Here is a 57,289-nt window from a genome sequence, read left to right as displayed (position 1 = left end):
CGCCATCGCGCGCCGGTACACGTCGACGTCGAAGTCGTCGCCCAGTGAGCAGCCGGTGCCGATGCCGGCGTTCAGGAACGCGATGTCGAGCCCGCCGAACTCGTTCACGGCGAGGGCGACGGCCTCGGCGGAGTCCGAAGGAACCGTCACATCGCAGCGCACGAACACGCCGCCGATCTCATCGGCGACGGCTTTGCCCTGGTCGGCGTCCACATCAGCCACGACGACGCGGACGCCGTGCGATGCCAGCCGCCGGGCGGACGCGGCGCCGATGCCGTTGGATCCGCCGGTGATGAGCGCGACCTTGCCGGTGAAGTCCACGGGCATCTGCCTCCTCGAATTGCCACATTCCGACCAGTCGGTATGGTCGTCCGCACAGGCCTGGACGTCAAGCGGACTGATAGGTACGTTACTAAGCGCTTGCTTAGCTCACCATCCCCTCACCGAAGGAGGACCCGTGGCCGACAGGGTTGCGATCGTCACCGGCGCGGCTCGTGGCATCGGTGCCGCGGTCGCGCAGCGCCTCGCCGCGGACGGCCTGGCCGTCGCGTTGCTCGACCTCGACGAGCAGGGCGTGCTCGACGGCGCCGACAAGATCATCGCGAGTGGTGGGCGCGCCATCGGCCTCAAGGTCGACGTGGCGGACGAGGAGCAGGTCAACGCCGCGGTAGCGAAGGTCGCCGAGGCCCTCGGCGCCCCGACCGTGCTGATCAACAACGCTGGCGTGCTGCGCGACAACCTGCTGTTCAAGATGACCTCCGCGGACTGGGACACGGTCATGAACGTGCACCTGCGCGGTGCGTTCCTGATGAGCAAGGCCGTGCAGGCGTTCCAGACCAAGGTCGGCTTCGGCCGCGTCGTCAACCTCAGCTCCACCTCCGCCCTCGGCAACCGGGGCCAGGCCAACTACTCCGCCGCCAAGGCCGGTCTGCAGGGTTTCACCAAGACCCTCGCGATCGAGCTCGGCAAGTTCGGCGTCACGGTCAACGCGATCGCGCCCGGTTTCATCGCCACCGAGATGACCAGGGCGACGGCCGAGCGCATGAAGATCCCGTTCGAGGACTTCCTCACCGGTGCCGCGCAGGCGATCCCGGTCGCGCGCGTCGGCCAGCCGGAGGACATCGCGCACACCGCGTCGTTCCTCGTCAGCGAGGGTGCCGGCTTCGTGTCCGGCCAGGTCATCTACGTCGCCGGCGGACCGAAGGACTGAGGACTCCCACCATGCGCGCTTTCGAGAGCATCGACGAGCTGGTCGCCGCCAAGGGCGAGCACCTCGGGTTCGGCGAGTGGCACGAGGTCACGCAGGAGCAGGTCAACCTGTTCGCCGACGCGACGCTGGACCACCAGTGGATCCACATCGACGTCGAGAAGGCGAAGAAGGGCCCGTTCGGCGGACCGGTCGCGCACGGCTACCTGACGCTGTCGCTGGTGCCGTACCTGGTCCGGGACGTCTACACCGTCAAGAACATCAAGATGGGCGTGAACTACGGCAGCAACAAGGTCCGCTTCCCGCAGCCGGTGCTGGTCGGCGCCAGGGTGCGCGGCGGGGTCGAGCTGCTGGACGTCACGGACATCGCGCTGGGCAAGCAGCTCGTGACCAAGGTCGTCATCGAGATCGAGGGCAGCGACAAGCCCGCGTGCGTCGCCGAGATCGTCAGCGTGATCGTGCCGTGAGGCTGTGGATCAGCAGGTCCGCGTAGTGCTCCGCCAGCCGCCCGGCCGGGATGTCCCCGTCCGGGCGGTACCACGTGCCGAGCTGGTGCAACGACCCGAAGAAGTAGTACGTGGCGACGTCGGCGGGCACGTCGTCGCGGAACGTCCCGTTCCGCTGCCCCTCCTCGACCAGGCCGCGGAACTTCTCGTGGTAGCGCCGCCGCTCCGCCCGGACCTCCCTCTGCTTCTCCTCCGAGAGGTGGTTCATCGAGCGGAAGAACACCTTCGCGGCGTCGAAGTCGTCGACGCTCGTGACGATCACGTCGACAGCGGCGTCGCGCAGCCGTTCCTCGACCGGCCCGGTGCTCGACGCGATCTTCTCCAGGTGTTCGGTCTGCAAGCGCAGCAACCGCCCGTAGATCTCGTGCAGCAGGTCGTCCTTCGACCCGAAGTAGTGGTACATCGCGCCTTTGGTGACACCGGCGTGCTCCACGATCTCCTGCACGGCGACGCGCTCGTACCCCTTGTCCGCGAACAGGCGGGTGGCGGCGTCGATCAGTCTTTCAGGCACGGTCACGTCCGGAGCGTACCTCCCGGCCAAGGAGAACCCAGGCAATGATCAGTCGCTGGACCGTGGTCGTCGATCGCGACGACCTCACCGAAACCGAAGTGCTGCACGACGAACTACCCAGGTCGTCCGACCTGTCCGACTGCGAGGTGTTGCTCCGCGTCAGCCACGTGGGCCTCACCGCCAACAACGTCACCTACGGCGTGATCGCCGACGTCATCGGCTACTGGAACTTCTTCCCGGCCGGCGGCCCCGGCCGGGGCGTGATCCCCCTCTGGGGCTTCGCCGACGTCGTCGACTCCACAGTGGACGCTCTGCCCGCCGGCACCCGTGTCTACGGCTACCTGCCGATGGCGAGCCACCTCGTCGTGCGCGCCGAACTGACCTCGTCCGGTTTCATGGACACGGCCGACCACCGCGCCGAGCTCCCGGCCGTCTACAACAGCTACCTCGTCACCTCGCAGGACCCCGCCTACGACGCGGCTTCGGAAGACCTGCAGGTGCTGTACCGGCCGCTGTTCCTCACGTCGTTCCTGCTGGCCGACCGGCTGGTGGACAACGACTTCCACGGCGCCCGCACGGTCGTCATCTCATCGGCGTCCAGCAAGACGGCGTTCGGCACCGCCCACTGCCTGAAGGGCCAGGGCGTCCGGCTGGTCGGCCTCACCTCGCCCCGCAACGTGGAGTTCACGAAGAGCCTGGGCCTCTACGACACCGTGCTCCCCTACGGCGCTTCGGTGGACGTCGAACCTTCGGTGTACCTGGACTTCAGCGGGTCGGCCGACGTCCGGTCGGCCCTGCACGACCAGCTCGGCTCCGGCCTGGTCAAGGACGTCTCGGTCGGCCTCACGCACCAGGTCTCCCCGCAGGACGCGCGGTCCGAGTTCTTCTTCGCACCGGAGCGGCTGCGCAAGCGCACCGCCGACTGGGGCTCCGACGGCCTGGCCCAGCGCTTCGGCGAGGCCTGGCGTGGTTTCACCGCTCAGGCCGGTGACTGGGTCGCCGTCGTCCAGCACAGCGGCCCAGAGGAGCTGGTCGACGTGTGGCAGTCGGTGCTGGCGGGCAAGACGAACCCCAGCACGGCCGACGTGATCAGCTTTTGATTCGGTGCAACCATTCTTCGAGCTGCTCTCGCGAAATAGCGCCCTGCACCCAGGAGATGACGGACTTCGCGTCCGATATCGAAAGACCGAACGCAACATGAATCACCAGGTGCAGCCGAAGAGGTTCCTCCCGGAGAGCCGGATGCCGATCGACCAGGAGGGCAACGGACTGGACGAGGTCGTGCCCGGCTTCGCGGTACTCCGCGGCTACGCGAGCCAGCCGTTCGACTTCTGGATCCACCAGAGCTCCTCTCACCTTCTGACGCCGCTCAAGCAGCCTCTGAAAACCACTTCTCCAGAGCGTCTCTCGACATCTCGCCACGGACCCACGCGGTGATGGTGTGCAGCTCGCGCGTCGGGAGATCGAAAGCGGCTCGAAGCACCAGGGCAAGCCGAAAGGGCGCTTCCCTCAGTCTTGGATGCTGTTCGACCAGGAAGTCGACGACTTCGACGAGACCGTGTCCCGCACCGCGATACTCGGCGGCCGCACGTGCCAGCCGCTCGACTTCCTGGTTCATTCAGTCTCTCTCATCGTTTCAACAGCGTGGTCAGCAGCCCAGCGATGTTGTAGGCGTCGTCGTGCCCGCGGTGGTGCGTGCCGTCGAGCCTCTGCCCGGCCAGCCGCACCGCCTCGGCCATCCCGACCTCCCGAGGCAGGGCGTGCACCAGCGCGAACAACGTCTTGACGTTGACGTGCCGCGGCCCGAACGGATACCGGACCCCGAAGTCGGCGCACTGCCGTTCGAACATCTTCCGGTCGTAGTCGCCGTACGAGGCCCACACCCGGCGGTCCGAGCGGAACTCCTTGCGCAGCAACGCGCAGGCCTCGGCGAACGAGACACCGCCGGCGACCTGCGCAGAGGTCAACGTCGTCAGCTCAGTGCAGAAAGGACTGACGGAAGACCTCGAAGGACGCACCAGGACCGACCGCCGCTCCCCGCGCACCCCGGATGCCACCGCGACCGGGCAGATCCCGATCTCGATGATCTCCGAGACCTCACCGGGAGGCGGCGTGCCCTCCCAGCACGTCGACTCCACGTCGACCACCAGCACCTCGTCCAACGCGATCACACGCTGATCGTCCCGCATCCGTCTACTGGAATACGACGACGGGCAGCACCACGATCTCGCCCGTCGCGGCGTTCCACGACTGGACCTTGCCCAGGCAGCGGGCGTTGAACTGGCCCGGCGGCAGCGTGTCGCGCAGGCTCGCGCGGTCGCACTCCACCCGTACCCGGTGCGTGCCGACCGGCGCCAGCAGCACCGCCGGGTCGTCGCCGTCGCCGACCTCGAACCGGCCGTGCAGCGACACGTAGTCGCGGATGTCGTTGAGGCGCCGGGCTCTTCCTCGGCGCCATGCCTCGTCCGCCTTGATCGTGGCGGTCGTCAGGTCGACCTCGACCACGCCGTGGCCCGCGCGCAGGCCCGCCAGGACGACGCCGATGACGTCGATCTCCGTGGCCGGTTTCTCGTAGGTGTCGGTGTTCTGCTCGACCACCGAGCCGTCGACGCCGATGCCGAACTCGCTGGGGCCGACCTGCAGCTTGCCGTTCTTGGTGACGGTGATCTGCTTGACGAACTGCCGGGTGACCGCGTCGTCGTAGCGGCCGACCTTGCAGAGGTTGATCATCCGCTGGCCGTGCACGTAGAACAGCAGTCCGGGCACCTCGGGGCCCTGGTCGCGGCGGCGCAGCCATCGCCAGGCGAGCACGACGACCACGACCAGCGCGACCAGCGCGATCAGCGTCGCGCCCCACAGCAGGATCCAGCCCCACGAGACGGACCACCAGAGCCCTCTATCGACATCCACGGATCTCTCTCACCGCCTCCAGCAACGACTTCGCGCCGGCCTCCACGAGACGGCCGCCGCTCGCCTGCGCCACTCGGTCCAGCTCCGCCGTGGAGGCCTCGCCGAACCGGATCGGGAACACCGGCACCTCTCCCCTGCCGACCCGCAGGAACTCGTCCACGGACGGGCCCGCGTTGTTCTCGCCGTCCGTCATCAGCACCACCGCCGTCTCGCCCCGGGCCAGCTGCAACCCGCGGTCCAGAGCGGCCCAGATCGCGGTGTTGTCGCGCAGGTCCTCGGACGCGACGACGGCCAGCAACGCGTCGAGGTCCTCGCGACCGCGCACGGTGATCGAACGCTCCTCCAGGACGGTGCCCGCGAACCGGACGATCGTCACGGTCTCGCCGACGTAGAAGCGGTCGAACCCGTTGAGCGATCCGAACGCCTCCCGCAGCCCGGCGAGGCGAGCACCGGCCATCGACGTCGAGTAGTCCAGCACGAAGACCACCTGCCGGCCGTCGCCCGCGCGGTCGTGGAACAGCAGCAGCCGGTCGATCACCTCGGAGCTGTCCGGGAAGTAGAGCGCGGTGCCGAGGTCGGCGCGCAGCTTCTCGTCACGCACCACGGAGGGCTCGACGGGACGGCGCCAGGTGCGGTCGGCGATCATCTGCTGCGCGGCCGGCGATCGCAGCCACTCCACGACGCGGTCGTACGCGGCCCGGTGCGCGGGCTCGACGAGCATCAGCGGGTAGTCCGACAGCACGATGCCGTCACGCGGGTAGACGATCTCCAGCGGTTCGGCCAGGCGGCCGGAAGCGTTCAAGGACAACAACTCCGACTCGTGCGCGACCAGTCCGTCCACATCGGACCGGCGGACGAACTCGCCGACCGGATCGGGCACGTCGAACGCCCGGCCCGCGAGGAACCCCTGCAGGCGGTCGCAACTGACGTCCTCGGGTCGCAGTGGCGCGCCCGTGCCCGCGGCCGCCGTCGCGACACCGATCAACGCGGCCATGCCGCCGCCGGACACCCGCGGATCGGCCATGCCGTACCGGAACCGGCCCAGCGCGGCCCGGTCCGCGACGTCGGCCCACGTCGGCCGCTCGCCCAGCGCAGAACGGCTGCCGCGCTTCACGCCGAGCACCACCGGGGACGTCATGACGCTCGACGCCAGTTCCGGCTCGGCGCCCCGCAACCGCAGGAACCTGGCGGTGGACAACCACGCCAGGTCGAACCCGGCGAGCGATCCGCTGGCCTCGACCGTGCCGCGGTGCTCCACCACGAGCTCGACCCCGGTGGCACGCCGGAGCTCCGCCAGCACCGGCCCCAGGTCGGCGAGTTCCGTGCTCGCCAGCACCTTCAGGCGAACCGGCGCGGGAGTGCTCGACGTGCACGCGGTGATCAGGAGCAGCAGAACCGCTGCCAGCACCCTCACTTGCACTCGCCGACGACGTCGAGCATCCGCTCGAACAGCTCCGCCTTCGGCAGCTGCACCCGGCCCGCCTCACCGGCCGGCGGTGTCGGCAGCCCGCGGCCGGAGATGTAGGTCCCGAAGTCGTCGGCGGACTCCCCGTTCCAGCTCAGCGAGTGGAAACCCAGCTCGACCGCGCGCCGGCGCAGGTCCGGATCGTTCATCATCAGCTCGCCGATCCGGTCGCCCTCCGGCGTGAACGAGATCAGCTCCGGTGTGCTCTGGTGCTGCTTCTTCGGGTAGAGCAGCACGCGTTCGGAGTCGATGCTCTTCTGCCGCAACTGGTACGCGATGTACTGGTGCTCGTAGATCACCGCGATGACGGCGTGCGTGCGCCCCTCCGGCACGAAGTACTTCGGGGCCATGTCCTCACCGGCCTGGCCCTGCGCGTCGACGTACGGCTTGACCTCCCGTGCCAGCTTCTCCGCGGCTGCGACGGTCTGCGGCGGTTCGTCACCGAACGCGGTGGCGAAGAACCCGACGAGCGTCGCGCCCGAGTAGGCCTTGCACGGATCCGGCGACTGCACGATGACCCGGTTGCCGTTGGTCAGGCCGAGTTCGTTCCACCGCTTGCCGACGTCGGCCAGCTCCTTGAGCCCGGCCATGTCGAGGTTGTAGTAGAGCGGCTTCTCGCTCGAGTCGTGCGGCTTCGCGACCCCCGCCTGCTTCAGCGCTTCGGCGTACTCGCGGAACGTGGCGAGCACGACCGGGGTGAAGAACGGCCGGTACGGCACGACGTGCTTGCCCGCCCGGCGGGTCTTCACGTGCTCGTTCGCCACGTGCCCCGACGGGAACACGAAGTGGTACGAGTCGAGGTCGGGCTTGTCCGCCAGGTCGCGCGAGCCGATCGGTGTCACGTGCACCTGGTAGCCGCGCGCCATCAGGATGCGCTTGACCTGCTCGTCCTGGAAGAAGTCGCGCTTCGACGCGAACAGCGCCCGCACCACCGTCACAGAACGGAACGGGCCGGTGACGTGCCCCGAAACGAGCAGCACCACCAGCCCGGCCACGAACACCGCCAGCGGCGGCACGAACCACAGCAGGAACCGTCTTCGCGGGTCGACGACCTTGAACTCCGGCTCCCGCACGGCTCCCCCTGGAGTCAGACGATCACGGCACCACCGTCGACGACGAGCGTCTCGCCGGTAACGTAACCGCCCGCGGGGGAGGCCAGGAAGAGAACGGCCGCGGCTAGTTCTTCCGGATCACCGATTCGCCCGGATGGCAGAGAGGCCTGGATCTTCTCCAGGTACCCCGGCGGGTACTGGTCGGTCATCTCAGACTCGAAGAAACCGGGGCAGATCGCGTTGACGCGGATGCCCTTGCGCCCGGTCCACTGCTGCGCCAGATCGCGGGTCAGGCCGAGCAGACCGGCCTTGGACGCCGAGTACGCGGCCTGGGGAATACCGCCGGTCACGAGGCCGAGGACGCTGGAGATGTTGATGATCGAGCCGCCGGACTTCATGACGGAGGCAGCGGCCTGGGCCATCCAGTAGGCGCCGTTGAGGTTCACGTCCACGACGGCGCGGAACTCCTCCGGCGTCTCCCGCGAGGCCGGCACCGCCGACGCGACACCGGCGTTGTTCACGAGCACCGCCACCGTGCCGAACTCGGCGGCCGCACGCGCGACCTCGCGGCAGTCCTCGGGCTTGGAGACGTCGGCCTGCACGACCAGGGCGCGCCGGCCGGTGGCCTCGACCAGTGCGGCCGTGTCCTTCAGCTTGTCCGCGCGACGGGCCGCGAGCACGACGTCCGCGCCGGCCTCCGCGAGGCCCTTGGCGAACGCGACGCCGAGGCCCGAGGACGCGCCGGTGACGATCGCGACCTTTCCGTCCAGCCGGAACTTGTCCAGGATTCCCACTACGAAAGCCTCTCCAGGATGATCGCCATGCCCTGGCCGCCGCCGACGCACATCGTCTCCAGCCCGAACTGGGCGTCGCGGGCCTGCATGCCGTTGATCAGCGTCGTCATGATCCGCGCACCGGTCGAGCCGAACGGGTGGCCCAGCGCGATCGCGCCACCGTGCACGTTCAGCCTGTCGATGTCGATGCCCAGCGCGCGCTGCGAACCGAGCACCTGGACGGCGAACGCCTCGTTGATCTCCACCAGGTCGATGTCCGAGATGGACAGACCGGCGTGGCCGAGCGCCTGCTTCGTGGCGTCGACCGGGCCGAGGCCCATGATCTCCGGCGAGAGACCCGAGACGCCCGTGGACACGATGCGCGCCAACGGGGTCAGGCCGAGCTCGCGGGCCCGCACGTCGCTCATGATCACGACGGCCGCGGCGCCGTCGTTGAGGGGACAGCAGTTGCCGGCCGTGATGGTGCCCTCGGGCCGGAACGACGGCTTGAGCGCCGAAACAGCCTCGTAGGTGACCCCGGAGCGGGGTCCGTCGTCAGTCGACACGACGGTTCCGTCGGGCAGGGTCACCGGCGTGATCTCGCGGGCGAAGAACCCGTCCGCGATCGCCTTCTCCGCGAGGTTCTGCGACCGCACGCCGAACTCGTCCTGGTCGTGCCGCGAGATGCCCATCTGCGTGGCGACGTTCTCGGCCGTCTGACCCATCGAGATGTAGTAGTCGGGCAGCTCGCCGTCGAGCCGCGGGTCGGTCCACGGCGCGTTGGACGCGGCCGTGTCCAGAGTCCGTTGCTGCGCCGCCTCGAACAGCGGGTTGAACGAGGGCGCGCCCGAGTGCATGTACCGGGAGACGCACTCGACGCCGGCCGAGATGAACCCGGTGCCCTCCCCTGCCCTGATGGCGTGGAAGGCCATCCGCGCGGTCTGCACGGACGACGCGCAGAACCGGTTGACGGTCGTGCCGGGGAGGTTGTCGTGGCCCAGCTGCACGGCCACGCGGCGCGCGATGTTCTGGCCGTGCTCGTCCTGCGGCTCGGCGCACCCGAGGTGCAGGTCGGTCATCTCGGACGCCGGGATGTCGCCCAGCGCCGCCGAGATCACCTGCGCGGCCAGGTCGTCCGGCCGCAGCGAGACGAGGGAACCCTTGCGGGCACGGCCGATCGGCGACCGGGCCGTGGAGACGATGACTGCCTCAGCCATGGAAAACCTCCTACAGGCCCAGGTCGCGGCCGATGAGTTCCTTCATGATCTCGTTGGACCCCGCCCAGATCTTCGTGACGCGGGCGTCCATCCACGCGCGGGCGACGCGGTACTCGGTCATGTAGCCGTAGCCGCCGTGCAGCTGCACGCAGGCGTCGATGACCTCGTTCTCGATGTCGGCGCTCCAGTACTTCGCCTGCGCCGCCTCGACCGAGCTCAGTTCACCGCGAACGTGCTGCATGGTCAGGGTGTCGATGAACGCCTGCGAGACGTCCAGCTTCGTGCGCAGCTCGGCGAGCAGGAACTTGTTGTGCTGGAACTTGCCGATCGCCTGGCCGAAGGCCTTGCGCTCCTTGACGTACTCCAGCGTCTCCTCGAAGACGCCCTGCGCGTGCGCCAGGTTCGAGATGGCGCCGCCGATCCGCTCCTGCGGCAGGCGTTCCATCATGTAGATGAAGCCCTGGCCCTCCTCGCCGATGACGTGCTCCTGCGAGAGCCGCACGTCGGAGAAGAACAGCTCCGCGGTGTCGGACGGGTGCTGGCCGACCTTGTCGAGCTTGCGGCCGCGCTCGAAACCGGGCATGCCGTTCTCGACGGCGAACAGCGTGATGCCGCGCGCGCCCTTGGACGGATCGGTGCGGGCCGCGACGACGATCATGTCGGCGGTGTAGCCGTTGGTGATGAACGTCTTGGAGCCGTTGAGGATCCAGTCGTCACCGTCGCGCACGGCGTTGGTCTTCAGCGCGGCGAGGTCGGAGCCTCCGGACGGCTCGGTCATCGCGATGCCGGTCTTGATCTCGCCGGTGCACATGCCGGGCAGCCAGCGCTGCTTCTGCTCCTCGGTGCACAGGTCGACGAGGTAGGGCGCGACGACGTCGCCGTGGATGCCCAGCGATGAGGCGACCGCGGCGTTGACCCGGCACAGCTCCTCGGCGAACACCGTGTTGAAGCGGTAGTCGTTCGCGCCGCTGCCGCCGTACTCCTCGGGGATCTCGAGGCCCAGCAGGCCCTGACGACCGGCCTCGAGCCACACTTCCCGGTCGATCACCCGCTGCTCGATGAACTTCTCGACGTTCGGCGTGATCGTGCGCTCGACGAACGCCTTCGCCGACTCCCGGAACGCGGCGTGATCCTCGTTGAACAGCGTCCGCTGCACGACTACCTCCATACTAAGCGGTTGCTTAGAGCTAAGCGCCCGCTTAGCGTGCAGTACGATCCATCACCTGTCAACACGCGAGGAGCGCCCCGATGACGACGACCGGACTGGACGGGTTCTCACTGCTCGACGAGACCTGGCGCACCGTGACCCCGGACGCCGCCCGCCGGATGCTCATCGCCGCCGTCCAGGCGTTCGCAAGCAAGGGATATCACGCCACGACCACCCGTGACATCGCCTCTCTGGCCGGAATGTCCCCCGCGGCCGTGTACATCCACTACCGGTCCAAAGAGGAACTGCTCTTCAACATCTCACTCGTCGGCCACGAGACGTCGCTGGCACTGCTGTCGAGCATCCAGGGCGACGGCGCGGCGCAGCGGCTGAAGAACGCGGTGGCGGCGTTCGCGGGATGGCACGCGGAGTTCCACACGACGGCGAGGGTGGTGCAGTACGAGCTCGGCGCGCTCTCCCCGGAACACCACGCTGAGGTGGCGGAGCTGCGCCGGCAGATCGAACAGCGGATGCGGTCCTACATCGCGGACGGCGTCGAGGAGGGCGTGTTCGACGTCCCCGACCTCAAGGGCGCGACCCTGGCCGTGCTGTCGCTGTGCATCGACGTCGCGCGCTGGTACCAGCCGGGCGGGAAGCGGACCCCGGACGAGATCGGCGCCATGTACGCCGACCTCGTCCTGCGGATGGTCCGGCCTAACTGACCGACTTCCTGCCGTACACACCCGCCACGACCGACACGCCGATCGCCGCGACCACGATCTGGATGATCACTTCGATCCAGTCGATGCCGGGCGTGTCCTGCACTCCGAGCAGGCGCGCGATCCACGTTCCGATGAACGCGGCCACGATGCCGACCAGGATGGTCAGCCAGATCGGGATGCCCTGCTTGCCCGGCGCGAACAACTTGCCGAGCAAACCGAGAACCAGACCGATGACGAGCGCGCCGATGACACCACCGATGGTCATTGACCGCCTCCTCCGCTACGCCCCGATGAAGTTCGGGATCTCGAGCGGATCATCCCTTCAGCGGACGGTGTCCGCAGCACAAGGACTAGAGACGTTCAGCCGATCGGGTGCATTCGACTACCAGCGACTGCCGGAGACCTGCGACATCCACTGGTTGATCGTGGCGGTCCAGTCGGTGCCGACGGCCTGCTGGTGCGAGACGGCGAACCGGCCGTACGCGTCGCCGCCCGCGCGGAGCAGCCCGGCGCGCTTGTCGGCCTCCAGGACCACGTGCAGCTCGCCCGGCGTCGTGACGAACGTCAGCTCGACCTGCTTGACGCGGCCCGCGAACTGCGGCGGCGGGTAGAACTCGATCTCCTGGTAGAACGGCAGCTGCTGCGGCACGCCGTGGATGCGGCCGCGCTCGTTGTCCGCCTTGGTGAAGCGGAAGCCCATCTGCCCGAACGCCTGGAGCACGGCGTCCTGCGACGCCAGCGGGTGCACCCAGATCGGGTCGAGGTCACCGGGGTCGACGGCGCCGCGCACCTCGAGCTCGGTGCGCAGGCCCAGCTGCATGCCGTTGAGCTGCATGCCGCCCACGACGTTGAGCGGGCACTCGAACGGCACCGGCACCTGGAAGGGCAGCGAGAGGTTCTGGTGCGGCTGGATGGCGATCCGCTGGCCCACGGAGAACTTGTGGAACTCCATGTTGGTGTTGTACTCGTTGTCGCCGCTCTCGACCTCGACGCGGGTGAGCAGCGCGAGCGTGACGTGGTCGACCTCGGCCGGGTGGTCGCCGCCGGCGATGCGCACCTCACCGGACAGCACCTCGCCGGGCCTGACGTTGGGGTTCGTCAGCACCGTGTCGACAGTCGGCCCGCCCACGCCGAACGCGCGCATCATCCTCTTGAACACCACTGCGGCCTCCTGAAGCCCTTGCTGTTTGCGGGGAGTCTGCCAACTGGATCGCCCGTTTGCGGCGAAGTGTTCCGTTGACGCCTCAGTACCCCGATCGGTTCCGTATGGACTTCCGTTGACTTCAGATGGCAACATGCGACCGCCGTCACATACTAAGCGGTCGCTCAGGAGGTTGCCCGTGCTGCTCGTCGCCAACCGGGGTGAGGTGGCTGTCCGTGTCCTGCGCGCAGCTGCTGACCTGGGGATACGAACCGTGGCGGTGTACGCGGAGGACGACGCTTCGTCGCTCCACGTGACCCTTGCGGACCGTGCGGTGGCGCTGCGCGGGCCATCTCCGTACCTCGACGTGGATCAACTGCTGGACGCGGCCGAGGGGTGTCAGGCCGTGCATCCGGGGTGGGGATTCCTGTCCGAGAACGCCGCGTTCGCCCGGGCGTGTTCGGAGCGCGGGCTGGCGTTCGTCGGGCCGTCCGCTGACGTTCTGGAACTGCTCGGTGACAAGCGGCGAGCACGGGAACTGGCGGCGTCGCTGGGGATTCCGGTGCTGGACGCGGCGCCCGGCGAGTTCCCGGTGATGGTGAAGGCGGTCGCCGGGGGCGGCGGCAAGGGCATGCGGGCCGTGCTGCGGCCCGAGGACCTCGACAGCGCGGTCGAGGCGTGCCGGGCGGAGGCGCTGGCCGCGTTCGGAGTGGACGACGTCTACTTCGAACGGCTGATGCCCTCCGCCCGGCACATCGAGGTGCAGCTCGTCGGCACCTCGGTGATCGGCGACCGCGACTGCTCGCTGCAGCTGCGGCACCAGAAGGTCGTGGAGATCGCGCCCGCTCCCCTGCTGGACCCGTTGCTGCGCGAGGCCCTGCACGCGGCGGCCACGGCCATCGCCTCGGCCGTGGACTACCAGGGCGCCGGCACGGTGGAGTTCCTGGTGGCCGGGGACTCGTTCGCGTTCCTGGAGGTCAACCCGCGGCTGCAGGTCGAGCACACGGTGACCGAGATGGTGTCCGGAGTGGACCTCGTGCGCACCCAGCTGCTGCTCGCCTGGGGCGGCGACGTCGACTTCACGCCCCGCGACCGCGGCGCGGCCGTGCAGGTGCGCCTGAACCAGACCTCGGGCGGCGTGCTGTCGTCGTTCGGACTGCCCGCCGGGCCCGGCGTCCGCGTCGACACGCACGGGTACGTCGGCTACCGGGTCGGCACGCGCTACGACGGGCTGCTCGCGAAGCTCGTGGTGCACGGCGAGGACCTGGACGTCGCCCTGAACCGCGCGCGGCGGGCGTTGCGCGAGTTCCGGGTCGAGGGCGTCGCAACGAACCTGGAGTTCCTGAAGACCCTGCTGGACCAGGACATCATCGGTGTGACGACCGACTTCGTGACCGAGGAGCCGGTGGCGGGCATGCGGGCGCCGCTGGCGGGCACGGTGGTCGCCGTCGACCCCGGTTCCGTCGTGCTGGAAGCGATGAAGATGCAGCACGTCGTGCGGGTGTCCGGCGACGTGCTGGTGTCGGTCGGCGACACCGTGGCCGAGGGCCAGGCGCTGGCCACCGGAGCCGGTGAGTCCGATGAGGACGCCGCCGAGGCAGACCTGGAGCACGTCCGGCCAGACCTGGCGGAAGTACTGGCACGCCACGACTTCGACCGGCCCGAAGCCGCCGCACGCCGGCACGCCCGCGGTGGCCGGACCGCCCGCGAGAACATCGCGGACCTCTGCTCTTCGTTCGTCGAGTACGGCGGCCTCGCGATCGCCGCCCAACGCCAGCGGCGATCGCTTGAAGACCTCATCGAACGCACGCCCGCGGACGGCATGGTGGCCGGTATCGGCGTCGTGAACGGCCAACGGGTCGTGGCGATGTCCTACGACTACGCGGTACTGGCCGGCACGCAGGGCATGCGCAACCACCAGAAGAAAGACCGGCTGTTCGCCCTGGCACAGCAGGAGAACCTGCCGGTGGTGCTGTTCGCCGAAGGCGGTGGCGGCCGGCCCGGCGACACCGACCACAGCATGGTCAGCGGCCTGGACTGCGGCTCGTTCCACGCGTTCGCGCAGCTGAGCGGGCAGGTGCCGTTGATCGGTGTGGTGGCGGGGCGGTGCTTCGCGGGCAACGCGGTGCTGCTGGGCACGTGCGACGTGATCATCGCGGTCGAGGGCGCGAACATCGGCATGGGCGGCCCGGCGATGATCGAGGGCGGCGGGCTCGGCACGTTCCGGCCCGAGGACATCGGCCCGCTGGACGTGCAGGTGCCCAACGGCGTGGTGGACATCGCGGTGGCTTCGGAGGAGGAAGCCGTCGCGGTCGCGAAGAAGTACCTCTCGTACTTCCAGCCTTCCGCAGGCGTGCAGACACCTGCGAGCTTCCAGGCATCCGCAAACGTCCAGGCTCCCGCTGGCACGCAGGTTCCCCCAGGCGTGCAGGCACCCGCGGACTTCCAAGCTCCCGCAGGCGTCCCCTCGCCGAGTGCGCAGCCTTCGCCAGCGCCCTCGGGGGGACCCCTGAAAACAATTCTCCCAGACAGCACCGACAATTTCGGATCGTGGAACTGCGCGGACCAGCGCCTCCTCCGCCACGCCATCCCGGAGAACCGCCTCCGCGCCTACGACGTCCGCGCGCTCATCACCACCCTCGCCGACACCGGCAGCGTCCTCGAGCTCCGCCAGGGCTTCGGCAAGGCCATCGTCACCGCTTTGGTCCGCGTCGAGGGCCGCCCCATCGCCCTGATCGCCAACGACCCCGGCGTCCTGGGCGGGGCGATCGACGCCGACGCCGCCGACAAGTGCGCCCGCTTCCTGCAGCTGGCCGACGCGTTCGACATCCCGGTCGTCTCCCTGTGCGACACGCCGGGCTTCATGGTCGGCCCGGACGCCGAACGCACCGCCACCGTCCGCCACCTCACCCGCATGGTCGTGACGGGCGCCAACCTCACCGTCCCCTTCGGACTCGTGGTGCTGCGCAAGGCGTACGGCCTCGGCGCGCAGGCCATGGCGGCGGGCAGCCTGAAGGTGCCGCAGTTCGCGATCTCGTGGCCCACCGGTGAGTTCGGCCCGATGGGCCTCGAAGGCGCCATCAAACTCGGCTTCAGGAAAGAGCTCGACGCCATCGCGGACCCGGACGAGCGCAAGGAGCGCTACGACCAGATGGTCGCGATGGCCTACGAGCACGGCAAAGCCCTCAACGTCGCCTCGGTCTTCGAGATCGACGACGTGATCGACCCGGCCGACACGCGCCGCTGGATCGCCACGGCGCTGGCCCCCGTCACTTCCCGCTCACAAGGGAAGAAGAAACGCCCGTTCATCGACACGTGGTGAGGAGAATCCGTGGTCAGCGTCGCCCCTGCGGAACAGAAGACCTTGCGTCGGCTCATGGCAGCCGGGCTCGTCGGTTCGAGTCTCGAGTGGTACGACTTCTTCATCTACGCGACCGCCGCGGCATTGGTGTTCCCGAAACTGTTCTTCCCCGAGGCGACGCCGATCGTGGCGTTGCTCCTGTCCTTCAGCACGTTCTGGGCGGGCTTCATCGCGCGCCCGCTCGGCGGCCTGGTGTTCGGGCACGTCGGCGACAAGGTCGGCCGCAAGCCTGCACTGGTCATCTGCCTCGGGCTGATGGCGGCGGCGACGTTCCTCATCGGTCTGCTGCCCACGACGGCGTCCATCGGCGTCGGCGCGCCGATCCTGCTGGTGCTGCTGCGCTTCCTGCAAGGCATCGCGGTCGGTGGGCAGTGGGGCGGTGTGGTCCTGCTGCTGACCGAGACCGCGGGGCCCAAGAAGCGCGGCTTCGCGGGCACGTTCGGGCAGGCCGGTGTTCCCATCGGCGTGCTGCTGGGCAACGTCGCCTTCATCAGCGCCACGACGTCTCTCTCGCCTGAGGCGTTCGCGTCGTGGGGCTGGCGCGTGCCGTTCCTCGCGAGCGCGCTCCTCTTCCCCGTGGTGCTGTTCATCCAGCTCAAGGTCGAGGACAGCCCGGTCTTCCGTGAGTTGCAGCAACGCCGTGCGACGGGACCGGTCGTGGCGCAGGCACCGTTGAAGGAGGCTCTGCGGACCCACCGCAAGCCGATCCTGCTCGGCGCCGGCCTGATGTTCGCGTCCAACGCGATCTTCTACGTGTCGATCGCGGGCGTCCTGTCCTACGCGACCACCACGCTCGGCCTGGCGCGCGAGTCGGTGCTGGTCGTCAGCATGCTGTCGTCCCTCGTGAGCATCCCGGTCATCCTCTGGGCCGGGCACGCGTCGGACCGCCTCGGGCGCCGTCCGCTGATCATCGCGGGCACCATCGGCATGATCGTGTGGGCGTTCCCGTACTTCTTGCTCGTGGACACGGCCTCGCTGGTGTTGCTGTTCGTCGCGAACACGGTCGGAGGCATCGCGTCCTCTCTCGTGTACGGGCCGATCGCCGCCTACCTGGGTGAACTGTTCGAGGCGCACGTGCGGTACTCGGGTGCTTCTCTCGCGTACCAACTGGCGTCGATCCTGGTCAGCGGCGGCACGCCGTTCGTCATGACGGCGCTGCTGGGGGCGACCGGGACCTCGATGTCCGTGTCGGCGTTCCTGCTGGTCATGGGTCTGTTCACGCTGGTGTCGGTGTTCAAGTTGCCGGAGACGCACCAGCCGGAACGGGCCTGATCAGAGGCTGTGAAGGCCCGCTGCAACGGACAAATCGGGCCTTCACAGTCAAGACCTCTGCGGAACCTGGAGCCGATGCCGTACGTTGGCGCGTCGTGACCACTCTCATGGCGCGCTTCAAGCAGCGGATGCGCAGGTTCGCGCAGAAACCGGGCTCAGTCGACCTCGCCCCGTTCCAGGCAATGCTCGCGGACGTGGAGAAACACGCCGAGAAGTTCAAGGCGTTCAGCGACGAGGAGCTGACGGCCCACGCCAAGAAGCTGCGCGGGGAGAACACGGACACCGAGCTCGTGGCCCTCACGCGGGAGGCCGCGGAGCGGGCCATCGGGCAGCGTCCGTTCGACGTGCAGGTGCTGGGTGCGCTCGGCCTGCTCAGCGGGCTCGTCGTCGAGATGGCGACCGGTGAGGGCAAGACGCTCGCGGGCGCCATGGCCGCGGCCGGGTTCGCGATCAAGGGCAAGCGCGTCCACGTGGTCAGCGTCAACGACTACCTCGCCCAGCGCGACGCGGAGTGGATGGGCCCGCTGTACGGGCTGCTCGGCGTCACCTCGGGCTGGATCAACGGCAGCTCGAAGGCCGAGGAGCGCCGCGAGGCCTACCAGTGCGAGGTCACGTACGCGCCGGTCAGCGAGATCGGCTTCGACATCCTGCGCGACCGGATCGCCACGAGCCCCGACGACCTGATCGTCCCCGAGCCGGAGGTCGCGCTCATCGACGAGGCCGACTCGGTGCTCGTCGACGAGGCCCGCGTGCCGCTCGTGCTGGCCGGCTCGACCAGTTCGGAGGCGGCCGACCCCGTCATCGCCGACCTGGTGAAGAGGCTGCGCCAGAACCTGCACTACGAAATCGACGACGAGGAGCGCAACGTCTTCCTCACGGGTGCGGGCTCCGAGGCCGTCGAGCGGGCGCTCGGCGAGATCGACCTGTACTCGCAGGAGCACGTGACGTCCACGCTGTCGAAGGTGAACGTGGCGCTGCACGCGCAGGTGCTGCTGCACCGCGACGTCGACTACATCGTGCGTGACGGCAAGGTGCACCTGATCAACGACACGCGTGGCCGTGTCGCGAAGCTGCAGCGGTGGCCGGACGGCCTGCAGGCCGCGGTCGAGGCCAAGGAGAACGTCCAGACGACCGAGTCGGGCGAGATCCTCGACTCGATGACGGTGCAGGCGCTGCTGTCGCGCTACCCGACGCGCTGCGGCATGACCGGTACCGCCGTGGCCGTCGCCGAGACGCTGCGGGAGTTCTACGAGCTCGAGGTGCTCGTGATCCCGCCGAACAAGGAGAACATCCGCGAGGACGAGCCCTTCCGCCTCTACGCGACGCTGGAGCAGAAGGAAGACGCGATCGTCGAGGAGATCAAGACCGCCCACGAGACCGGGCGCCCGATCCTCGTCGGCACGCTCGACGTCGCCGAGTCGGAGCGGATCTCCTCCAAGCTGCGCGCCGCGGGCATCGAGTGCGTGGTGCTCAACGCGAAGAACGACGCCGAGGAGGCGTCGATCATCGCGGACGCCGGTTCGTACCAGCGCATCACGGTCTCGACCCAGATGGCCGGCCGCGGCACGGACATCCGCCTCGGCGGCCACGAGGGCGAGGACCACGACCGGATCGCCGAGCTCGGCGGCCTGTACGTGATCGGCTCCGGGCGCCACTCGTCGTCACGCCTGGACGACCAGCTGCGCGGCCGCGCGGGCCGTCAGGGCGACCCCGGCGGCTCGGTGTTCTTCTCGTCCATGCAGGACGAGCTGATCACCCAGTACGCGCCGGACGCCGAGGACCCGTCCGAAGTGGACAACGACGGCCGGGTGCACGACAAGGGCCTGCTGCACACCTTCGAGCACGCCCAGCGCGTGGCCGAGGGCGTGAACCTGGAGATCCACCGCAACACCTGGCGCTACAACAAGCTGATCGAGCACCAGCGCGACATCCTGCTCAAGCACCGCGACGTCGTGCTGCGCACCGACGCGGCGTTCGAGAAGGCCGGGAAGAAGGAAGGCGTGTCCGACGAGGTGGCCTCGGACGCCGCCCGCAAGATCACGCTGTTCTTCCTGGACGACCTGTGGACGCACCACCTGACGTTCCTGTCGGACCTGCGCGAGGGCATCCACCTGCGTGCGCTGGCGCGGCAGAACCCGCTGGACGAGTTCCACCGCGAGGCCATCCCGGCGTTCAACAAGATCGTGCCGGAGTCGTGGGAGCGCACCTCGGAGAAGTACGAGGCGGCCAAGATCACCGACGACGGCTACGACCTCGCCGACGCCGGGGTCAAGCGCCCGAGTTCGACGTGGACGTACCTGGTGCACGACAACCCGTTCGGCTCCGGACTGGAGGAGTCGATGAAGGGTCTCGTCAAGATGGTCCGCGGGCAGCGCCGCTGACGGTCACATCTTCCCGGGGACGACGAGGTCGTCCGCCGGTCTGGCGGGCCGGGGCACAGTCCCGGCCCGTCTGGCGTTCGCAGGCGTCGTGGCGGCCCCGGTCATCTCGGCGGTCAGCTTCTTGATCTCCGCGAGGATGTCGAGGTGCTCCTGCGACGGCGGTGGTCCGACGAAGTTGGACCTGTCGTGTGCCGTCCGTTCCGCGCGCTCGGCCAGCAGCCGGATGCGTCGCAAATGCTCGTGTTCCCCATTCGGGAACAGGAAGTCGGCTTGTTCAATCACCTGTGCAAGCTTTCGCGTGCATGGGTGACGCGTCGATCCCCTAGTCGGCTGATTCGAGTTTCCGGACGAGCCAGACGTGGAAACCGCCGATGTGGTGCTCCGAGGGCACCAGCACCCCACCATGCGCGTAGGCGCGTGAAGACATCGCCGGCTGACATCGCTCGCAGGCTTCGAAATCCTGTTCGTTCACCCGGTGGAACAGCTCGACCGAGCGAGAGACGTCACGGCCGGTGTCGACCACTTCCTTGGCGCAGAGCCAATCGCACTCGACGACGGTCCGATCCGCCGCCAGCGGGTACATGCGGTGCACGATCACGTGGTCCGGCACGAGGTTGATGAACACCTGCGGCTTGACGGTGATGGCGTAGTACTTCCTGTCGCGATCCTCTTCCAGGGCAGGGAGTTTCTCGAACCCCTCGCTGCCGTCGACGGTGAAGCCCCTGACCTCGTCACCGAACTCGGCGCCGTGCCCGACGTAGTACTGCGCCGCGTAGCCGTCGGCGAACTCGGGCAGCACCTCGGTGAGCTCGGGGTGGATCGTCGCGAAGTGGTAGCACTCCATGAAGTTCTCGATGATCAGCTTCCAGTTCGCCTTGACGTCGTAGACGATTCGTTTGCCCACGGACAACCGGTCGATCTCGTAGCCGTCAATCCCTTCCAACGTTCCCAAACGTTCGGTCACAGCACTCAGCACGTCGTCCTCGAAGCTCGGAGGATCGTCGGCGAGGTTCACCCATGCGTAGCCGAGCCATTCGCGCAGATGCACTTCGGCGAGCCCGTACGCAACGCGATCGACGTCCGGCATTGAGGTGAGATCCGGTGCGGCGATCAGGTTGCCGTCCAGCGCGTAGGTCCAGGCGTGGTAAGGGCATTGGAACGCCCTTTTGACGCTGCCTGCCTCGTCGACGCAGATGCGTGCGCCGCGATGCCTGCACACGTTGAGGAACGCGTTGAGGCCGCCTTTGCGGTCACGGGCGATGAGCAGCGGCCCTCGAGGGTGCAGATCAGGCTGCCGGTCATGCTCCGCCTCTCAGACGAGCGGGGTCGAACAGGGTGATCGGGTGCCGCGTGGCCCCGTCGATCGCGAGGTCGGCGAGGATCTCGCCGACGACGGGCACGAACTTGAAGCCGTGCCCCGAGAAGCCGCACGCCACGGTCACGCCGTCGTGCTCCGGGTGGCGGGCGATGACGAAGTGCCGGTCGGCGGTGTTGGTGTACATGCAGCTCGCGGCGCGCTGGAACGTGCCGGCGAGGCCGGGCATCGGGGACCTGGTGGCGGCCGCGATCGCCTCGACCTCGTAGGCGTGCACCGTGCGGTCGATGGTCTCGGGCGTGCAGATCTCGCCGCCGTGGTGGAACGCCACCTTCACCGCGCCGTCGTGCTCGGGGAAGCCGTAGAAACCAGTGCCGTCCGCGCGGTCCCAGATGTAGACCGGATAGCCGGCGAGCGGCTCGACCGGGGTGAAGTAGAACTGGACCTGGCGTTCGACTTCAAACGGGATCTGCAGGTCTGCCAGCAACTCCGGCGCCCACGGACCGGGGCACAGGACGACGTGTCCGGCCTCGTAGCTGCCACGGGTCGTGGTCACCCTGCCCGGCTCCCAGTGCGTCACCGGCTCCTCGAAGCGCAGGTCGGCGCCCGCGCGCTGGGCGAGCGCGAGGTGGGCCGCGACGGACGTCTCCGGCACGACGAAGCCCGCACCGGGTTCGTACAGCCCGATCTCGTCCGGCGCCGGCCGCAGGGCGGGAAAGCGCTCGCGGATCCGGGACGCGTCGAGCAGTTCGTGTGTCAACCCGAACTGCTCGACGCTCGCCCGGCTACCCGTGATGGCGCCGCTGTCCGGATCGCCGACGATGATCCCGCCGGCGCGGTGGAAGATCCGTTCACCGCTGTCCCGCTCGACCTGGTCCCACATCTCGTGGGCCCGCAGCAGCAGCGGCACGTACGCGGGGTCCTCGAAGTAGGCCTGCCGCGTGATGCGCGACCCGCCGTGGCTCGACCCCAGCGCGTGCGCGGGCGTGAACCTCTCCAGTCCCAGCACTCGTCGCCCGCGCTGGGCGAGCCGATACGCGGCGGCGCTGCCCATGCCGCCGAGCCCGATGACGACGACGTCGTAGGTCATCCGCGGAGCCTCTTCATCTCGGGGTCGAACAGCGGCTCCTGAGCCGGCCGGGCCTTGACCTTCTGACCGAAGTACTCGATCTCGACCTCGTCGTCGATCTCGCTGGGCAGCCAGGCGTAGGCGATGTTGAGACCGGTCGTGTACCCGTAGGCGGCACTCGTGACGTAGCCGACCGGTTCGCCTTGGTGGAACACGGGTTCGCTGCCCAGCACGACGCTGTGCGGGTCGTCGATCGTGAGGCAGGTGAGCTTCTTGGTCGAGGTGAGGTTGTGCAGCGATCCCTTGCCGAGGAACTCCTTGTCCTGGCGCACCGCGAACCCGAGCCCCGCCTCGAACGGGTCGTGCTCGGTCGTCACGTCCGTGCCCCACGACCGGTAGCCCTTCTCCAGGCGCAGGCTGGTGAACGCTCCGCGCCCGGCCGCGATGACCCCGTGCCGCTGCCCGGCCTCCCACAGCGTGTCCCACAGCTTCAGGCCGAGGTCGGCGGTGGTGTAGAGCTCCCAGCCCAGTTCGCCCACATAGGACAGTCGCAGCGCCGTCACCGGAACGTTCTTGATGAACGCTCTCTGCGCGGTGAAGTAACCCTTCCGCGTGTCCAGGGTGTGCGAGATGTCGTTGACGAGATCGCGCGCCAGCGGGCCCCACAGGCCGATGCAGCACGTTCCGGCCGTGATGTCCCTGATGAAGACGTCGTCCGGCGCGTGCCGGGTGAGCCAGTCGAGGTCGAGGTCGCCGTTCGCGCCGACCTGGAACGTCGACGCGCCGAGCCGGGCGATCGTCAGGTCGCTGCGCACGCCGCCCTGCTCGTCCAGCAGCAGCGTGTAGACGACGGCGCCGGGCTTGCGGTCGAGGTTGTTGGTCGTCATGCGCTGCAGGAACTCCAGTGCTCCCGGCCCGCCGACCTCCAGCCGCTTCAACGGCGTCATGTCGAACAGCGCGACCCGCCTGCGCGTCACCAGCGCCTCGGCCCCGCAGATCGGCGACCAGAACCGGCTCGCCCACTCGCCCCGCGCGGGCACCTCGGCGACCTCGGGCAGCCCGGCGTTGGCCTCGTACCAGTGCGGCCGCTCCCAGCCCGACGCCTCCAGGAAGAACGCGCCGAGCTCCTGCTGCCTGCCGTGGAACGGGCTCGTGCGGATCGGCCGCGGGTTCTCCATGGGCTGCAACGGGTGCAGCACGTCGTACACCTCGACGAAGTTCTGGCAGCTGCGCTCCAGCACGTAGTCGGGCGCCAGCTGCACCTGCTCGAACCGGTTGAGGTCGCTGGAGTGCAGGTCCAGCTCCGGCTGCCCGTCCACGATCCACTCGGCCACCGACCGCGCGACGCCCGCGGAGTGCGTGATCCACACCGCCTCCGCCACCCAGAAGCCGTGCAGCGCCGGGTGCTCGCCCAGCAACGGCATCCCGTCGCTGGTGAACGAGAACAGCCCGTTGAACCCGCGGTCCACCCCGGCCCGCGCCAGCGCCGGGATCAGTTCGACGGCCGACGCCCAGGACGCCTCGAAGTCCTCCTCCGTGAACGGCAGCTCCGAGCCGGTGATGTCACGCGCCGCGATCGGCATGGGCCGGTGCCCGTACGCGCCGATGCCCAGCGCCTTGCCGTGCGAGCGGAAGTACAGGTCGGCTTCCTGGTGCCGCAGGATCGGCTGGCGCGCCAACGCCTCCGCGTCGGCGTCCAGGTCGCGCGTGAACACGTACTGGTGGGCCATGGGCACGAGCGGAACGGTCAGCCCGACCATGTCGCCCAGCAGCGGGCCCCACATCCCGGCGCACGACACGACGATGTCCGCCGGGAACACGTCCGTCTCGGTCCGCACGCCGGTGACCCGTTCGCCCGAGGTCTCGACCGCGACGGCCTTCTGCCCGAACTCGAACCGCGCCCCGCGCTCGATCGCCCGCCGCGCCTGGACCTCGGCGGCCTGAACGGGTCTCGCGAGTCCGTCGTTCGGGATCAGGAACCCGCCGAGCAGCTGTTCCCGGTCCAGCAACGGGTGCAGGCGCGCGACCTCGTCCGCGTCGATCAGCCGGCTCTCCACGCCCCACGACGTGGCCCAGCCGTGCCGGCGGCTCAGGTCGGCGAGCCGTTCGGGACTGGTCGCGATCTCCAGGCCGCCGACCTGGTCGAAGCAGCCCAGCGCCGTGTACTTCTCGACGGTGTAGCGCGCGAACTGCGTCATGCTGCGGCACGAGTTGGTCTGGAAGACCAGGCCAGGGGCGTGCCCACTCGACCCGCCGACCGCGAACCCCGGCGCCTGGTCGAGGACCGTGACGTCGGTGAAGCCCCGTTCCGTGAGTTCGTCGGCCAGCGCACACCCGACGATCCCCGCCCCCACGAGCACCACGCGAGGCACTGCACAAGGCATCAGGACACCCCTTCGCCGCAGTTGCGGGTGACAGAACTCGTTCCGCTATCTGCAACAAGCTGCGGCTCACGGCGCCCAGCTGTCAATACCGCCGTTCGCGCGGGCGGCACCGGACGACCCTGTGAAACCGGGCAAATGAGGAGGTCGGCACCGCGAACGTCCAGCACAATCCGCGCATGGACTCCGTCAACCTGCACACGATGGCGCGCCGGTACCTGATGAGCCGCATCGAGAAGCTGCCGTCCGGACACGGCGGCACCACCGCCGCGCTGACGATCCAGAAGGCGGTCGACCGCCTCGACCGCGACGACCTGCCGCCGCCCAGGACGCTCGCCGCCGCCCTCGCCAAGGCCGCGGCGGCCCCGCTGGACCGCTGGCCCTCCGACAGCGGCGAGCGGGACGCGATCAGCGCGGAACGCGAGCGGTTCCGCGAGTCGGTCAGGAGCTGGGTCGACCGCGACCTCGTGGTCGAGCCGCTGCCGTACCGCCGCGTGTTCGGCGAGGAGGAGGCCGCGTCCTGGGCCCGCCGGATCGAGGAGCGCTGGGGCAGCGGGCGGCCGTTGTGGGACCCGCAGATCGACGGTGACGTGCCGGAGGGCCTGCTGGTGCTGCAGACCCCGGCGATGTGGGACGACGGCCCCGGCGTCGAGCCGATGCGCAGGGCCCTGCGGGAGAGGGGCCTCGCCGCGTGATCGAGATCAGGGAACCCGGCACCTCGGGCTCCCTGATCGATGCCGACCTGGTCGAACCGTTCTACACCGGCGTCGAGGCCGTGTGGACCGACGAGACGCTCGACTGGGTCGTCTACGCGTCACACCACTGGACGGTGGAGGTCAGCGGCACGCTGGTTCCCCGTCTGAAGGCCCTCTGGCCGGACCTCGACGACTGGCGCTACGTCGCTCCAGACTGGTACTAGCCAGCGAAGTAGCCGAGCTGCGCCGAGAGATCGGCCGCGGCCGACGACATGGTCGGCACGATCTCCGCGACCCGCTGCCGCGACAACCGGTACGACGGCCCGGAAGCGCTCATCGCCGCGACGACCTCGCCGCGGTGCCCGCGCACCGGCACGGCGACGGCGTGCAGGCCCAGCTCCAGTTCCTCGAAGCACGCCGCGAACCCCTGCGACGCGACCGTCTCCAGCTCTGCCAGCAGCCGGTCGCCGTCCACGAGCGTGCTCTCGGTGTACGAGTCGAGCGGCAGCGACACCAAGCGCTTGCGCTCGTCCACCGGCAGGTAGGCGAGCAGGACCTTGCCGGACGACGTGGCGTGCAGGGGCGTGCGCTGGCCGATCCAGTTGACGGCGGAGACGGCCGCGGAGCCGCGGGCCTGGGTGATGTTGATGGCGACGCCGGCGTCGTGCACGGCGATGTTGACGGTCTCGCCGAACGAGTCGGCGAGGGTCTGGCAGACGGGCTGGCCGAGTTTGGTCAGGTCCATGCGACCGGTGGCGGCGCCGGCCAGGCGCACCACCCCGAAACCGATGGCGTACTTGCCCCTTTCACCGAGCTGCTCCACCAGGCCACGCGACTCCAGCACGGAGACGAGTCTGGACACCGTGGACTTGTGCACACCCAGCTCGCCGGCGATTTCGGTGATACCGGCCTCGCCCTGCGCCAGAAGTTCGAGCACGCTGATGGCCCTGTCCACGGACTGCACCTGAGCTGCCGAGTCGGAGTTGCCCATCGCGCAACAGTAACCGGCAGGCAAAACAACCGGCTGGACTCTTGACGGCGGGTCGTCAGAGCCGCACATTGTGTTGCGTCATTCGGAACGTGTGCCGTTTTACGCAACGGAGGCCGACGATGATCCGCGCCTGCGCTCTCACGGACCTGCCCCCAGGGGAGACGGTTCGCATCGTCGGTCCTCGCGCGCACACCGCGAGCTCCGACCTTCGCACCGGCAAGCCGGCTTGTCTGCCCGCCAAAAGGCCGGTGAGGACCTGTCCCGTCCATGTGGAAGATGGAGGGGTCTATGTCGATACCGAAGTGAACAGGGACGTGGCGTGAAGACGATCGCGATCATCGGCGCCTCACTCGCCGGTCTGAGGTCGGCGCAGGCACTGCGCCAGCAGGGGTTCGACGGACGGATCGTCATCGTCGGCGACGAGGTCCACCTCCCCTATGACCGGCCCCCTCTCTCGAAGGACTTCCTCCTCGGCAAGGTCGAGGCGGTGCCGCTCGCGGACCAGGAGGACCTCGACGCGCTGGACGCGGAATGGCACCTGGGCGTGCGGGCGACCGGGTTGCCCTCCGGCCGGGAGGTCTCGCTCAGCGACGACACGACGGTCGAGGCCGACGGCATCGTCATCGCGACGGGCGGCCTGCCTCGCACGATTCCCGGCACGCACGTCCTGCGCACGCTGGACGACGCGATCAAGCTCCGCGAGGCGTTCGGCACAGCGCAGCACATCGGCGTCATCGGCGCCGGCTTCATCGGGGCGGAGATCGCCTCCAGTGCGCGCGCTCTGGGCAAGGACGTCACTGTCGTCGAAGCGCTCCCCACGCCTCTGACGCGCGTGCTGGGCGCTGAAATGGGTACTGCATGTGGACATCTGCACGGCGACCATGGATCAACGTTGATCACCGGCATCAACGTTGACTCGGTCAACGTCGACGGTGGAATCAACCTCGCGGACGGCCGTGTCGTCGGCGCCGACGTGGTCGTCGCGGGCATCGGCACGCGCCCGGCCACGGACTGGCTCACCGGCGGGCCGGTCAACGTCGGCAACGGCGTCCTATGCGACGCGGGCGGCGTGACGAACCTGCGCAACGTCGTCGCCGTCGGCGACGTCGCGAACTGCGCCGGGCACCGTGCCGAGCACTGGACGAGCGCGACCGAACAGGCACAGATCGCCACGCGGAACCTGCTCGCGGGCGAGACCGTCGCGACGCACACGCACGGCGGTTATGTCTGGTCCGACCAGTACGGCGTGCGGATCCAGTTCATCGGGCGAGCGACGGAGGACGTTCGCGTAGAAGATGGGTCCATCGAGGACAGGAAGTTCGTGGCGACCTATCGGGACGGTGACAACCCGGACGACGTCGTGGGCATCGTGGCCATGAGCAACGCACGACTCTTCACCCGGCTCCGCCGGAGTCTGAAGTAACGGTCGTCACGGTTTACCGCCAACGGCGACCGGCTAAACCCCAATGTCCTACTTGGACATACGAGCAGGGAGGCGTGTCGCCGGTGCGGCAGATCATCAACCCCTTCGACCAGAGTGTTCTCACGGAGGTCGAGGACCAAACCCGCGAACAGGCGATCCAGGCGATCGCCAGGGCGAGAAACGCCTTCGACCACGGTGACTGGCAGCACTCCAGCCCCGAACACCGCGCCGCCGTGCTGAACCGCGTCGCGGACCTCCTGGACCGCGACAAGGAGGACATCGCCCGCACCGAGACGCTCGACACCGGCAAGACGCTGGTCGAGAGCCGCATCGACGTGGACGACGTCGCCGCCGTGTTCCGCTACTACGGCAACCTCGCCGGACTGCTGCACCCGAAGATCGTCCAGGGCGTCCCGGCCGACGTCATCAGCCGCATCGACTACGAACCCGTCGGCGTCTGCGGCCTGATCGCGCCGTGGAACTACCCGCTGCTGCAGATGTCCTGGAAGATCGCGCCCGCTCTGCTCGCGGGCAACACGATCGTGGCCAAGCCCAGCGAGATCACTCCGCTCACGACGATCAAGCTGTTCGAGCTGCTGCAGGAGGCCGGGCTGCCCGACGGTGTCGCGAACATCGTCCTCGGCACCGGGCCGGAGGTCGGCGCGCCGCTGTCCGAGCACCCCGACGTCGACCTGATCTCGTTCACCGGCAGCCTCGCGACCGGTCAGCGGATCATGGCGTCGGCCGCGAAGACCGTGAAGAAGGTCGCGCTCGAACTCGGCGGCAAGAACCCGAACATCGTCTTCGCGGACGCCGACATCGACGTCGCCGTCGACTACGCGCTCACCGCCGCGTTCTTCCACGCCGGCCAGGTCTGCTCGTCGGGCACCCGGCTCATCGTGCACTCCAGCGTCTACGACGACTTCGTCGACGAGGTCGCGCGCCGGGCCGACCTCATCAAGCTGGGCAACGGGTTCGACGAGGACACCGAGTCCGGTCCCCTCGTCAGCGCCGAGCACCGGGCCAAGGTCGAGAGCTACGTCGAGGTCGCCCGGCAGGAGGGCGCGACGCTCAAGTCGGGCGGCAGGCGTCCGGAGGAACCCGAGCTGCAGAAGGGTTTCTTCTTCCGCCCCACCGTCTACGCGGACTGCACGAGGGACATGAAGCTCGTCCAGGACGAGACGTTCGGCCCGATCATCACCGCCGAGCGCTTCGAGACCGAGGACGAGGCGGTCAGGCTCGGCAACGACACCGAGTACGGCCTCGCCGGCGGTGTCTGGAGCCAGGACCTGGACAAGGCGCAGCGCGTGGCGAAGAAGCTGCGCCACGGCACGGTCTGGATCAACGAGTTCGGCCCGTACCTGCCGCAGGCGGAGTGGGGCGGCTTCAAGCGCTCCGGCGTCGGCCGCGAGCTCGGCACCGCCGGGCTGCACGAGTACACCGAGCCGAAGCACGTGTATCAGAACCTGAAGCCTCAAGCCCAGAACTGGTTCGCACGCAGTACTGGTTCCGCGCGAAGGGATTCCCAGTGACCGCGTACGACTACGTGATCGTCGGCGGCGGTACGGCGGGGTGCGTGCTCGCGGCAAGGCTCACCGAGGACGAGAACGTCACGGTCGCGGTCATCGAGGGCGGGCCCTCCGACGTCGGCGACGAGAAGATCCTGAACCTGCGCAACTGGATCAACCTGCTGGAGACCGAGTACGACTACGACTACCCGACGGTCGAACAGCCGCGCGGCAACTCGCACATCCGGCACAGCCGCGCGAAGGTGCTCGGCGGGTGTTCCAGCCACAACACGCTGATCTGCTTCCAGCCGCTGCCGCAGGACCTCGACGGCTGGGGCCACGGCTGGACGTGGGACGCGGTCGGCCCGTACTACGACAAGGTCCAGCTCAACATCATCCCGGTGGTGGAGAAGGACCGGAACCCGATCGCCGAGGACTTCGTCGCCGCCGCGAGGCAGGCCACGGGCGTCCCGGAGATCGACGACTTCAACGCCGCGCCGTTCGAGGACGGCGCCGGCTTCTTCTCCATCGCCTACCACCCGGAGAAGAACAACCAGCGGTCCAGCGCCAGCACCGCCTACGTGCACCCGGTCCTGGAGCGCGGGAACCTGACCCTGCTGCTCGACACCTGGGCGGGCCGGATCGAGTTCGACGGCAACCGCGCGATCGGCGTGCACACCGACAAGGGTTACGTCGAGGCGGACAAAGAGGTGCTGCTCTGCGCGGGCGCGATCGACACGCCCCGGCTGATGATGCTCTCGGGCATCGGCGACGCGGAGCACCTGAGCAGCATCGGCATCGAGCCCAGGCACGACCTGCCCGGCGTCGGCGAGAACCTGCTCGACCACCCGGAGTCGGTCATCGTCTGGGAGACCACGAAGCCGTTGCCGGAGAACTCGGTGATGGACTCCGACGCCGGGCTGTTCATCCGGCGTGACGAGTCGGACCCGCGGCCGGACCTGATGTTCCACTTCTACCAGATCCCGTTCACCACCAACACGGAACGCCTCGGCTACCCGGCGGTGGAGCACGGGGTCTGCATGACGCCGAACATCCCGCGGCCGCACAGCAGGGGCAAGCTGTGGCTGAAGTCCAGCGACCCCGCGGAGAAGCCGGCGCTCGACTTCGGCTACTTCACGAACCCCGACGGCTACGACGAGCAGACTTTGGTCGACGGCTTCCGGATCGCGCGGAAGATCGCCGAGCAGGAGCCGCTGAAGTCGTGGCTCAAGCGGGAGATCGCGCCGGGCCCGGACGTCACGAGCGACGAGGCGCTGTCGGAGTACGGCCGCCGCGCCGCCCACACCGTCTACCACCCGGCGGGCACCTGTGCCATCGGATCCGTTGTGGACGGTGACCTGAAGGTCATCGGGCTCGAAGGCCTCCGGGTCGTCGACGCGTCCGTGTTCCCGACCATGCCCACCGTGAACCCCATGGTCACGGTTCTCATGATCGGAGAACGTGCCGCGGACCTGATCAGGGAGGCACGGTGACAGCGACAGCCGAGGACAGGCTCAGGGATCTCGGCTACACCTCGGAGTTCAAGCGGGACATGAGTCCCTGGGCGAACTTCTCGCTGGGCTTCACCTACCTCTCCCCCGTGGTCAGCACGTACACGTTGTTCGGCGTCGCCCTCGCCCTGGGCGGCCCGCCGATGATCTGGAGCTTCGTCGTCGCGGGCGTCGGCCAGTTCCTGGTCGCGCTGATCTTCGGTGAGCTCGTGGCGCAGTACCCGGTCGCGGGCGGCGTGTACCCCTGGGCACGCCGTCTGTGGGGCAAGCGCTGGGCGTGGATGACCGGCTGGGTCTACATGATCGCCCTGCTGGTCACCATCGCGTCCGTCAGTTACGGCGCAGGCCCTTATCTGGCAACGCTCCTCGGCTACACGGCCACGGTCGGCAACACGGTGCTGTGCGCGATCGCGATCGTCGTGGTGTCCACGCTCATCAACTACGCGGGCACGAAGGTGCTGTCGTGGGCCGCCATCTTCGGGTTCGCCGCGGAGATCGTCGGTGCGCTTGTGGTCGGCATCTGGCTGCTGGTCGACAACCGCGTGCACGGCCTGGGCGTGCTGTTCGACAGCTTCGGCGCGGAAGGGTCGGGCAGTTACCTGCCGGCGTTCTTCGCGGCGGGCATCATCGGTCTCTACCAGTACTACGGCTTCGAGGCGTGCGGTGACACCGCGGAAGAGGTCAAGGACCCCGGCCGCGTCATTCCGAAGGCCATGCGCCGCACCATCTACATCGGCGGCGCGGCGGCCACGTTCGCGTGCCTGTCGCTGCTGCTGGCGGTGCCGGACTTCGGCAAGGTCATCAGTGGCGAGGACGCCGACCCGGTCACGAACGTCCTGACGAACGCGTTCGGCCCGGTCGGCTACAAGATCGTGATCGGCGTCGTGCTGATCTCGTTCCTGTCCTGCACGATGTCGCTGCAGGCGGCGGCGTCCCGCCTCACGTACTCCTACGCCCGCGACAAGATGATCTTCGGGCACAGGGCGCTCGCCAAGTTCAACCCGAAGCGCCACATCCCGCCGTACGCGCTCGCGCTGGCCGGTGTCATCCCGGTGGTCATCGTGCTCGCGTCGACGCTGTCCACGAACGCGCTGGACAAGATCGTGTCGTTCGCGACGCTCGGCATCTACCTGGGCTTCCAGATGGTCGTGTTCGCGGCGCTGCGGGCGCGGCTCAAGGGCTGGACGCCGTCCGGTGAGTTCACGCTCGGCCGGTGGGGCCTGATCGTCAACGTGCTGGCCCTGGCGTACGGCGTCGCGGCGATGGTGAACATGGTGTGGCCGCGCACCCCGGACGCGCCCTGGTACGACGACTACGTCGTGATCCTCAGCGGCGCGCTCGTCGTCGGCATCGGCCTGGTCTACATGCTCATCGCCAAGCCGTTCGGCAACTCCGACGCGGCCGCCGGGGACGCGGTGCCCGTGTCAGCCCTGCAGGCGAAGTAGGCGCAGGGCGAGCTGCACCTCCAGCACGCGCTCCGGCGACTGCCAGTCGCCGAGCAGCGACGAGACCCGGTCGAGCCGTTGCGTGACCGTGTTGACGTGGAGGTGCAGCTCCGCCTTGGCGCGGCTGAGGTTCGCGCCGCAGCGGAAGTAGACCTCCAGCGTGTGCACCAGTTCCGTGCCGCGCTCGGAGTCGTAGTCGAGCACCGGGCCGAGCACCGACCGCACGTAGCCGGACACGTCCGCCCGGTCGCCCAGCAGCACGCCGACGAACCCGAGGTCGTCCATCGTCGCGGCGTCCTTGTCGCGGCCCAGCTGCCGCAACGCCTTCAGGCACCGCCGCGCCTCCTCGTAGGCCGCCGCGATCGCCACCGGCCCTGCGACCGGGCCGCACGCCCCCACGGTCGCGTCCAGCGCCTTCGCCACCTCGCGGGCGACGTGGGTGGACACCGACGGCAACGCCAGCACGACGTCCCGGCCGCGCGACCCGGCCAGTCCCTTGTGGACGGACGCGTAGTGGGTGGCGCCGGACAGGTTCCCGTCCGCCACCAGCACCACGTGCGGGTCGCTCAGCTCGACGCCGACCCGGCGGGCCCGCGCCAGCAGCCCGGCGGCGTCGCGCCCGTCCAGGACGTCGGTGATCAGCTCGCCGCGGACCTTGTTCTCCGCCTCGGCCACGGTCCGGCGCAGCAGCAACAGCAACGCCGTCACCGCCGCCGACCGTTCGAACACCCGCCGGTCCGCGTCGGACAGGTCCGGGCGGCCCGAGAGAGCGATCCCACCCAGCAGCTCCGAGCCGGCCAGCACCGCGCACACCCACACGCCGGCCAGCAGCACGGCCCGCCCGTTCGCCCGCACGGCGGCGGGAGGCACGGCGTCCAGCACCTCGACCGGCCCGCCGAGCAACTCCCCCACCGCCGCCGCGACCTCAGCGGAGGAACCACCGCGCAGCACGAGGTCCGTGAGCCGGTCGTGCGCCTCCTCGGCGCGTTTCATGGCCTCGTTGTGCGACTGGATCGTCGCGAACAACGACGCCGTGTCGATCGCGATGGCCGCGTGGTCGGCCAGGGACTGCAGCAGCGCGACCTGCTCGGCGGGGAACTCGCGCGGGCTCCGGTCGGCCGCGTACAGCACGCCGATGACCTTCGAGTCGAGCTTGAGCGGCACACCGAGGATCGCCGTCAGACCCTCGTCGTGCACCGCGGAGTCGATCGGGTTCGTGTGGTTGAACCGGGCGTCGGCGAAGTAGTCGGACGTCGCGTACGGCCGGGCGGTCTGCGCGACGAGCCCGCCCAGCCCCTCGCCGAGTCCCAGCCTGACCTTCTGGAACAACGGCGAGAACGACCCGTCCGTCACCCTCATGTAGGTGCCGGCCGGGTCGTTCATCGACAGGTAGGAGACGTCCGTGCCGAGCAGGGTCCGGGCCCTGCGCACGATCGAGCGGAGAACCGCGTCCGGGTCGCGCATGCCCGCGAGCTCGGACGCGGTCTCGAACAACGCCGCCAGTTCGGCCTCACGCCGTCGTGTCACACCCCAACCCTGTCATGTTCCTCCAGATCCGCACCACGGGTCTCCTTGGCGAACGCGATGGCGACCACGGTGATCACGCAGGTGATCAACACGTACACGGCGATGGGGAACGACGACTTGTAGGCCTGCAACAGCGCCGTCGCGATCAACGGTGCGAGCGCTCCCGCCATGATGGACGCCAGCTGGTAGCCGACCGACGCGCCCGAGTACCGCACCCGCGTCCCGAAGAGCTCCGAGAAGAACGCCGCCTGCGGCCCGTACATCGCGCCGTGCAGCACCAGGCCGACCGTCGTCGCCACCGTGATCAGCACGGGATCGCGGGTGTCGAGCAACGCGAAGAACGCGAAGATCCACGCGGCCATGCCGACCGCACCGACCAGGTAGATCGACCGCCGCCCGAACCGGTCGGAGAGGTGACCCCACACCGGGATCGTGATCAGGTGCGCGGCCGACGCGATCAGCACCGCGTTGAGCCCGACGGACTTCGACAACCCGAGCCCGGTCACCACGTAGACGAGGATGAACGCCGTGATCACGTAGTACGACACGTTCTCGGCGAACCGCGCGCCCATCGCGATCAGCACCTCGCGCCAGTTGTGCTTGAGCAGCTCCAGCGCGGGCGCCTTCTCCGGTTCCGGCTCGGTCTCCCCAGCCGCCTTCCGCTGGGCGGCCTTCTCCTGGGCAGCCAGGAAGATCGGCGACTCGGACACCGACAGCCGGATCCACAGCCCGATCACCACGAGCACACCGGAGAGCAGGAACGGGACCCGCCAGCCCCACGCGAGGAAGTCCTCGTCGGACTGCACGGCCGCCAGCACCGCCAGCACGCCGGTCGCGAGCAGGTTCCCGCACGGCACACCGGCCTGCGGCCACGACGCCCAGAACCCGCGCCGCTTCGGATCACCGTGCTCCGACACGATCAGCACGGCCCCGCCCCACTCGCCACCGAGCGCGAAGCCCTGCACGAGCCGCAGCAGCGTCAGCAGCACCGGCGCAAGGACGCCCACCGACGCGTACGTCGGCAGCACGCCCATCAGCATCGTCGCGCCACCCATCAGCAGCAACGACAACACCAGCAACTTCTTGCGCCCCAAGCGATCCCCGAAGTGGCCGAAGATGAGGCCGCCCAGCGGCCGGGCCAGGAAGCCGATCGCGTACGTGGTGAACGCGAGCAGCGTGCCCGTCAACGGGTCCGCGGTCGGGAAGAACAGCTTGTTGAACACCAGGGCGGCCGCGGAACCGTAGAGGAAGAAGTCGTACCACTCGACGGTCGTCCCGATGAGCGAGGCGCCTACCACTTTTTTGATCATCGACAACTCCTCATTGAGCTGACCAGCCGCCATCGACGGCCAACGACGTACCGGTGACAAAACTGTTGCCGCACAACCACAGGACGGCGTCCGCGACCTCGGAGGGTTCGATCAGCCGTTTCACCGCGCTGCGCTGCAGGAAGATCTGCGACGAGACGTCCGCCTCGGAGATGCCGTGCACCCTGGCCTGGTCCGCGATCTGCTTCTCCACCAACGGGGTCCGCACGTAGCCGGGCGCGACGCAGTTCGACGTCACGCCGTGCGGGGCGCCTTCCAGCGCGGCGACCTTGGAGAAGCCCTCGAGGCCGTGCTTGGCCGCGACGTAAGCGGACTTGAACGCGGAGGCGCGCATCCCGTGCACGCTGGAGATGTGGACGAGCCGGCCCCAGCCGCGCGAGTACATGTGCGGCAGCACGTGCCGGGTGAGCCGGAACGCGGCGCCCAGCATGAGCTCGACCATCGCCGAGAAGCGCTCGGCGGGGAACTCGTGGATGGGCGCGACGTGCTGCACGCCGGCGTTGTTGACCAGGACGTCGATCTCACCGGGTAGCGCGTCCACGGAACCGGTGAGGTCCAGCACGTGGCCGACCCCGCCGAGCTCCTCGGCCAACGCCAGGACCTGGGGATCTCGGTCGGCCAGGTGGACCTTGGCACCCGCGGAGGCCAGTGCGCGGGCGCAGGCCAGGCCGATGCCGCTCGCGGCTCCGGTGACCAGCGCGCTGTGACCCGTGACACTCGACATGTCCGGAAACGGTAGGCGTCACCCGCCGTGATCGACATGTGGCGCACCCACATAACGCCTGGTCGCAAGATGGCTTTAGCCAACATTTAGCGTCTCGGAGGCATATGTGCCGGGAAGCTGGGTATAGAGGCGTAAGCTCCCGTCACCTGAACGGGGGAAGATCAGTACGAGGGGGCACCACCATGTCTGCAACACCCATTTACGACGACCTCCTGCGCGAGCTCGAAGGCATCGCACAGGAGGCCGTGTCGACCGGCTCGGAGCCCACTCCCGAGCCCGTCAAGTCGTAAGGACTACTTCGGAGGCGCGATCAGCTCGGCGGGAACCGGCTGGTCCTTGCTGATCAGGTCGAACAGCTGAGACGCCTTCTCCTTGTTCCACTGCACGACCGAACCCGCACCGGGCACCGTCGGCGTGCCACCGACCGGCACCGTTCCGCTCGAGGCATCGCTCATGTTGAGCGCGACGCTGGCCAGGTGCCACACGTGGTCGTCCTCGTTGACCGAGACCGAACCGGACGCCGCGTTCATCAGCGGGATGACGCGGAACGGGTTCGCGAGCGTCGCCGGGCTCTTCACCTTCTCGAAGAGCGCCGTCAGGAACTTCCGCTGGTTCTGCACGCGCTGCAGGTCGGCGGTCGCGAACGCACGGGTCCGCACGAACCCGAGAGCCTGCGGCCCGTCGAGCTCCTGGCAGCCCGCGGGCAGGTCGATGCCGGCCAGCGGGTCCTTGATCGGCTGGTCCAGGCAGATGTCCACGCCGCCGACCGCGTCGACCATGTCGGAGAACCCGCCGAAGCCGATCTCCATGTAGTGGTCGATCCGCACGCCGGTCGCGCCCTCGACGGTCTGCACGAGCATCTGCGGCCCGCCGAACGCGTAGGCCGCGTTGACCTTGTTGCGGCCGTTCTCCGGGATCGAGACGTAGGAGTCACGCGGAATCGACACCAGCACCGGCTTGGCCGCGCTGTTGTCCGGCAGGTGCAGCATCATGATGGTGTCGGTCCGCCTTCCGGCGGCGTCACCGGTGGCCAGCGCGTCCTTCTGCTCCTGCGTCAGGCCCTCCCGGGCGTCCGATCCGACGAGCAGCCAGGTGGTACCCGGCGTCTCGGCGGGACGGCCCGCGTAGTCCGGCAGCGCGTTGATCCGCGTCAGCGTCGAGTCGACGTAGAACCCGAACCCGACGACACCCAGAACCAGGACGAGCAGCAGCACCAGAATGACGCGCCCCGGACGCCTCTTCTTCTTCATCGGCCGCTGCGGCGGCATGGGACGCCGCGGCTGCTGGTAGCCGTGGTGGTACCCAGCGCTCATTTGTCGCCAACCCCGATCGCATCAGTTTCGCTTTGCAACTAGGGACGCCGTTCGTCCCCTTAGGTTGCGAGGAACCTACCGGGGTGGCAGCACCAACGTCTCGAACAGGCGGTCCACCTCGGCCGACGGGTCGTCCGTCCAGCCCGTGTGAGCAGGTGACGTCTGCACGATCGTGCTGCGGGGCGCGGTCAGCCAGCGGAAGCGCTGCCCCACCGTCGTGCGGCTGACCGGACCGGCCGCGGCCGCGCCGTCGCACGAGTTCGTCAGGTGCTCGAGACTGCTCCGCAGCACCTCGACGTCGAGGTGCGGGTCCAGCACCCGCAGCCGCTCACCGTCCACATAGGTCTTCGCGCACAGGAAGTCGAGCGGCGCGCAGTAGACGATGACGCCGACGTTCATGAACTCGCCCCGCTCCTGCCGCGGTACCGCCCGCAGCAGCGCGTACTCAAACACGTGCGGCACGCGCGGCCTCCAGCGAGTCGACCCAGCCGCGGTTGGTCAGGCGGTAGGTGAAGAAGTCCTTGTAACGGCGGCGCAGTTCCGCCGGATCGCCTTCCAGCCACTCGTCGGGAACGAGCGCGAGCACCTCGTCGAGCAGCTCCGGCGTGACCATCGCGGCCAGCTCCGCGTCCACATCGGACAGAGCGCCCGCGTTCGGCAGCATCGCGTGGTCCGACGAGTCGTACCGGTACTCCTTGGTGGCCGGTCGTTCCTCGCTCCACGAGTAGTGGAAGTACAGCGCGGCGCCGTGGTCAATCAGCCACGGTTCGCGGTGCCACAGCAGCATGTTCGGGTTGCGCCAGCTACGGTCGACGTTGAGCACCAGCGCGTCGAACCACAGCAGCCTCGTCGCGAGCTCGGTGCCGGGGTCGCGCACGACCGGGTTGAAGTCGAACGAGCCGGGCAGGTAGTCGAGTCCGAGGTTGAGGCCGCCGCTCGCGCGCAGCAGTTCCTGGACCTCCTGGTCGGGTTCCGCGCGCGCCAGCTCCGGGTCGAGGTGCACCAGGACGATCTCGGGTATCCGGAAGCCGAGCCGCCGCGCGAGCTCGCCGACGACGACCTCGGCGACCAGGACCTTCACGCCCTGCCCCGCGCCGCGGAACTTCACCACGTACATGCCCAGGTCGTCGGCCTCGACCAGCCCCGGCATCGAACCGCCCTCGCGGAACGGCGTCACGTACCGGGTGGCCGTGACCTCCCTCAGATGACTCACCCGCGCATGATCACACGGGAACCACCCGGAAGCCGAGCCGGATTCCGGCCGCGCCCTTGGTTGATGAGGGGAGCTTTCCTAAACCTCAGGTTGATGAAAGCTCCCCTCATCAACCAAACGGCGCTCTTCAGCGCCCGGAAGTACGCGGCCTGCCCCTCCTAGTCCGGGTGGCAGGAGCCGGCGATCGGGTCGACCAGGGCGTTGATCCACGGCTCGGCCGCGCACACGCCGTGGGCCGCGAACGCTTCCCTCACGTCGACGTGCCGCGCGTCGGCGCGTTCCGCCGCTTCCTTGATCGTGACGGACGTCGTGTTCGGGCTCAGCGCCCGGAACTGGGACGCCGGGCGGGCGTTCGAGCAGCGGCGGCACGAGCCGTCCACATTGGAACCGGCGCCCGCCCCGGACGCGTAGGAGTCGCCGAGTGCGACGTACTCCGGGGCGATCGGTGCGGGCGCCGGCAAAGCGACGGCGAGTACTCCAGCCAGAAGTCCCATGAGACCGGAGCACCACTGTGGATGATCGACCTGAAGTGCGTTAACCCAGTCGGGTGGGCAGCACGCAAACCGGGATGGCGGTCTGCAGCGGCGTGCCGGACGGGGTGATCCTGCCCGTGGCCTTGTCGACCTTGAACGACGTGACGTTGTTCGAGTTCTGGTTGGCCGCGAACAGCAACGACCCGGTCGGGTCGAACGTGATGTGCCGCGGGTACCTGCCGCCGACCGCGGTGGTGCCGATCATCGTCAGCCCGGAACCGCCGACCGCGAAGTGCGCGATGCTGTCGTGCCCGCGGTTCGACAGGTAGACGTGCCTGCCGTCCGCCGAGACCAGCACCTCGGCCGGGTAGTTCGTCGGGCTGCCGGACGGCACGGTCTTGAGCACCTGGCCCGGCGTGAGCGTCCCGTTCGCGTAGGCGCAGGTCACGATCGTCGAGTCCAGCTCGTTCGCCACGTAGGCCGTCTTGCCGTCCGGGTGGAACGCGATGTGCCGCGGCCCGGCTCCCGGCTTGACCTTCGCCTGCGAGACCTGGGTCAGCTTCCCGCCGGTGAACGAGTAGACGAACACCGAGTCCGCGCCGAGGTCGACCGCCGCCGCGTACCTGCCGGCCGGGTCGAACACGATGTGGTGCGCGTGCGGCCCTTCCTGGCGTTCCTTGTTCGGCCCGGACCCCTTGTGCTGCACCTTCTGCGTGCGCGCGCTAAGGCTGCCGTCCGCGTTGACCGGGAACACGCTGAGCGAGCCGGACGAGTAGTCGGCCGTGATCAGGTACTTCCCGGACGGGTCGAGCGTCAGGTGGCACGGGTCGGCGCCACCGGTCGCCTGCTTGTTGATCACCTTGAGCGTGGCCGCGTCGACCGCGGTGACCTCGCCCTGGGTGTTCTCGTTGACGGCGTAGAGGAACCTGCCGTCGCGCGACTCGATCACGAACGACGGGTTGACCACGCCGCTGATCACGCCTGTCGTCTTCAGCTGCCCGGTCACGATGTCGTAGGTGCCGACGCCGATGCCCTTGGCGCCACCGCTCCACGTCGTGTAGGCGCCGAAGAACACTCTCCGCGTGGCGGCAGCCGCCTCAGCGGTTCCTCCGGTCATCAGCAGTCCAGCTCCTACGCCCATGGCTCCGAGAAAACGTCGCCGGTCCACACCCACGTCCGCACCTCCGGGATAGCATTTGCGGCGGCGGCGCGATCCACACTGGCCTAGACCACTAAGGTCAGGCAATAGGTGCAATCAAGATTGCGTCTAACGCAACGGATCGTTGTTCACCAACCGGGCCTTCTCGGCCTCCAGGTCGTAGGCCGGCGGCGGGAACTTCGGGTCCATCTCGCGCAGGGTCTCCAGCAGCAGCTGGCTGATCGCCCAGTTCCGGTACCACTTGCGGTCCGACGGGATCGCGTACCAGGGCGTCTCCCGGCAGTTCTTCAACGCCCGGGTGTACGCGTCCTGGTACTTGGACCACTTCGACCGGACGTCGATGTCGGCCGGGTTGTACTTCCAGTTCTTCTTCGGGTCGTCCAGGCGCGCGAGCAGCCGTTCCTTCTGCACCTCCGGCGAGATGTGCAGGAAGCACTTGATCAGCCTGATGCCGGAGTCCGCGAGCTCCTGCTCGAACGTGTTGATCTCCTTGTAGCGGGTGCGCAGCTCCGCGGCCGTGATCAGGCGCTCGACCTTCGGCACGAGCACGTCCTCGTAGTGCGAGCGGTCGAACGCGCCGAGGCGGCCCTTCTCGGGCAGGACCTTGCGGATGCGCCAGAGGTAGTGGTGGCGCAGTTCGGCCGCGGTCGGTTTCTTGAACGACGCGATGCGCACGCCCTGCGGGTTCACCAGGCCCAGGACGTGGCTGACCACGCCACCCTTGCCCGAGGTGTCCATGCCCTGCAGCACGAGCAGCACCGCGCGAGAATTCTCCGCGTAGAGCGCCTCCTGCAGACCGTCCAGCTCGGCCCCGGTGGCGGCCAGGTCCTCGGCCGCCTCCTTCTTGCTCTGGGGACCGATCGGGCGGCCGGCCGGGTCGAGGGTGGAGAGATCCACCTCATCGAGTCGCAGCGCGTCACGAACCGACTTCTTCGCCATGATCTGACCGTAGCGATTCACCGTTGATTCTGCCGGTTGTGCAAGCAACAGCCACCGATTGATGAATCTACGCAACAAACTGATGCAGTGCGCAACGGTTGACGGTCGATATCGCTTGTCCACGCCCCTAGCCTTGGAGAATGACCGCCATCGCTGAGCACAACACCGCGGGAACCACGAATCCGGCTAGCGCGGACTACGTCGCCCTGGACGACGAGTGGAGCACGCACAACTACCACCCGCTGCCGGTGGTCATCTCGCACGGCGAGGGCTCGTGGGTCACCGACGTCGAAGGACGCCGTTACCTGGACTTCCTGTCCGGCTACTCGTCGCTGAACTTCGGGCACCGCCACCCCGCCCTGGTGGCCGCCGCCGTCGAGCAGCTCGGCCGCGTCACGCTGACCAGCCGCGCGTTCCACCACGACCAGTTCGGCCTGTTCTGCCGTGAGCTGGCCGCACTGACCGGCACCGAGATGGTGCTCGCGATGAACTCCGGCGCCGAAGCCGTCGAGTCCGCGATCAAGGTCGCGCGCAAGTGGGCGTACCAGGTCAAGCGCGTGCCCGAGGGCACGGCGGAGATCATCGTCGCCGGGTCCAACTTCCACGGCCGCACCACGACGATCGTGTCGTTCTCGACCGACGAGACCGCGCGCAACGACTTCGGGCCTTTCACGCCCGGCTTCAAGGTCGTCAAGTACGGCGCGCTCGACGAGATCGAGTCCGCGATCTCCCCGCGCACGGCCGCCGTGCTGCTGGAGCCCATCCAGGGCGAGGCCGGCGTCGTCGTGCCGCCCGCCGGGTACCTGGCCGGGATCCGCCGCCTGTGCGACCAGCACGACGTGCTGATGATCGCCGACGAGATCCAGTCCGGTCTCGGCCGCACCGGCGAGCTGTTCGCGCTCGACCACGAGGGCGTGCGCGCCGACCTGTACACGCTCGGCAAGGCGCTGGGCGGCGGTATCCTGCCGGTGTCCGCCGTGGTCGGGTCGCGGTCGGTGCTGGGCGTGCTGAAGCCTGGCGAGCACGGGTCGACGTTCGGTGGCAACCCGCTCGCCTGCGCCGTGGGCCGCGCGGTCGTCGGGTTGCTGGCGACCGGCGAGTTCCAGCAGCGTTCGCGGGACATGGGCGCGTACCTGCACGCCGAACTGAACAAGCTGGTCGGTCACGGCGTGGCCGAGGTGCGCGGGCGCGGGCTGTGGGCCGGCGTCGAGATCGCGCCTGGTGGCCCCGTCGGCCGGGCCGCGTCCGAGGCGCTCGCCACGCGCGGGGTGCTGTGCAAGGAGACGCACGCCTCGACGTTGCGCGTCGCGCCTCCGTTGGTCATCACGCGGGACGAGATCGACCTGGGCGTTCGGGCGATCGCCGAGGTCGTTCGTCCCGTTTAGGGTGATTTTCGTTCGTAGCTAGGTCACAGTTGCGGCGGACGAGCCTCCTGGTTCGTCCGCCGCATGCATCATGACTCTTATGGGTGAACGGGTGCGTGCTGAGGCCGCTGCCGCTTTGGGCAGATGGGTTGAGCCGGACGAGGTCTACGCCAAGGGACGCGCACTGCGGTCCTCAGTGGACTTCAGGGCGCACCGCGCGATGTCGCTGGCCCCTTCACGCCCGTCCGTGCTGGAGTTCCTGCGCGCCGGCAACAAGGGCCGATTGGAAAACCTGATCCCGCTGCGGATCGGGCGGATGCTGGAGAACCCGTTCGCGTTCTTCCGCGGTGCGGCCGGGCTGCAGGCGGGCGATCTCGCCGCCGGGTGCTCGACGGGCCTTCACGCTCAGCTGTGCGGTGATGCACACGCAGCGAACTTCGGCCTCTACGGCACGCCCGAGGGCCAGATCGTCATGGACATCAACGACTTCGACGAGACGCTGCCCGGCCCGTGGGAGTGGGACCTCAAGCGGCTCGTCGCCTCGCTGGTGCTGGCCGGTCGCGTCGGCGGCGTGTCGGACAAGGGCTGCCGCGACGCCGCCGAGGACGCCGTCAGCGCGTACCGGGGCACGATCCGGCACCTCGCGGAGATCCCGTTCATGGACTCGTGGACCGCCCTGGGTGACGAGTCCACGCTGTCGAAGGTCAAGGCCGACGACCTGCTCAACGACTTCTCCAAGGCCGCCGAGAAGTCGCGCAGGAACACCAGCGCGAAGTTCGCCGCCAAGTGGACCGCGCACGACGGCGAGAAGTGGCGGTTCATCACGAACCCGCCGACGTTCACCGAGGCCACTCCCCCGACCGCCAAGGCCGTGATCGCCTCGCTGCCGTCCTACGTGGACACCCTGCGCGAGTCGCGGACCAACCTGATCATGCGCTACGGCGTGTCGGACGTGGCGTTCCGCGTCGTCGGCACCGGCAGCGTCGGCCTGCGCAACTACCTGATCCTCCTGCACGGCAACGGCTCCGAGGCACTGGTGCTGCAGGCCAAGGAGGCCAGGCCGTCCGCGCTGCAGCCGTTCCTGAACGTCGAGCCCGCCAAGCACGAGGGCAAGCGGATCGTGCACGGCGCGCGGCTCGTGCAAGCGGAGACCGACATCCTGCTGGGCTGGACGACGATCGAGGGCCGGCACTTCATCGTGCGGCAGTTCCGCAACCGCAAGGGCGAGATCGACGCGACCACGCTGAAGCGCGACGACCTCGACGACTACGGCCGCTTCGCCGGCGCCCTGCTGGCCCGCGCGCACACCAGGTCCCTGGACCCGCGGCTGCTGGCCGGCTACTTCCAGAACGGCGGCGGCGATGACCTGGACGAGGCCTTCGCCAAGTACGCGTTCGACTACGCCGACCAGACCGAGGCGGACCACGCCGAGCTGGCCAGGCTGGTCAAGAACGGGAAGCTGCCCGCGACCGCCGAGGCCCGCTGACGCGCCTTCAGGCCCTCGCCGCGGAGTCGACCTAGGCGGTGTCTGACGATTTCGTCCGGTGAGAGGCGCGGGCGGGCGATCCGCGGACGATGTCGCCGCGACGGCCTCATACCGGGCGTATCCGGGCGTTGCGGCGGCGCCGTCCGCGGATCCCTCGGCCGCCACTATCGCCCGACGGAATTGTCGGACACCGCCTAGCCTGGCGGTATGAAGATCCGCCGCGCCGACTCCACCGACGACGTGTTCGCCGCCGCGCACCTGTTCGACGCGCCGCCGCGGCCGGACGCGACCGCGCGGTTCCTGGCGCAGGATCACAGCCATCTGCTGATCGCCTACATCGGCGACCAGCCCGCCGGTTTCGTGTCCGGGGTGGAGACCACGCACCCCGACAAGGGCACCGAGATGTTCCTCTACGAGCTGGGCGTGGACGACGCGTTCCTGCGGCGCGGCATCGGCACCGCGCTGGTGGAGGCGCTGAAAGCCCTCGCGGTGGAACGGGCCTGCTACGCGATGTGGACCGGCACCGCCGCGGGCGACACGGCGGCGCAGGCCACGTACCGCAAGGCGGGCGGGTCGATCGACGACGGCGCCTTCGTGTCCTGGGAGCTCTAGGTCCAAACCGGTTCGTCCACTTCGGACACCTTGCCGTCCGCCCGGAAGTGCAGGAACCGGTCGAACGACTTCGCGAACCACCTGTCGTGCGTGACCGCGACGACCGTGCCCTCGAAGTCGTTCAGCGCGTTCTGCAACGCCTCCGCCGACGCGAGGTCGAGGTTGTCCGTCGGCTCGTCGAGCAGCAGCAACGTCGCCCCGGACAGCTCCAGCAGCAGGATCTGGAACCGCGCCTGCTGCCCGCCGGAGAGGTTCTCGAACCGCTGGTCGCCCGCCTGGTGCAGGCCGTAGCGCTGCAGCACCGACATCGCTGCGCCCCGGTCCTTGCCGGTGCGCTGGCCCTCGCCGTGCCAGAGGATGTCGACGAGCGTGCGGCCGAGCCACTCCGGGTGCTCGTGCGTCTGCGCGAACAGGCCCGCCACGACCCGTGCGCCGAGCTTCCACTTGCCGGTGGTCCTCACCTCGTCACCGCCGAGCAGCCGCAGGAAGTGGCTCTTGCCGGAGCCGTTCGCGCCCAGCACGGCGACCCGGTCACCGAAGAAGATCTCCTGCGAGAAGGGCTGCATCAGCCCGGTCAGCTCCAGCGCCTCGCACGTGATCGCGCGCACGCCCGTCCGGCCACCCTTCAGCCGAGGCGTGACCTTCTCGTCCTGAGGGATCTCCGGCGGCGGGCCCGCCTGCTCGTAGCGTTCGAGGCGCGCGGCCATGACCCGGTACTTCTGAGCCATCACCTCGGAGGACTTGGCCAGCTGCTGGAGCGTGCGGACGAGGTCCTTGAGCCGCTCGTGCTCCTCGTTCCAGCGCCGGTGATCTTCCAGCAGCCTGTCGATGCGTTTCGCCCGGGCGCCGTGCCACGTCCCGAACGAGCCCGCGTGCGTCCACGTGGAATGCGCCTCGACCGTGACGACGTGCGTGGCGGCCGTGGACAGCAGCTCACGGTCGTGGCTGACGACGAGAACGGCCTTGTCGGTGGCCTTCAGCCGGTCTTCGAGCCAGCGCTTGCCGGGGACGTCGAGGTAGTTGTCGGGCTCGTCGAGCAGCAGGACCTGCTCGTGGCCGCGCAGCAGGGTCTCCAGGACCAGGCGCTTCTGCTCGCCGCCGGAGAGCGTGCGGACCTCGCGGAACCGGGCGCGGTCGTAGGGCAGGCCTAGGGCGGCGACGGTGACGGTGTCCCAGAGCACCTCGATGTCGTACCCGCCTGCCTCGCCGTAGCCGGAGAGGGCGTTCGCGTACCGCATCTGGGCGGGTTCGTCGTCGGTGTCCATCAGCGCGAGCTCGGCGTCGTCGAGCTCCACGGCCGCCTTGCGCAACGCCTCGGGGGCGACCGACAGCAACAGGTCGCGCACGAGCGAGTCGTCGCGGACCGAGCCGATGAACTGCGGCATCACCGCCAGCCCGCCCTGCACGTGCACGCTGCCCTGCTTCGGGGTGAGCTCCCCCGACAGGATCCGTTGCAGCGTCGTCTTGCCGGCACCGTTCGCGCCGACGAGCGCGACCACGGTCCCGCCGCTCACCTTGAACGAGACGTCGCGGAACAGCTCCCTGCCGTCAGGCAGGGTGTACGCGAGCCCGTTCGCTTCCAGATAACCCACGCCCGAGATCGTCGGGGTCGCCGCCCGGGAAAGCCAGTGAGTTTCCGGTCACCGCAGGCGGAGCGGGTACCTCCGGTACACCAGCACGGCGGCGGTGACCATGAGGCACTGGAAGGCGGGGCCGAACGCGCTGATCACCGTCAGCAGCACCGTGAGACCGCCGAAGACGAACAGGAGGGAGTAGAGCAACCAGGGACGCACCTGGCGGTTCATCGTGCGGGCGAGTCTCGGCTCGTCCGCGAGCAGCCGCTGTTCGATCTCCTCGAGCGAGCGGCGTTCGGCTTCACTCAGCATCAGTGCCTCCGGAGGACGTCGGGACGTCATCATTCCCGCCCGCCACCCAGTGGATACTCGAACGCCGCCGGAGTCAAACCCGAGAAAGTGCGACCAATCGGCTGACAGCTCGCAGGTACTTCTTGCGGTAACCGCCGCGCAGCATCTCGTCGGTGAACAGCTCCGAGAGCGGCTGCCCCGAGACCGCCACCGGGATGTCGCGGTCGTAGAGCCGGTCGCCGAACGCCACGAGCCTCAGCCCGACGCTCTGGTCCGGCGCGGCCTTGACGTCCTTCAGGTGCACCGCGGTGACGCCGTCGAGCAGCCGCCCGTACTTCGACGGGTGGATGCGGGCGAGCGCCTTGCAGAGGTCGTCGAAGTCGTCGAGGGTCGAACCTGCGGTGTTAGAGGCTCTAACAATCAAGTCAGTGTCTGACATGGGTGACGGGGCATCCGGCAGGCCGCGGTGGCGGTAGTCGGGGCCGTCCACGCGCACGACGTCGAACTTCGACGACATCGACTGGATCTCGCGCAGGAATTCAGCGGCGGCGAACCGGCCCTCGCCGAGCTTGTCCGGCAGCGTGTTCGAGGTGGCCGCGACGTGCACGCCGGCCGCGACGAGTTCCTTGATCAGGCGCGTGACCAGCATCGTGTCGCCGGGATCGTCGAGCTCGAACTCGTCGATGGCGAGCAGCTTGTGGCCCGACAGCCGCTTCACAGCCTCGGGGAACGTCAGGACGCCGACCATGTTCGTCAGTTCGACGAACGTGCCGTACGCCTTAGGGCCCGGCACGGCGTGCCAGAGCGAGGCGAGCAGGTGGGTCTTGCCGACGCCGAAGCCGCCGTCGAGGTAGAGGCCGAGCTTGCCCTCGTCGGAGTCCCTGGACCCGAACAGCGACCACTTCTTGCGGCGCACGCTGACCCGCGCGGCGAACAGGCGGCCCGCCTCGACCGCGGCGGCCTGCGAGGGTTCGTCGGGGTTCGGGATGTAGGTGTCGAAGCTGACCGAGTCGAACCTCGGTGGCGGTACCAGGCCCTCGATCAGTTCGTCGGCACCGATCTGAGGATCCCGGTCGGACAAGCGCATGCCCGCACCTTATCGGCGTGATGGGATGGCTCGGTGGAGATGTTGTGGCCCTCACCGGGCGTTGAGATGACCGACACAGCCCTCGAGTCGCTGTACGGGTATCCCGCGGGCCGCACCTGGGTGACCGCGAACTTCGTGTCCAGCGTGGACGGCGCGGTGTCGGTCGACGGCCGGTCGGCCGGGCTGGGCTCGCCCGCGGACCGGCGCATCTACCTGCTCGGGCGCGAACTCGCCGACGTCGTGCTGGTGGGCTCGGCGACTGTGCTGGCCGAGGGGTACCGGGGCGCGAAGCGCACCAGGCCGTTGCCGATCGCCGTGGTGACGGCGCGCGGGTCGCTGACGCCGGACCTGCCGCTGTTCACCGACACCGCCGTGCCGCCGATCGTGATCACCACCGAGGCCGCCCGGATGCCCGCGCTGCCCGCCGACGTGGTCGTCGCCGGCGAGACCGAGGTGGACCTGGGCGTCGCGGTCACCGAGCTCGCGGCACGGGGACTGCACCGGATCGACCTCGAGGGCGGGCCGCGGTTGTTCGGGTCGATGGTGGCCGCCGGCCTGGTGGACGCGCTGAACCTGACGGTGGCACCCCTGCTCGCGGTGGGCGACTCCTCACGGATCGCGCACGGTCCGGTGATCCCGCCCGTGGACCTCGCGCTGGTGTCGGTGCTACGCGAGGACGACGTGCTTTTGCTGCGGTATCAACGGCAGAATTCCAGTTGAAGAGGCAGGATGTGCGCGTGGACCTACCGCTGACACCGCCGCTGCAGCCGATGCTCGCCACCGCGGTGGACGGGATCCCGGACGACGCGAACCTGTTCTTCGAACCGAAGTGGGACGGGTTCCGCTGCGTGGTGTTCCGCTCCGGCGACGAGGTGCTGCTGCAGTCGCGCAGCGGCAAGCCGCTCAACCGCTACTTCCCCGAGGTCGCCGCCTCGATGCTGGACGTGCTGCCCGACCGGGTGGTCGTCGACGGCGAGCTGGTGGTCGCGAAGAACGACGAGCTGGACTTCGACGCGTTGTCCGAGCGCATCCACCCGGCCGCCTCGCGGGTGACGATGCTGTCGGAGTCCACGCCGGCCACGTTCGTCGCCTTCGACCTGCTCGCGCTGGGGTCCGAGGTGCTGATGGAGTCGCCGACGATCGCGCGGCGCGAGGCGTTGCTGCAGCTGCCCGGGTTGAACGTGACGCCCGCGACGACGTCCGTCGAGACTGCGCGGCAGTGGTTCACGCTGTTCGAGGGCGCCGGGCTGGACGGCGTGATGGGCAAGCCGTCGGACGGCCCGTACACGCCGGGCAAGCGTTCGATGATCAAGGTGAAGCACGCCCGCACCGCCGACGTCGTGCTCGCCGGGTTGCGCTGGCACAAGGACACCGAGCCCGGCACGGCGGTCGGTTCGTTGCTGCTCGGCGTCTACGACTCCGGCGACCTGCTGCACCACATCGGCGTCTGCGGTTCGTTCAAGGCCGCCGAACGCAGGGAGCTCGCGGCCGAGCTGGCGCCGTTGATCACCACGGGAGACCACCCGTGGGCGAGTCCCGTTCCGGGCCAGCGGATCCCCGGTGAGATCAACCGGTGGCGCGGCAAGCAGGCCGAGTACGTGGCGCTGCGTCCCGAGCGGGTGCTGGAGATCCACTACACGCAGACCGAGGGCGAGCAGCCGGTGCGGTTGCGGCACAACGGCCAGTTCGCGCGGTGGCGGCCGGACCGGGAACCGCTGTCGTGCCGCTACGACCAGCTGGAGATCCCGGCCCGCTACGACGTGGCTTCCGTGTTGAAGGGCGAGCTCCGGGCCCGTTAGACGTCGGGCTTGGCCGATCGCGTCGCACCGATCGACGCGATCACGACACAGCAGACGGCAGCCCATTGTGCCGCCTTGAGGTGCTCGCCGAGCAGCAGCAGGCCCGCGACGGCGGCCACCGCCGGTTCCATCGACATCAGGATCCCGAACACGCGCGGCGGCATGCGGCGCAACGCCTCCAGCTCCAGCGAGTACGGGACCACCGACGACATCAGCGCGACCGCGAACCCCGCCGCGAGCACCAGCGGGTCGAGCATCGCCGTGCCTGCCGAGCCGACGCCGAACGGCAGCGCGATCACCGCCCCGACCACCATCGCGAGCGCGAGGCCCTTGCCGTCGGTCGTCTGGCTGCCGAGCCTGGCCGTCACCAGGATGTACGCCGCCCAGCACGCGCCCGCGGCCAGTGCGAACAACACACCTGTCCACAACAGACCGCCCTGCACGCCCGTGAGCAGCACCACTCCAACAGCCGCGAGCAACACCCACACGCCGTCGATCCAGCGCCGTGACCCGGCGACGGCCACCGCGAGCGGCCCGAGGAACTCGATCGTGACGGCCGCGCCGAGCGGGATGCGGTCGAGCGCCGCGTAGAAGCAGAGGTTCATCGCCGCGAGCACCGTGCCGTAGGTGGCGATGGTGACGAGCGTGCGGCGGTCGAGCCGGACGGACGGGCGCCAGATCACGACCAGTACCAGCGCGGCCATGACCAGGCGCAACGTCACCGTGCCCGCCGCACCCGCGACCGTGAACAGCTGCTTCGCGAACGCGGCGCCGACCTGCACGCTGACGATGCCGAGGAGCACGAGGGCCGTCGGCGGGATGCCACCCATGAGACGAGCGGCGGGAAGCCGATCAGCGCGAGCCATGCCCCCATCCTGACTCACTGGATTCTCACCTGTGCCGTGCGAGGCTCAGCTTCCCGGAGTGTGAACGAGAGTGAGGAAATCTGTGCGTCGCGCTGCCTTGGCCCTACTGGCAGTGAGCGTGCTGACGGCGTGCAGCGCGGGGCCCTCGAACAGGCCGGTGATCGCGGTCAAGGGCGAGGGCGACCAGCCCGTCGACCAGAGCACGCTCGCCGGGCCCCAGCCCGTGCCCCCGCTGAGCGAGTACAAGGCGGACTCGCTGCCGTGGTCGCCGTGCAACGAGCAGATGAAGGACCGCTTCGGCGCCGATGTCCCGCAGGGCGACCAGAAGTACGAATGCGCGCGCATGACCACCGTGCTCGACCCGCCGGGACGCCCCGGCCGCGGCACGATCGGCATCGCCCTGACGCGCGTCGGCACGGGCAAGAGCGCGCTGGTCGTCGTCAACGACCCCGGCGGCGAGCCCGGCACGCTGAAGGCCGCGCGGCTCGCGGCGGCGTTGCCGAAGGAAATCCTCAGCACGTTCACGATCATCGGCATGGACCGGCGCGGCACCGGCCGTTCGGACGGCATGGCGTGCGTTCCGCAGGCCACGCGCGCACAGCTCGTCGAGTACGACCCGGCCGAGACCGAGCAGTCGACCCTCGTGGTCGCCGCGGGCGAGGCGTCGCAGGAGTGCGTGCTCGACCTCGAAGGCCGGCTGACCGCGTTCGACTCGTGGCGCGCGGCCGCCGACCTCGAACGCCTCCGCGACTACCTGGGCACCGACCGCCTCAACGCCATCGGCCTGGGCGAGGGTTCGCGCGTCGTCACGACCTACGCCCAGCGCTACCCGAACCGCATCGGCCGCACCGTCCTGGACGGCGCCCCGGACCCGGCGCTCGACCAGGTGGGCGTCCTCGAGTCCCGCGCCGTCGCGGCGGAGGCGACGTTCGACGCGTTCGCCCGCGACTGCAAGACCCGTGGCTGCGCGCTCTCGAACCCCCGCGAGGACGTCACGGCACTCCTGGCCCAGCTGCGAACCGGCCGCGTGCGCGGCGAGTACGTCGACCTGACCCCGGGCTCGGCCCTGAACGCGATCCTGGCGGGCCTGACCGACCGGGCCCGCTGGCCCGCACTCGCCGACGCCCTGGTGAAGGCCCGAGCCGGCGACAGCACGGGCCTGTTCGCCCTGCTGGAACCGCTGGTCAACGACCTGGACGAGAACCCGCCGCGCTTCGACGCGGGCCTGATCATCGGCTGCAACGACACCGCCACCCGCATCCCCCCGGACCGGGTGAAGGCCCTCACCGCCGACTGGCAGTCGAAGCACGCGATGTTCGGCGCCGTGTTCGCCCGCATGCTGTTGCACTGCAACCCGTTCCCGCCACCCAAGGCCGAGAAGGTGGACGCCCTGAAGAGCGCGCCCCCGATCGTGGTCCTCAGCACCGCCAACGACCTCTCCACCCCCGCGCCCGGCACCGAGCACACGGCGCAGCGGCTGCCGGGGTCGTCGTTGATCGGGTGGCAGGGCAGCGGGCACGGCGCGCTCACCCTGTCGGGGTGCGCGACCACGGCGGTGCGCGACTACCTGATCGACGCGAAGGTGCCGTCGAACGGCACCGTCTGCCCGCCCTGATCGGGCTACGGCGGACAGGGAGCTCTCGCTCAACCGCGATGCGGAGACGCTGTCGGGGTGTGCCGTCTGCGCGCCCCGATCAGTGCCGCTGAACGCAAAGGAGGAGCCGTTCGCGTGACCACGACGCGAACAGCTCCCCGCGCGAATCTTCGTGTCAGCAGCTGGAACAGCAGCCGCAGCCGGGCCCCGTGCACCCGGAACAGCACCCACACGTACCCATCAGGGCCTCCCCGTCCTCCAAGCCGGACCTGCGCGGGACATCCGCGCACCTCACGGTCCGCCCCGCCACCAGCCCTGGGAACCCCTCTCACCCGAACGCGTGCAGACAACCACCAGTGCGTCGCAGCACGTGATCGCGCTACGCGCCCAGGTCGGCCAGGGCCTTCTGGGCTGCCTCCAGTTCGGCACGCAGTTGCTCCACCCGGGCGAGCTGCTGGGCACGCGCCGCGTTCAGCACGCCCTCGACGATCTCGGCGACCTCGGGCGTCAGCAGCTTCGCGGCCTGGGCCACCTGCGCGGGCGGCACCGGCGTCGGCCGGACCGTCCTGCGAGTGCCCTGCAGCACCTCTACGGCCCACTCGCCCTCGCCCGTCGTCACCAGCGTGATCGTGACCTCGGGGAAGGTGCTCTTCGCGGCCTGCTTGCGCGCGGCGGGCTTCGCGGGCGCCTGCTCGGCGGGAGCGGGTGCAGGTTTCGGCTTGGGGGCCGCGGGCTTCACCGGCGCCTCCGGGACGTAGGGGTGGATGACCTCAGTCTCCCGCGGCGGCTCCGGCGGCGCCGGAGGCGGGGTCGCCGGCTTCTTGCGCGGCGGCGGCTTCTCCAGCGTCAACTCGGCCGGGGAGAAGGACATCTCGTCCTTCGAGCCCGTGGGCCGGACCTGGATGAAATCACCCTCCGGAGGGTCGATGACGGCCAGCAGCTTCGCCGACCTGCCCTCCTCCATGCCGACCGCGGCCGCTGTGAACCACACCATCGGCTGACTGCCTTCGTCCAACTGCGACCGCAGGTCGACGACGTCCTCCGCCGACAGCCCGCTCTTCTTCGCCATCGCGCTGCCTCCCCGTTCGAACACCTGTGCCCCAGCATGCCCTACACCCCTGACATTTCTGAGCACAGGGTCGGCAACAAGATCATCAACGGGCGAAGCAGCGCGTGAGAGCGCTCTCAGGCCTCTTCTTCGGCCTTTTCGGCGTCCTCGGCTCGCAACTGGTACTCGCACCCGTACTCGACCGCGTACGACAGGTCGTACACGTGCACGATCTTGGGCCCGCCGTGCAGGTGCACGTACGTCACGGTCTGCTTCGGGTCCTCGGGCGTGGACGGCAGCGAATCGACCCTGCCGTCGAGGGGACCGCCGACGTACCGCACTACATATGGCTGGGACATCACGACCTCCTCTCGCGTTCAGCCCAGTCTACGAGGTCGGCCACTGGATCCGTTCCCGATACAGCCGGTTGGCTCACTCACTCCCGAACCACCGCACGGCGAGTTCGTCGAACGAATCCCCCTCAGACATCTCACGCAGGTACTTGGGCAAGTCGGAGTAGACGTGCAACAGCGCGTAAGCCATCACCCGGCGAGGATCCGGCACCCGCCCGTACGCCTCCACCAACGCCTTCCAGCACTTCGCGTCGCCCTTGGTCACGAACAGCCCGGCACTGGCGAACTCGTACTCGAACGCCCCGCGCATCGCGGGCTCGAAGTCGAACAGTCCGGACAAAGTCCCGTTGCGCCACAACAGATGTGCGCTCATCACCTCGGTGTGCAGCAACACCGGCCGCTCGGCACCGAGATCCACCCCGTCGAGGAACGCCGGAATCCGCTCCAGCCACCGCTCGTCCAGGCCGCGCTCGCGTTGCAGCTCAACGCATCCCCGCCGCTGCCCGGCGACGAACGCGGCCCAGTCCCCCGGCCCGAGGACCGCGGGCGGCTCGATCGCGTGCAGCGCCTTCAGCACTTCCCCGACCCGCGCGCTGACCTCGACGTCCGGCACCGCGGGCTCCTCACCGCGCAGCCGCGACATCAGCACGTACGCCCAGTCGTCGAGCACCCCGACGCCCTGGCACCGGGGAGTCGGCACCGGCAACCTGCCGTGCAGCGCCTCCATCACGGCGACCTCGATCGGCACCTCGCCGTGGTACTGCGGCGGGAACAACTTCAGCACCAGGTCGTCCCCGACGGCGAAGACGGGCAGTGACCCCTCCTCGAACCGCACGACATCGCCGTCCAGCCCCAGGCGGTCGCGGTACGACTCGGCGTCCTGCTGCGTCGGCTCCACACCGTGATCATCACCGATCGGGGCCGGCGAACGCCACCTCCCGCGCAGTCACTCCTGCTTGCGGGCGCGGGAAGGCTGCACGCGCAGCGGCTCACCGGGCATCTTCGGGTAGTCCGGCGGGTAGGGCATCTCACCGCGCGGATCGGCCGCGTACCACTCCAGCAGCGTCTCGATGCCGAACGCCCCGGAGTCCAGGCCGGCGTGCGGGTCGCCGCGCTCCTCCAGGTACTTCGGCACGGTCAGCACGTCGAAGTCGTCCGGGTCCACAGTGGACAGCTCGTCCCACAGCACCGGGGTCGAGACCGTCGCGCGCGGCGTTCCGCGCACCGACCAGGCGGAGGCGATCGTGCGGTCGCGGGCGGCCTGGTTGAAGTCGATGAAGACGCGCTCGCCGCGTTCTTCCTTCCACCAGGCCGAAGTCGCCTGGGAGGGGGCGCGCTTCTCGACCTCGCGGGCCAGTGCGATCACGGCGTGCCGGACGTCGACGAAGTCCCATTCCGGCCTGATCCGCACGGCGACGTGGATGCCGCGGCCACCGGAGGTCTTGGGGTAGCCGGTGAGACCCGCGTCGGCCAGCACCTCGCGCAGCACTTGGGCCACGCGGGCGGCGTCGGAGAAGTCGGTGCCCGGCTGCGGGTCCAGGTCGATGCGCAGCTCGTCCGGGTGGTCGACGTCGGGACGGCGCACCGGCCACGGGTGGAAGTCGAACGTGCCGAGGTTCGCGGCCCAGACGATCACGGCCTCGGAGGTCGGGCAGATCTCGTCGGCGGGACGGCCGGACGGGAACTTCACCTGCACGGTCTCGACGTAGTCAGGGGCGCCCTTGGGCACGCGCTTCTGGTAGAACGCCTCGCCCTCGACGCCGTCCACGTAGCGCTTCAGCACGACGGGACGGTCGTGCAGCACCCGCAGCAGGACCGGCGCCACCGTGCGGTAGTACTCGACCACCTGCCGCTTGGTGATGCCCCGCGCGGGGAAGTACGGCTTGTCCGGGTTGGACACCCGCACCAGCTGGTCACCGACCTCGAGCTCGATCGCCTTGGAAGCCACGGCAGAACATTAAGGCCTGTGTCGAGGTCACGTTCGATGGAAGTCGCGCTTGAGGTGGTTTCTGGTGGTGCGGCCGGACGGCCCGCATACCGGTGTTGTATGTGGGTCGTCCGGCCGTGCCGCCAGGGGCCGCCTCAAGCCCGGCTATCGCGATCGGGACCTCGACACAGGCCTTGAAGGCCGCGCACGAACGCCGCGAGCGCCAGCTCGAAGCTGTCGCGGTCGAGTTCGCGGGCGACACCGGGCAGCAGGTGGGCGCGGTCGAGGTGCGGGTAGCGGTCGGTGTAGTCCGCGGGATCGGACGAGAACCCGCTGGAGAACGAGCTCAGGGCCGAGCCGAACACGATGTACATCAGGCCCGCGGCGATCATCGTGGCCTCGCGGCGTGACCAGCCGGCGTCGACCAGGGCGCCGTGCAGCAGGTCGAGGCGCTGGAGCGACTCCTCGCGGCCAGCCGGGCCGTACGCGAGGAACGGAACGATGTTCGGGTGCGACGACAACGCCGCACGGTAGGAGCGCGCGCACCGGATCAGGCCCTCGCGCCAGTCGACGGTGAAGCCCGAGACGTCGACGGTCGACAGGATCGACGAGGCGATGTCGTTCAGCAGCTGGTCCTTGGTGCGGACGTGCCCGTACAGCGACGCGGCCTGCACGCCCAGCTCGGCGGCGAGCTTGCGCATGGACAGGCCGTCGAGGCCGTCACGATCGATGATGGCCAGGGCCACCGACCTGATCCGGTCGGGGCTCAGCAGAGGGGTGCTCGGCCGGGGCATGTGAGTTAACCTAACACTGTTCGGTTAGTCGGGAGGGCCTGTGGATCTAACGCTTTCGGACGAACACCGGCAGCTCAGGGAGCTGGCCCGGCGGTTCACCGACGAACGCATCGTCCCCCATGCCACGCGCTGGGACCGCGACGAGGCCATCGACAGGGACCTGGTCCCCGCGCTCGGCGAGGTCGGGTTCCTCGGGCTCGGGATCGACGAGCGCTACGGCGGCTCCGGCGGCGACAACCTCGCCTACTGCCTGGTCCTCGAGGAGATCGCCCGCGGCGACAGCGCGGTCCGCGGCATCATCTCCGTCTCGCTCGGCCTGGTCGCGAAGTCGATTGCTGCACACGGCACCGAGGAGCAGAAACAACGCTGGCTGCCGGGCCTGACCGCGGGCACCCAGGTCGGCTGCTTCGCCCTCACCGAACCCGGCACCGGCAGCGACGCGGGCAGCCTCGTCACCAAGGCCACCAGGACGGACGGCGGCTACCGGATCAACGGCCGCAAGGTCTTCATCACCAACGGCACGTGGGCCGACGTCGCGCTCGTGTTCGCCCGCACCGGCGGACCGGGCCCGAAGGGCATCAGCGCCTTCCTGGTCCCCACCGCCTCGAAGGGCTTCGAGGCCACCGAGATCAAGGGCAAGCTCGGCATGCGCGGCCAGGCCACCGCCGAGATCACCCTCGACGACGTCGACGTGCCGGAGGACGCCCTGCTCAGCACCGAGGGCTTCAAGCTCGCGATGGGCTCGCTCGACAAGGGCCGCATGTCCGTCGCGGCGGGCTGCGTCGGTGCCGCCCGGGGCGCACTGGAGGCCGCGCTGGGGTACGCCGGGCAACGCGAGCAGTTCGGCAAGCCCATCGCGGGCTTCCAGCTCGTCCAGGAACTCCTCGCGGACATGGCCGTGGAGACCGACGCCGCCCGGCTCCTGACGTGGCGCGTCGCCGACCTGGCCGACCGCGGCGAGCCGTTCCGCACCGAGGCGAGCATGGCCAAGCTCTTCGCCAGCGAGGCGGCGGTCAAGGTCGCCAACAACGCCATCCAGGTCTTCGGCGGCTACGGCTACATCGACGAGTACCCGGTGGGCAAGTACCTGCGGGACGCCCGTGTCACCACCCTCTACGAGGGCACCAGCCAGATCCAGAAACTGCTCATCGGTCGCGCGCTGACGGGCATCAACGCGTTCGCCTGAAAGGAAAGAAATGGACTTCACGCTCGACGAGGAGCAGAAGGAGATCCGCGACTGGGTGCGGACCTTCGTGCGCAAGGAGATCATCCCGCTGGAGCCCGAGGTGCTGCGCCGCGAACGCGCGGGCCAGCCGGGTCTCGCGCGGGACGAGCTGAAGGAGCTGCAGGACAAGGCCAAGCAGGCCGGGTTCTTCGGTGTCCTCACGCCGCAGGAGTACGGCGGCATGGGCCTCGGCGCCGTGATGACCGCGCTCCTCGAGGCCGAACTGGGCCGCAGTTTCGTCCCGTTCCGCTTCGGCGGCTACGCGGACAACATCCTGTTCCACGGCAACGAGGAGCAGAAGCAGCGCTACCTGCTGCCGACGATCTCCGGCGAACGCGTGTCGTGCTTCGCGATCACCGAGCCCGGCGCCGGCAGTGACGCCAAGGCCATCCGCACGTCCGCCGTGAGGGACGGCGACGAGTGGGTCATCAACGGCGAGAAGACCTTCATCACGCAGGGCAACGAGGCCGACTTCGTCATGGTGTTCGCCGTGACGGACAAGGAGAAGGGCGCCAACGGCGGCGTCACGTGCTTCCTGGTCGACCGCGACATGGGCTGGAAGTCCGAACCCATCCCGACCATGGGCCAGT

56 protein-coding genes and 1 pseudogene (2 of these 57 only partly in view) are annotated in these 57,289 nt (G+C 69.1%); 21 read left to right on the top strand and 36 right to left on the bottom strand.

The window, feature by feature from the left end:
- Window positions 1–327 carry the 5' portion of an SDR family NAD(P)-dependent oxidoreductase gene (locus tag LX88_RS38745; RefSeq protein WP_258952725.1) on the bottom strand. It extends 474 nt beyond the left edge of the window, so 327 of the gene's 801 nt are visible here — the first part of the coding sequence; its start codon is at window positions 325–327; the stop codon falls past the left edge of the window.
- Between the two features lie 130 nt (window positions 328–457).
- Between LX88_RS38745 and LX88_RS38740 the strand changes: the two genes are divergently transcribed.
- Together LX88_RS38740 and LX88_RS38735 are read left to right on the top strand one after the other, a co-directional pair.
- On the top strand, window positions 458–1,210 hold the full coding sequence (locus LX88_RS38740; protein ID WP_258952724.1) for an SDR family oxidoreductase: 753 nt from the start codon (window positions 458–460) through the stop codon (window positions 1,208–1,210).
- A gap of 11 nt (window positions 1,211–1,221) precedes the next feature.
- Window positions 1,222–1,674 carry a MaoC family dehydratase gene (locus LX88_RS38735; RefSeq protein ID WP_030480020.1) on the top strand — a complete coding sequence of 151 codons (453 nt, stop codon included), beginning with the start codon at window positions 1,222–1,224 and terminating at the stop codon, window positions 1,672–1,674.
- Here the strand turns inward: LX88_RS38735 and LX88_RS38730 are convergent.
- Window positions 1,655–2,230 carry a TetR/AcrR family transcriptional regulator gene (locus tag LX88_RS38730; protein ID WP_258952723.1) on the bottom strand — a complete coding sequence of 192 codons (576 nt, stop codon included), beginning with the start codon at window positions 2,228–2,230 and terminating at the stop codon, window positions 1,655–1,657. The genes LX88_RS38735 and LX88_RS38730 overlap by 20 nt on opposite strands.
- A 38-nt stretch (window positions 2,231–2,268) precedes the next feature.
- Between LX88_RS38730 and LX88_RS38725 the strand changes: the two genes are divergently transcribed.
- Complete coding sequence (locus tag LX88_RS38725; RefSeq protein ID WP_258952722.1) at window positions 2,269–3,324, top strand: DUF2855 family protein; 1,056 nt, start codon at window positions 2,269–2,271, stop codon at window positions 3,322–3,324.
- On the opposite strand, the gene LX88_RS38720 is transcribed toward LX88_RS38725, so the two are convergent.
- The 9 genes from LX88_RS38720 to LX88_RS38680 are packed head-to-tail and all read right to left on the bottom strand — an operon-like array spanning window position 3,314 to window position 10,797.
- Window positions 3,314–3,565 (bottom strand): hypothetical protein, encoded by a 252-nt coding sequence (locus tag LX88_RS38720; protein ID WP_258952721.1) that lies wholly within the window; start codon window positions 3,563–3,565, stop codon window positions 3,314–3,316. The genes LX88_RS38725 and LX88_RS38720 overlap by 11 nt on opposite strands.
- Window positions 3,566–3,593: 28 nt before the next feature.
- Window positions 3,594–3,842 carry a hypothetical protein gene (locus LX88_RS38715; protein WP_258952720.1) on the bottom strand — a complete coding sequence of 83 codons (249 nt, stop codon included), beginning with the start codon at window positions 3,840–3,842 and terminating at the stop codon, window positions 3,594–3,596.
- A 10-nt stretch (window positions 3,843–3,852) separates the two neighbouring features.
- A complete protein-coding gene (locus LX88_RS38710; protein ID WP_258952719.1) occupies window positions 3,853–4,413 on the bottom strand; it encodes a 3'-5' exonuclease in 561 nt (186 codons plus the stop codon).
- A 4-nt stretch (window positions 4,414–4,417) separates the two neighbouring features.
- Entirely contained in the window at window positions 4,418–5,134 is a 717-nt protein-coding gene (locus LX88_RS38705; RefSeq protein WP_258952718.1) for a hypothetical protein, read from the bottom strand.
- Complete coding sequence (locus LX88_RS38700) at window positions 5,121–6,548, bottom strand: substrate-binding domain-containing protein (protein WP_258952717.1); 1,428 nt, start codon at window positions 6,546–6,548, stop codon at window positions 5,121–5,123. Before LX88_RS38700 ends, LX88_RS38705 begins: the two co-directional genes overlap by 14 nt.
- Complete coding sequence (locus tag LX88_RS38695) at window positions 6,545–7,672, bottom strand: hypothetical protein (protein WP_258952716.1); 1,128 nt, start codon at window positions 7,670–7,672, stop codon at window positions 6,545–6,547. The genes LX88_RS38700 and LX88_RS38695 overlap by 4 nt, the downstream gene beginning before the upstream one ends.
- Before the next feature lie 14 nt (window positions 7,673–7,686).
- Window positions 7,687–8,445, bottom strand: coding sequence for an SDR family NAD(P)-dependent oxidoreductase (locus tag LX88_RS38690; protein WP_258952715.1), 759 nt, complete (start codon window positions 8,443–8,445; stop codon window positions 7,687–7,689).
- Window positions 8,445–9,641: an acetyl-CoA C-acetyltransferase gene (locus tag LX88_RS38685; protein WP_258952714.1), complete on the bottom strand. Its 1,197-nt coding sequence runs from the start codon at window positions 9,639–9,641 to the stop codon at window positions 8,445–8,447. The genes LX88_RS38690 and LX88_RS38685 overlap by 1 nt, the downstream gene beginning before the upstream one ends.
- A 10-nt stretch (window positions 9,642–9,651) precedes the next feature.
- On the bottom strand, window positions 9,652–10,797 hold the full coding sequence (locus LX88_RS38680; RefSeq protein ID WP_258952713.1) for an acyl-CoA dehydrogenase family protein: 1,146 nt from the start codon (window positions 10,795–10,797) through the stop codon (window positions 9,652–9,654).
- Between the two features lie 92 nt (window positions 10,798–10,889).
- On the opposite strand from LX88_RS38680, the gene LX88_RS38675 reads away from it, so the two are divergent.
- Complete coding sequence (locus LX88_RS38675) at window positions 10,890–11,510, top strand: TetR/AcrR family transcriptional regulator (RefSeq protein WP_258952712.1); 621 nt, start codon at window positions 10,890–10,892, stop codon at window positions 11,508–11,510.
- Here LX88_RS38675 and LX88_RS38670 read toward each other — a convergent pair.
- Together LX88_RS38670 and LX88_RS38665 are read right to left on the bottom strand one after the other, a co-directional pair.
- On the bottom strand, window positions 11,503–11,775 hold the full coding sequence (locus tag LX88_RS38670; RefSeq protein ID WP_258952711.1) for a GlsB/YeaQ/YmgE family stress response membrane protein: 273 nt from the start codon (window positions 11,773–11,775) through the stop codon (window positions 11,503–11,505). The genes LX88_RS38675 and LX88_RS38670 overlap by 8 nt on opposite strands.
- Window positions 11,776–11,892: 117 nt before the next feature.
- Entirely contained in the window at window positions 11,893–12,672 is a 780-nt protein-coding gene (locus LX88_RS38665) for a sporulation protein (protein WP_258952710.1), read from the bottom strand.
- 133 nt (window positions 12,673–12,805) lie between these two features.
- Here LX88_RS38665 and LX88_RS38660 point away from each other — a divergent pair, with 133 nt between their 5' ends.
- The 3 genes from LX88_RS38660 (at window position 12,806) to secA2 (ending at window position 19,665) form a co-directional block, all read left to right on the top strand.
- Window positions 12,806–15,973: an acetyl-CoA carboxylase family protein gene (locus tag LX88_RS38660; protein WP_307791918.1), complete on the top strand. Its 3,168-nt coding sequence runs from the start codon at window positions 12,806–12,808 to the stop codon at window positions 15,971–15,973.
- A gap of 54 nt (window positions 15,974–16,027) precedes the next feature.
- Entirely contained in the window at window positions 16,028–17,284 is a 1,257-nt protein-coding gene (locus tag LX88_RS38655; protein WP_090069345.1) for an MFS transporter, read from the top strand.
- A 95-nt stretch (window positions 17,285–17,379) separates the two neighbouring features.
- Window positions 17,380–19,665: an accessory Sec system translocase SecA2 gene (secA2, locus tag LX88_RS38650; protein WP_258952708.1), complete on the top strand. Its 2,286-nt coding sequence runs from the start codon at window positions 17,380–17,382 to the stop codon at window positions 19,663–19,665.
- Between the two features lie 3 nt (window positions 19,666–19,668).
- Here the strand turns inward: secA2 and LX88_RS38645 are convergent, their stop codons facing one another.
- From LX88_RS38645 to LX88_RS38630, 4 genes and pseudogenes are all read right to left on the bottom strand, one after another.
- Window positions 19,669–19,947, bottom strand: coding sequence for a hypothetical protein (locus LX88_RS38645; protein WP_258952707.1), 279 nt, complete (start codon window positions 19,945–19,947; stop codon window positions 19,669–19,671).
- A 40-nt stretch (window positions 19,948–19,987) separates the two neighbouring features.
- Window positions 19,988–20,923, bottom strand: a pseudogene (locus LX88_RS38640) (aromatic ring-hydroxylating oxygenase subunit alpha); the annotation flags it as partial.
- A 40-nt stretch (window positions 20,924–20,963) separates the two neighbouring features.
- On the bottom strand, window positions 20,964–22,070 hold the full coding sequence (gene solA, locus LX88_RS38635) for an N-methyl-L-tryptophan oxidase (protein ID WP_258952706.1): 1,107 nt from the start codon (window positions 22,068–22,070) through the stop codon (window positions 20,964–20,966).
- Window positions 22,067–24,433: a GcvT family protein gene (locus LX88_RS38630; protein WP_258952705.1), complete on the bottom strand. Its 2,367-nt coding sequence runs from the start codon at window positions 24,431–24,433 to the stop codon at window positions 22,067–22,069. Before LX88_RS38630 ends, solA begins: the two co-directional genes overlap by 4 nt.
- 176 nt (window positions 24,434–24,609) lie before the next feature.
- Here LX88_RS38630 and LX88_RS38625 point away from each other — a divergent pair, with 176 nt between their 5' ends.
- The gene (locus tag LX88_RS38625; RefSeq protein WP_258952704.1) at window positions 24,610–25,125 is read left to right on the top strand and encodes a hypothetical protein; all 516 of its coding nucleotides are present in this window, start codon (window positions 24,610–24,612) and stop codon (window positions 25,123–25,125) included.
- Window positions 25,122–25,349 carry a hypothetical protein gene (locus LX88_RS38620; protein WP_258952703.1) on the top strand — a complete coding sequence of 76 codons (228 nt, stop codon included), beginning with the start codon at window positions 25,122–25,124 and terminating at the stop codon, window positions 25,347–25,349. The genes LX88_RS38625 and LX88_RS38620 overlap by 4 nt, the downstream gene beginning before the upstream one ends.
- On the opposite strand, the gene LX88_RS38615 is transcribed toward LX88_RS38620, so the two are convergent.
- On the bottom strand, window positions 25,346–26,116 hold the full coding sequence (locus LX88_RS38615) for an IclR family transcriptional regulator (protein WP_258952702.1): 771 nt from the start codon (window positions 26,114–26,116) through the stop codon (window positions 25,346–25,348). The genes LX88_RS38620 and LX88_RS38615 overlap by 4 nt on opposite strands.
- Before the next feature lie 319 nt (window positions 26,117–26,435).
- On the opposite strand from LX88_RS38615, the gene LX88_RS38605 reads away from it, so the two are divergent.
- The 4 genes from LX88_RS38605 to LX88_RS38590 all read left to right on the top strand — a co-directional run bounded on the left by LX88_RS38605 (window position 26,436) and on the right by LX88_RS38590 (window position 32,003).
- On the top strand, window positions 26,436–27,539 hold the full coding sequence (locus tag LX88_RS38605; protein ID WP_258952700.1) for an NAD(P)/FAD-dependent oxidoreductase: 1,104 nt from the start codon (window positions 26,436–26,438) through the stop codon (window positions 27,537–27,539).
- Between the two features lie 74 nt (window positions 27,540–27,613).
- A complete protein-coding gene (locus LX88_RS38600; protein WP_258952699.1) occupies window positions 27,614–29,071 on the top strand; it encodes an aldehyde dehydrogenase family protein in 1,458 nt (485 codons plus the stop codon).
- Window positions 29,068–30,540, top strand: coding sequence for a GMC family oxidoreductase (locus LX88_RS38595; RefSeq protein WP_258952698.1), 1,473 nt, complete (start codon window positions 29,068–29,070; stop codon window positions 30,538–30,540). Before LX88_RS38600 ends, LX88_RS38595 begins: the two co-directional genes overlap by 4 nt.
- Complete coding sequence (locus LX88_RS38590) at window positions 30,537–32,003, top strand: APC family permease (RefSeq protein ID WP_258952697.1); 1,467 nt, start codon at window positions 30,537–30,539, stop codon at window positions 32,001–32,003. The genes LX88_RS38595 and LX88_RS38590 overlap by 4 nt, the downstream gene beginning before the upstream one ends.
- Here LX88_RS38590 and LX88_RS38585 read toward each other — a convergent pair.
- From LX88_RS38585 to LX88_RS38545, 9 genes are all read right to left on the bottom strand, one after another.
- Entirely contained in the window at window positions 31,983–33,530 is a 1,548-nt protein-coding gene (locus LX88_RS38585) for a helix-turn-helix domain-containing protein (protein WP_258952696.1), read from the bottom strand. The two genes, LX88_RS38590 and LX88_RS38585, sit on opposite strands and share 21 nt — an antisense overlap.
- Window positions 33,527–34,840, bottom strand: a complete 1,314-nt coding sequence (locus tag LX88_RS38580; protein WP_258952695.1) for an MFS transporter — start codon at window positions 34,838–34,840, stop codon at window positions 33,527–33,529. Before LX88_RS38580 ends, LX88_RS38585 begins: the two co-directional genes overlap by 4 nt.
- A gap of 10 nt (window positions 34,841–34,850) precedes the next feature.
- Window positions 34,851–35,582, bottom strand: coding sequence for a 3-hydroxybutyrate dehydrogenase (locus LX88_RS38575; protein WP_258952694.1), 732 nt, complete (start codon window positions 35,580–35,582; stop codon window positions 34,851–34,853).
- 293 nt (window positions 35,583–35,875) lie between these two features.
- The gene (locus tag LX88_RS38570; RefSeq protein ID WP_258952693.1) at window positions 35,876–36,895 is read right to left on the bottom strand and encodes an LCP family protein; all 1,020 of its coding nucleotides are present in this window, start codon (window positions 36,893–36,895) and stop codon (window positions 35,876–35,878) included.
- Between the two features lie 75 nt (window positions 36,896–36,970).
- Entirely contained in the window at window positions 36,971–37,357 is a 387-nt protein-coding gene (locus tag LX88_RS38565) for a DUF3037 domain-containing protein (protein WP_258952692.1), read from the bottom strand.
- Window positions 37,341–38,108, bottom strand: coding sequence for a HipA family kinase (locus tag LX88_RS38560; protein WP_258952691.1), 768 nt, complete (start codon window positions 38,106–38,108; stop codon window positions 37,341–37,343). The genes LX88_RS38565 and LX88_RS38560 overlap by 17 nt, the downstream gene beginning before the upstream one ends.
- Before the next feature lie 158 nt (window positions 38,109–38,266).
- The gene (locus LX88_RS38555; RefSeq protein ID WP_258952690.1) at window positions 38,267–38,602 is read right to left on the bottom strand and encodes a hypothetical protein; all 336 of its coding nucleotides are present in this window, start codon (window positions 38,600–38,602) and stop codon (window positions 38,267–38,269) included.
- A gap of 40 nt (window positions 38,603–38,642) precedes the next feature.
- Window positions 38,643–39,722 (bottom strand): lactonase family protein, encoded by a 1,080-nt coding sequence (locus tag LX88_RS38550; protein WP_258952689.1) that lies wholly within the window; start codon window positions 39,720–39,722, stop codon window positions 38,643–38,645.
- A 126-nt stretch (window positions 39,723–39,848) separates the two neighbouring features.
- Complete coding sequence (locus LX88_RS38545; protein WP_258952688.1) at window positions 39,849–40,679, bottom strand: PPK2 family polyphosphate kinase; 831 nt, start codon at window positions 40,677–40,679, stop codon at window positions 39,849–39,851.
- Between the two features lie 140 nt (window positions 40,680–40,819).
- Between LX88_RS38545 and rocD the strand changes: the two genes are divergently transcribed.
- The 3 genes from rocD to LX88_RS38530 all read left to right on the top strand — a co-directional run bounded on the left by rocD (window position 40,820) and on the right by LX88_RS38530 (window position 44,141).
- The gene (gene rocD / locus LX88_RS38540) at window positions 40,820–42,064 is read left to right on the top strand and encodes an ornithine--oxo-acid transaminase (RefSeq protein ID WP_258952687.1); all 1,245 of its coding nucleotides are present in this window, start codon (window positions 40,820–40,822) and stop codon (window positions 42,062–42,064) included.
- 79 nt (window positions 42,065–42,143) lie between these two features.
- Complete coding sequence (locus tag LX88_RS38535; protein ID WP_258952686.1) at window positions 42,144–43,529, top strand: DUF2252 domain-containing protein; 1,386 nt, start codon at window positions 42,144–42,146, stop codon at window positions 43,527–43,529.
- A gap of 207 nt (window positions 43,530–43,736) precedes the next feature.
- Complete coding sequence (locus LX88_RS38530) at window positions 43,737–44,141, top strand: GNAT family N-acetyltransferase (protein WP_258952685.1); 405 nt, start codon at window positions 43,737–43,739, stop codon at window positions 44,139–44,141.
- Here LX88_RS38530 and LX88_RS38525 read toward each other — a convergent pair.
- From LX88_RS38525 to zapE, 3 genes are all read right to left on the bottom strand, one after another.
- The gene (locus tag LX88_RS38525) at window positions 44,138–45,733 is read right to left on the bottom strand and encodes an ABC-F family ATP-binding cassette domain-containing protein (RefSeq protein ID WP_258952684.1); all 1,596 of its coding nucleotides are present in this window, start codon (window positions 45,731–45,733) and stop codon (window positions 44,138–44,140) included. The genes LX88_RS38530 and LX88_RS38525 overlap by 4 nt on opposite strands.
- Before the next feature lie 48 nt (window positions 45,734–45,781).
- Entirely contained in the window at window positions 45,782–46,027 is a 246-nt protein-coding gene (locus tag LX88_RS38520) for a DUF3040 domain-containing protein (protein WP_258952683.1), read from the bottom strand.
- Window positions 46,028–46,100: 73 nt separating this feature from the next.
- The gene (gene zapE, locus LX88_RS38515) at window positions 46,101–47,093 is read right to left on the bottom strand and encodes a cell division protein ZapE (RefSeq protein ID WP_258952682.1); all 993 of its coding nucleotides are present in this window, start codon (window positions 47,091–47,093) and stop codon (window positions 46,101–46,103) included.
- Between the two features lie 66 nt (window positions 47,094–47,159).
- On the opposite strand from zapE, the gene LX88_RS38510 reads away from it, so the two are divergent.
- Together LX88_RS38510 and LX88_RS38505 are read left to right on the top strand one after the other, a co-directional pair.
- The gene (locus LX88_RS38510) at window positions 47,160–47,813 is read left to right on the top strand and encodes a dihydrofolate reductase family protein (RefSeq protein ID WP_258952681.1); all 654 of its coding nucleotides are present in this window, start codon (window positions 47,160–47,162) and stop codon (window positions 47,811–47,813) included.
- Between the two features lie 17 nt (window positions 47,814–47,830).
- Window positions 47,831–48,892, top strand: coding sequence for an ATP-dependent DNA ligase (locus LX88_RS38505; RefSeq protein ID WP_258952680.1), 1,062 nt, complete (start codon window positions 47,831–47,833; stop codon window positions 48,890–48,892).
- On the opposite strand, the gene LX88_RS38500 is transcribed toward LX88_RS38505, so the two are convergent.
- A complete protein-coding gene (locus tag LX88_RS38500) occupies window positions 48,889–49,758 on the bottom strand; it encodes an EamA family transporter (RefSeq protein WP_258952679.1) in 870 nt (289 codons plus the stop codon). The genes LX88_RS38505 and LX88_RS38500 overlap by 4 nt on opposite strands.
- A 112-nt stretch (window positions 49,759–49,870) precedes the next feature.
- Here LX88_RS38500 and LX88_RS38495 point away from each other — a divergent pair, with 112 nt between their 5' ends.
- Complete coding sequence (locus LX88_RS38495) at window positions 49,871–51,373, top strand: alpha/beta hydrolase (protein ID WP_258952678.1); 1,503 nt, start codon at window positions 49,871–49,873, stop codon at window positions 51,371–51,373.
- Between the two features lie 358 nt (window positions 51,374–51,731).
- On the opposite strand, the gene LX88_RS38490 is transcribed toward LX88_RS38495, so the two are convergent.
- From LX88_RS38490 to LX88_RS38470, 5 genes are all read right to left on the bottom strand, one after another.
- Entirely contained in the window at window positions 51,732–52,421 is a 690-nt protein-coding gene (locus tag LX88_RS38490; protein ID WP_090069291.1) for a DUF6319 family protein, read from the bottom strand.
- A 116-nt stretch (window positions 52,422–52,537) separates the two neighbouring features.
- On the bottom strand, window positions 52,538–52,759 hold the full coding sequence (locus LX88_RS38485) for a DUF8847 domain-containing protein (protein WP_090069289.1): 222 nt from the start codon (window positions 52,757–52,759) through the stop codon (window positions 52,538–52,540).
- A gap of 73 nt (window positions 52,760–52,832) precedes the next feature.
- Entirely contained in the window at window positions 52,833–53,651 is an 819-nt protein-coding gene (locus LX88_RS38480) for a phosphotransferase family protein (protein WP_258952677.1), read from the bottom strand.
- A 48-nt stretch (window positions 53,652–53,699) separates the two neighbouring features.
- The gene (gene ligD, locus LX88_RS38475) at window positions 53,700–54,701 is read right to left on the bottom strand and encodes a non-homologous end-joining DNA ligase (RefSeq protein WP_258952676.1); all 1,002 of its coding nucleotides are present in this window, start codon (window positions 54,699–54,701) and stop codon (window positions 53,700–53,702) included.
- Between the two features lie 134 nt (window positions 54,702–54,835).
- Complete coding sequence (locus tag LX88_RS38470) at window positions 54,836–55,474, bottom strand: TetR/AcrR family transcriptional regulator (RefSeq protein ID WP_258952675.1); 639 nt, start codon at window positions 55,472–55,474, stop codon at window positions 54,836–54,838.
- A gap of 40 nt (window positions 55,475–55,514) precedes the next feature.
- Between LX88_RS38470 and LX88_RS38465 the strand changes: the two genes are divergently transcribed.
- Together LX88_RS38465 and LX88_RS38460 are read left to right on the top strand one after the other, a co-directional pair.
- On the top strand, window positions 55,515–56,660 hold the full coding sequence (locus LX88_RS38465) for an acyl-CoA dehydrogenase family protein (RefSeq protein WP_258952674.1): 1,146 nt from the start codon (window positions 55,515–55,517) through the stop codon (window positions 56,658–56,660).
- 10 nt (window positions 56,661–56,670) lie between these two features.
- On the top strand, window positions 56,671–57,289 hold the 5' portion of the coding sequence (locus tag LX88_RS38460) for an acyl-CoA dehydrogenase family protein (RefSeq protein ID WP_258952673.1). The gene runs 551 nt beyond the window's last position; only the first 619 of its 1,170 coding nucleotides appear in the window; its start codon is at window positions 56,671–56,673; its stop codon lies off the right edge, out of view.

The organism is Lentzea californiensis (genome assembly GCF_024648825.1).
GTDB lineage: Bacteria > Actinomycetota > Actinomycetes > Mycobacteriales > Pseudonocardiaceae > Lentzea > Lentzea californiensis.
This window is presented reverse-complemented; position numbering and strand designations above follow the sequence as displayed.

Bases quoted from the DNA above. Each gene is read 5' to 3' on its own strand.
- LX88_RS38735 (WP_030480020.1), top strand. From the start codon at position 1,222: ATGCGCGCTTTCGAGAGCATCGACGAGCTGGTCGCCGCCAAGGGCGAG.
- LX88_RS38725 (WP_258952722.1), top strand. From the start codon at position 2,269: ATGATCAGTCGCTGGACCGTGGTCGTCGATCGCGACGACCTCACCGAA.
- LX88_RS38715 (WP_258952720.1), bottom strand. From the start codon at position 3,842: ATGAACCAGGAAGTCGAGCGGCTGGCACGTGCGGCCGCCGAGTATCGC.
- LX88_RS38710 (WP_258952719.1), bottom strand. From the start codon at position 4,413: ATGCGGGACGATCAGCGTGTGATCGCGTTGGACGAGGTGCTGGTGGTC.
- LX88_RS38685 (WP_258952714.1), bottom strand. From the start codon at position 9,641: ATGGCTGAGGCAGTCATCGTCTCCACGGCCCGGTCGCCGATCGGCCGT.
- LX88_RS38675 (WP_258952712.1), top strand. From the start codon at position 10,890: ATGACGACGACCGGACTGGACGGGTTCTCACTGCTCGACGAGACCTGG.
- LX88_RS38670 (WP_258952711.1), bottom strand. From the start codon at position 11,775: ATGACCATCGGTGGTGTCATCGGCGCGCTCGTCATCGGTCTGGTTCTC.
- LX88_RS38660 (WP_307791918.1), top strand. From the start codon at position 12,806: ATGCGACCGCCGTCACATACTAAGCGGTCGCTCAGGAGGTTGCCCGTG.
- LX88_RS38655 (WP_090069345.1), top strand. From the start codon at position 16,028: ATGGCAGCCGGGCTCGTCGGTTCGAGTCTCGAGTGGTACGACTTCTTC.
- solA (WP_258952706.1), bottom strand. From the start codon at position 22,070: ATGACCTACGACGTCGTCGTCATCGGGCTCGGCGGCATGGGCAGCGCC.
- LX88_RS38630 (WP_258952705.1), bottom strand. From the start codon at position 24,433: ATGCCTTGTGCAGTGCCTCGCGTGGTGCTCGTGGGGGCGGGGATCGTC.
- LX88_RS38625 (WP_258952704.1), top strand. From the start codon at position 24,610: ATGGACTCCGTCAACCTGCACACGATGGCGCGCCGGTACCTGATGAGC.
- LX88_RS38615 (WP_258952702.1), bottom strand. From the start codon at position 26,116: ATGGGCAACTCCGACTCGGCAGCTCAGGTGCAGTCCGTGGACAGGGCC.
- LX88_RS38580 (WP_258952695.1), bottom strand. From the start codon at position 34,840: ATGATCAAAAAAGTGGTAGGCGCCTCGCTCATCGGGACGACCGTCGAG.
- LX88_RS38575 (WP_258952694.1), bottom strand. From the start codon at position 35,582: ATGTCGAGTGTCACGGGTCACAGCGCGCTGGTCACCGGAGCCGCGAGC.
- LX88_RS38570 (WP_258952693.1), bottom strand. From the start codon at position 36,895: ATGAGCGCTGGGTACCACCACGGCTACCAGCAGCCGCGGCGTCCCATG.
- LX88_RS38555 (WP_258952690.1), bottom strand. From the start codon at position 38,602: ATGGGACTTCTGGCTGGAGTACTCGCCGTCGCTTTGCCGGCGCCCGCA.
- LX88_RS38550 (WP_258952689.1), bottom strand. From the start codon at position 39,722: ATGGGCGTAGGAGCTGGACTGCTGATGACCGGAGGAACCGCTGAGGCG.
- LX88_RS38545 (WP_258952688.1), bottom strand. From the start codon at position 40,679: ATGGCGAAGAAGTCGGTTCGTGACGCGCTGCGACTCGATGAGGTGGAT.
- rocD (WP_258952687.1), top strand. From the start codon at position 40,820: ATGACCGCCATCGCTGAGCACAACACCGCGGGAACCACGAATCCGGCT.
- LX88_RS38535 (WP_258952686.1), top strand. From the start codon at position 42,144: ATGGGTGAACGGGTGCGTGCTGAGGCCGCTGCCGCTTTGGGCAGATGG.
- LX88_RS38530 (WP_258952685.1), top strand. From the start codon at position 43,737: ATGAAGATCCGCCGCGCCGACTCCACCGACGACGTGTTCGCCGCCGCG.
- LX88_RS38520 (WP_258952683.1), bottom strand. From the start codon at position 46,027: ATGCTGAGTGAAGCCGAACGCCGCTCGCTCGAGGAGATCGAACAGCGG.
- zapE (WP_258952682.1), bottom strand. From the start codon at position 47,093: ATGCGCTTGTCCGACCGGGATCCTCAGATCGGTGCCGACGAACTGATC.
- LX88_RS38510 (WP_258952681.1), top strand. From the start codon at position 47,160: ATGACCGACACAGCCCTCGAGTCGCTGTACGGGTATCCCGCGGGCCGC.
- LX88_RS38500 (WP_258952679.1), bottom strand. From the start codon at position 49,758: ATGGCTCGCGCTGATCGGCTTCCCGCCGCTCGTCTCATGGGTGGCATC.
- LX88_RS38490 (WP_090069291.1), bottom strand. From the start codon at position 52,421: ATGGCGAAGAAGAGCGGGCTGTCGGCGGAGGACGTCGTCGACCTGCGG.
- LX88_RS38485 (WP_090069289.1), bottom strand. From the start codon at position 52,759: ATGTCCCAGCCATATGTAGTGCGGTACGTCGGCGGTCCCCTCGACGGC.
- LX88_RS38470 (WP_258952675.1), bottom strand. From the start codon at position 55,474: ATGCCCCGGCCGAGCACCCCTCTGCTGAGCCCCGACCGGATCAGGTCG.